50 protein-coding genes (1 of these 50 only partly in view) are annotated in these 55974 nt (G+C 75.8%); 27 read left to right on the top strand and 23 right to left on the bottom strand.

The genetic code is table 11. From position 1 onward, the window contains the following. On the top strand, window positions 1–166 hold the final stretch of the coding sequence (locus ACZ3J7_RS32590) for a glycosyltransferase family 4 protein (RefSeq protein WP_465626999.1). Its footprint begins 1034 nt before the window's first position; 166 of the gene's 1200 nt are visible here — the last part of the coding sequence; the start codon falls outside the window, past its left edge; it ends in the stop codon at window positions 164–166. Between the two features lie 133 nt (window positions 167–299). On the opposite strand, the gene ACZ3J7_RS32585 is transcribed toward ACZ3J7_RS32590, so the two are convergent. The 3 genes from ACZ3J7_RS32585 to ACZ3J7_RS32575 are packed head-to-tail and all read right to left on the bottom strand — an operon-like array spanning window position 300 to window position 3065. Next, window positions 300–1028 (bottom strand): SAM-dependent methyltransferase, encoded by a 729-nt coding sequence (locus ACZ3J7_RS32585; protein ID WP_465626998.1) that lies wholly within the window; start codon window positions 1026–1028, stop codon window positions 300–302. Between the two features lie 29 nt (window positions 1029–1057). Further along, window positions 1058–2263 carry a glycosyltransferase gene (locus ACZ3J7_RS32580; protein ID WP_465627043.1) on the bottom strand — a complete coding sequence of 402 codons (1206 nt, stop codon included), beginning with the start codon at window positions 2261–2263 and terminating at the stop codon, window positions 1058–1060. A gap of 43 nt (window positions 2264–2306) precedes the next feature. Beyond that, complete coding sequence (locus ACZ3J7_RS32575) at window positions 2307–3065, bottom strand: glutamate racemase (RefSeq protein WP_465626997.1); 759 nt, start codon at window positions 3063–3065, stop codon at window positions 2307–2309. Window positions 3066–3225: 160 nt separating this feature from the next. On the opposite strand from ACZ3J7_RS32575, the gene ACZ3J7_RS32570 reads away from it, so the two are divergent. After that, entirely contained in the window at window positions 3226–4449 is a 1224-nt protein-coding gene (locus ACZ3J7_RS32570; protein ID WP_465626996.1) for an MFS transporter, read from the top strand. Window positions 4450–4544: 95 nt separating this feature from the next. On the opposite strand, the gene ACZ3J7_RS32565 is transcribed toward ACZ3J7_RS32570, so the two are convergent. Then, entirely contained in the window at window positions 4545–5576 is a 1032-nt protein-coding gene (locus tag ACZ3J7_RS32565) for a polysaccharide deacetylase family protein (RefSeq protein ID WP_465626995.1), read from the bottom strand. Between the two features lie 334 nt (window positions 5577–5910). Between ACZ3J7_RS32565 and ACZ3J7_RS32560 the strand changes: the two genes are divergently transcribed. The 6 genes from ACZ3J7_RS32560 to ACZ3J7_RS32535 all read left to right on the top strand — a co-directional run bounded on the left by ACZ3J7_RS32560 (window position 5911) and on the right by ACZ3J7_RS32535 (window position 10500). Then, on the top strand, window positions 5911–6171 hold the full coding sequence (locus tag ACZ3J7_RS32560) for a hypothetical protein (RefSeq protein WP_465626994.1): 261 nt from the start codon (window positions 5911–5913) through the stop codon (window positions 6169–6171). Between the two features lie 265 nt (window positions 6172–6436). Then, complete coding sequence (locus ACZ3J7_RS32555) at window positions 6437–7264, top strand: polysaccharide deacetylase family protein (protein WP_465626993.1); 828 nt, start codon at window positions 6437–6439, stop codon at window positions 7262–7264. Then, a complete protein-coding gene (locus ACZ3J7_RS32550) occupies window positions 7257–8444 on the top strand; it encodes a glycosyltransferase (RefSeq protein ID WP_465626992.1) in 1188 nt (395 codons plus the stop codon). The genes ACZ3J7_RS32555 and ACZ3J7_RS32550 overlap by 8 nt, the downstream gene beginning before the upstream one ends. 142 nt (window positions 8445–8586) lie before the next feature. Beyond that, window positions 8587–9252 (top strand): sugar transferase, encoded by a 666-nt coding sequence (locus ACZ3J7_RS32545; protein WP_465626991.1) that lies wholly within the window; start codon window positions 8587–8589, stop codon window positions 9250–9252. Between the two features lie 134 nt (window positions 9253–9386). Continuing rightward, window positions 9387–9986, top strand: coding sequence for a NeuD/PglB/VioB family sugar acetyltransferase (locus ACZ3J7_RS32540; protein ID WP_465626990.1), 600 nt, complete (start codon window positions 9387–9389; stop codon window positions 9984–9986). A 31-nt stretch (window positions 9987–10017) separates the two neighbouring features. Beyond that, complete coding sequence (locus ACZ3J7_RS32535) at window positions 10018–10500, top strand: NUDIX hydrolase (RefSeq protein WP_465626989.1); 483 nt, start codon at window positions 10018–10020, stop codon at window positions 10498–10500. Between the two features lie 73 nt (window positions 10501–10573). Here the strand turns inward: ACZ3J7_RS32535 and ACZ3J7_RS32530 are convergent, their stop codons facing one another. Together ACZ3J7_RS32530 and ACZ3J7_RS32525 are read right to left on the bottom strand one after the other, a co-directional pair. After that, window positions 10574–11503: an NAD-dependent epimerase/dehydratase family protein gene (locus ACZ3J7_RS32530; RefSeq protein WP_465626988.1), complete on the bottom strand. Its 930-nt coding sequence runs from the start codon at window positions 11501–11503 to the stop codon at window positions 10574–10576. Window positions 11504–11719: 216 nt separating this feature from the next. Beyond that, a complete protein-coding gene (locus ACZ3J7_RS32525) occupies window positions 11720–12274 on the bottom strand; it encodes a PTS-dependent dihydroxyacetone kinase phosphotransferase subunit DhaM (protein WP_465626987.1) in 555 nt (184 codons plus the stop codon). A 231-nt stretch (window positions 12275–12505) separates the two neighbouring features. Between ACZ3J7_RS32525 and ACZ3J7_RS32520 the strand changes: the two genes are divergently transcribed. The 4 genes from ACZ3J7_RS32520 (at window position 12506) to ACZ3J7_RS32505 (ending at window position 15273) form a co-directional block, all read left to right on the top strand. Further along, window positions 12506–12763 (top strand): DUF397 domain-containing protein, encoded by a 258-nt coding sequence (locus tag ACZ3J7_RS32520; protein WP_465626986.1) that lies wholly within the window; start codon window positions 12506–12508, stop codon window positions 12761–12763. Between the two features lie 730 nt (window positions 12764–13493). After that, on the top strand, window positions 13494–13982 hold the full coding sequence (locus ACZ3J7_RS32515; protein ID WP_465626985.1) for a hypothetical protein: 489 nt from the start codon (window positions 13494–13496) through the stop codon (window positions 13980–13982). Window positions 13983–13994: 12 nt separating this feature from the next. After that, window positions 13995–14075, top strand: coding sequence for a putative leader peptide (locus ACZ3J7_RS32510; RefSeq protein ID WP_344551819.1), 81 nt, complete (start codon window positions 13995–13997; stop codon window positions 14073–14075). A 55-nt stretch (window positions 14076–14130) separates the two neighbouring features. Then, the gene (locus tag ACZ3J7_RS32505; protein ID WP_465626984.1) at window positions 14131–15273 is read left to right on the top strand and encodes an acyl-CoA dehydrogenase family protein; all 1143 of its coding nucleotides are present in this window, start codon (window positions 14131–14133) and stop codon (window positions 15271–15273) included. A gap of 22 nt (window positions 15274–15295) precedes the next feature. On the opposite strand, the gene ACZ3J7_RS32500 is transcribed toward ACZ3J7_RS32505, so the two are convergent. Beyond that, on the bottom strand, window positions 15296–16456 hold the full coding sequence (locus ACZ3J7_RS32500; RefSeq protein ID WP_465626983.1) for an aminoglycoside phosphotransferase family protein: 1161 nt from the start codon (window positions 16454–16456) through the stop codon (window positions 15296–15298). A gap of 420 nt (window positions 16457–16876) precedes the next feature. Here ACZ3J7_RS32500 and ACZ3J7_RS32495 point away from each other — a divergent pair, with 420 nt between their 5' ends. The 4 genes from ACZ3J7_RS32495 to ACZ3J7_RS32480 all read left to right on the top strand — a co-directional run bounded on the left by ACZ3J7_RS32495 (window position 16877) and on the right by ACZ3J7_RS32480 (window position 22109). Continuing rightward, on the top strand, window positions 16877–18361 hold the full coding sequence (locus ACZ3J7_RS32495; protein ID WP_465626982.1) for a DNA-binding protein NsdB: 1485 nt from the start codon (window positions 16877–16879) through the stop codon (window positions 18359–18361). A 303-nt stretch (window positions 18362–18664) separates the two neighbouring features. Then, window positions 18665–20092 (top strand): HEAT repeat domain-containing protein, encoded by a 1428-nt coding sequence (locus ACZ3J7_RS32490; RefSeq protein ID WP_465626981.1) that lies wholly within the window; start codon window positions 18665–18667, stop codon window positions 20090–20092. Window positions 20093–20807: 715 nt separating this feature from the next. Then, window positions 20808–21569: a DUF1775 domain-containing protein gene (locus ACZ3J7_RS32485; RefSeq protein ID WP_465626980.1), complete on the top strand. Its 762-nt coding sequence runs from the start codon at window positions 20808–20810 to the stop codon at window positions 21567–21569. Between the two features lie 36 nt (window positions 21570–21605). Next, window positions 21606–22109 (top strand): YfbM family protein, encoded by a 504-nt coding sequence (locus ACZ3J7_RS32480; protein ID WP_465626979.1) that lies wholly within the window; start codon window positions 21606–21608, stop codon window positions 22107–22109. 4 nt (window positions 22110–22113) lie between these two features. Here ACZ3J7_RS32480 and ACZ3J7_RS32475 read toward each other — a convergent pair whose 3' ends face one another. After that, on the bottom strand, window positions 22114–23310 hold the full coding sequence (locus tag ACZ3J7_RS32475; protein ID WP_465626978.1) for an MFS transporter: 1197 nt from the start codon (window positions 23308–23310) through the stop codon (window positions 22114–22116). Window positions 23311–23403: 93 nt separating this feature from the next. On the opposite strand from ACZ3J7_RS32475, the gene ACZ3J7_RS32470 reads away from it, so the two are divergent. After that, window positions 23404–24390 (top strand): ArsR/SmtB family transcription factor, encoded by a 987-nt coding sequence (locus ACZ3J7_RS32470; protein WP_465626977.1) that lies wholly within the window; start codon window positions 23404–23406, stop codon window positions 24388–24390. A 34-nt stretch (window positions 24391–24424) separates the two neighbouring features. Here the strand turns inward: ACZ3J7_RS32470 and ACZ3J7_RS32465 are convergent, their stop codons facing one another. The 3 genes from ACZ3J7_RS32465 to ACZ3J7_RS32455 all read right to left on the bottom strand — a co-directional run bounded on the left by ACZ3J7_RS32465 (window position 24425) and on the right by ACZ3J7_RS32455 (window position 26621). Beyond that, window positions 24425–24874 (bottom strand): VOC family protein, encoded by a 450-nt coding sequence (locus tag ACZ3J7_RS32465; RefSeq protein WP_465626976.1) that lies wholly within the window; start codon window positions 24872–24874, stop codon window positions 24425–24427. 133 nt (window positions 24875–25007) lie between these two features. After that, complete coding sequence (locus ACZ3J7_RS32460) at window positions 25008–25850, bottom strand: undecaprenyl-diphosphate phosphatase (RefSeq protein WP_465627042.1); 843 nt, start codon at window positions 25848–25850, stop codon at window positions 25008–25010. 162 nt (window positions 25851–26012) lie between these two features. After that, a complete protein-coding gene (locus ACZ3J7_RS32455) occupies window positions 26013–26621 on the bottom strand; it encodes a GNAT family N-acetyltransferase (protein WP_465626975.1) in 609 nt (202 codons plus the stop codon). Window positions 26622–26762: 141 nt separating this feature from the next. On the opposite strand from ACZ3J7_RS32455, the gene ACZ3J7_RS32450 reads away from it, so the two are divergent. Further along, window positions 26763–27599 carry an EamA family transporter gene (locus ACZ3J7_RS32450; protein WP_465626974.1) on the top strand — a complete coding sequence of 279 codons (837 nt, stop codon included), beginning with the start codon at window positions 26763–26765 and terminating at the stop codon, window positions 27597–27599. Window positions 27600–27619: 20 nt separating this feature from the next. Then, window positions 27620–28372, top strand: coding sequence for a B3/B4 domain-containing protein (locus ACZ3J7_RS32445; RefSeq protein ID WP_465626973.1), 753 nt, complete (start codon window positions 27620–27622; stop codon window positions 28370–28372). 32 nt (window positions 28373–28404) lie between these two features. On the opposite strand, the gene ACZ3J7_RS32440 is transcribed toward ACZ3J7_RS32445, so the two are convergent. Beyond that, a complete protein-coding gene (locus ACZ3J7_RS32440; RefSeq protein WP_465626972.1) occupies window positions 28405–29181 on the bottom strand; it encodes a LamB/YcsF family protein in 777 nt (258 codons plus the stop codon). Between the two features lie 245 nt (window positions 29182–29426). Continuing rightward, complete coding sequence (locus ACZ3J7_RS32435; protein ID WP_465626971.1) at window positions 29427–29888, bottom strand: MarR family winged helix-turn-helix transcriptional regulator; 462 nt, start codon at window positions 29886–29888, stop codon at window positions 29427–29429. 125 nt (window positions 29889–30013) lie between these two features. On the opposite strand from ACZ3J7_RS32435, the gene ACZ3J7_RS32430 reads away from it, so the two are divergent. The 3 genes from ACZ3J7_RS32430 to ACZ3J7_RS32420 all read left to right on the top strand — a co-directional run bounded on the left by ACZ3J7_RS32430 (window position 30014) and on the right by ACZ3J7_RS32420 (window position 33083). Further along, entirely contained in the window at window positions 30014–31471 is a 1458-nt protein-coding gene (locus ACZ3J7_RS32430; protein WP_465626970.1) for an MFS transporter, read from the top strand. A gap of 101 nt (window positions 31472–31572) precedes the next feature. Next, window positions 31573–32637 carry a DUF2804 domain-containing protein gene (locus ACZ3J7_RS32425; protein WP_465626969.1) on the top strand — a complete coding sequence of 355 codons (1065 nt, stop codon included), beginning with the start codon at window positions 31573–31575 and terminating at the stop codon, window positions 32635–32637. After that, on the top strand, window positions 32634–33083 hold the full coding sequence (locus tag ACZ3J7_RS32420; protein ID WP_465626968.1) for a hypothetical protein: 450 nt from the start codon (window positions 32634–32636) through the stop codon (window positions 33081–33083). Before ACZ3J7_RS32425 ends, ACZ3J7_RS32420 begins: the two co-directional genes overlap by 4 nt. 54 nt (window positions 33084–33137) lie before the next feature. Here ACZ3J7_RS32420 and ACZ3J7_RS32415 read toward each other — a convergent pair whose 3' ends face one another. After that, window positions 33138–33737 carry a hypothetical protein gene (locus ACZ3J7_RS32415; protein WP_465626967.1) on the bottom strand — a complete coding sequence of 200 codons (600 nt, stop codon included), beginning with the start codon at window positions 33735–33737 and terminating at the stop codon, window positions 33138–33140. A gap of 154 nt (window positions 33738–33891) precedes the next feature. Between ACZ3J7_RS32415 and ACZ3J7_RS32410 the strand changes: the two genes are divergently transcribed. The 3 genes from ACZ3J7_RS32410 to ACZ3J7_RS32400 all read left to right on the top strand — a co-directional run bounded on the left by ACZ3J7_RS32410 (window position 33892) and on the right by ACZ3J7_RS32400 (window position 41023). Continuing rightward, window positions 33892–35418: a hypothetical protein gene (locus tag ACZ3J7_RS32410; RefSeq protein WP_465626966.1), complete on the top strand. Its 1527-nt coding sequence runs from the start codon at window positions 33892–33894 to the stop codon at window positions 35416–35418. 124 nt (window positions 35419–35542) lie between these two features. Beyond that, entirely contained in the window at window positions 35543–36427 is an 885-nt protein-coding gene (locus ACZ3J7_RS32405; RefSeq protein ID WP_465626965.1) for a hypothetical protein, read from the top strand. Between the two features lie 45 nt (window positions 36428–36472). Then, complete coding sequence (locus tag ACZ3J7_RS32400; protein ID WP_465626964.1) at window positions 36473–41023, top strand: hypothetical protein; 4551 nt, start codon at window positions 36473–36475, stop codon at window positions 41021–41023. 89 nt (window positions 41024–41112) lie between these two features. Here ACZ3J7_RS32400 and ACZ3J7_RS32395 read toward each other — a convergent pair whose 3' ends face one another. The 3 genes from ACZ3J7_RS32395 to ACZ3J7_RS32385 all read right to left on the bottom strand — a co-directional run bounded on the left by ACZ3J7_RS32395 (window position 41113) and on the right by ACZ3J7_RS32385 (window position 46435). Continuing rightward, window positions 41113–43959, bottom strand: coding sequence for an SGNH hydrolase domain-containing protein (locus tag ACZ3J7_RS32395; protein WP_465626963.1), 2847 nt, complete (start codon window positions 43957–43959; stop codon window positions 41113–41115). A gap of 15 nt (window positions 43960–43974) precedes the next feature. After that, window positions 43975–45654 carry a glycosyltransferase family 2 protein gene (locus ACZ3J7_RS32390; RefSeq protein ID WP_465626962.1) on the bottom strand — a complete coding sequence of 560 codons (1680 nt, stop codon included), beginning with the start codon at window positions 45652–45654 and terminating at the stop codon, window positions 43975–43977. A gap of 358 nt (window positions 45655–46012) precedes the next feature. Then, a complete protein-coding gene (locus ACZ3J7_RS32385) occupies window positions 46013–46435 on the bottom strand; it encodes an ArsR/SmtB family transcription factor (protein WP_465626961.1) in 423 nt (140 codons plus the stop codon). 118 nt (window positions 46436–46553) lie between these two features. Here ACZ3J7_RS32385 and ACZ3J7_RS32380 point away from each other — a divergent pair, with 118 nt between their 5' ends. After that, window positions 46554–47648, top strand: coding sequence for an NADH:flavin oxidoreductase/NADH oxidase (locus ACZ3J7_RS32380; RefSeq protein WP_465626960.1), 1095 nt, complete (start codon window positions 46554–46556; stop codon window positions 47646–47648). A 103-nt stretch (window positions 47649–47751) separates the two neighbouring features. Continuing rightward, window positions 47752–48297 carry a helix-turn-helix domain-containing protein gene (locus ACZ3J7_RS32375; RefSeq protein WP_465626959.1) on the top strand — a complete coding sequence of 182 codons (546 nt, stop codon included), beginning with the start codon at window positions 47752–47754 and terminating at the stop codon, window positions 48295–48297. 19 nt (window positions 48298–48316) lie between these two features. On the opposite strand, the gene ACZ3J7_RS32370 is transcribed toward ACZ3J7_RS32375, so the two are convergent. The 6 genes from ACZ3J7_RS32370 to ACZ3J7_RS32345 all read right to left on the bottom strand — a co-directional run bounded on the left by ACZ3J7_RS32370 (window position 48317) and on the right by ACZ3J7_RS32345 (window position 55667). Further along, window positions 48317–49429, bottom strand: a complete 1113-nt coding sequence (locus tag ACZ3J7_RS32370) for a peptidase C39 family protein (protein WP_465626958.1) — start codon at window positions 49427–49429, stop codon at window positions 48317–48319. Window positions 49430–49519: 90 nt separating this feature from the next. Then, window positions 49520–51340, bottom strand: coding sequence for an ABC transporter ATP-binding protein (locus ACZ3J7_RS32365; RefSeq protein ID WP_465626957.1), 1821 nt, complete (start codon window positions 51338–51340; stop codon window positions 49520–49522). Then, the gene (locus ACZ3J7_RS32360; RefSeq protein WP_465626956.1) at window positions 51337–52203 is read right to left on the bottom strand and encodes an ABC transporter permease; all 867 of its coding nucleotides are present in this window, start codon (window positions 52201–52203) and stop codon (window positions 51337–51339) included. The genes ACZ3J7_RS32365 and ACZ3J7_RS32360 overlap by 4 nt, the downstream gene beginning before the upstream one ends. Beyond that, window positions 52200–53207 carry an ABC transporter permease gene (locus ACZ3J7_RS32355; RefSeq protein WP_465626955.1) on the bottom strand — a complete coding sequence of 336 codons (1008 nt, stop codon included), beginning with the start codon at window positions 53205–53207 and terminating at the stop codon, window positions 52200–52202. Before ACZ3J7_RS32355 ends, ACZ3J7_RS32360 begins: the two co-directional genes overlap by 4 nt. A 22-nt stretch (window positions 53208–53229) precedes the next feature. Then, window positions 53230–54882 (bottom strand): ABC transporter substrate-binding protein, encoded by a 1653-nt coding sequence (locus tag ACZ3J7_RS32350; RefSeq protein WP_465626954.1) that lies wholly within the window; start codon window positions 54880–54882, stop codon window positions 53230–53232. A gap of 317 nt (window positions 54883–55199) precedes the next feature. Beyond that, window positions 55200–55667 (bottom strand): PPOX class F420-dependent oxidoreductase, encoded by a 468-nt coding sequence (locus tag ACZ3J7_RS32345; RefSeq protein WP_465626953.1) that lies wholly within the window; start codon window positions 55665–55667, stop codon window positions 55200–55202. Between the last annotated feature and the right edge of the window lie 307 nt (window positions 55668–55974).

The following is a 55974-nucleotide window of genomic DNA, read 5'->3' as shown; positions in this document are numbered from 1 at the left end:
GGTGGTCGGCCGCTTCTCCCTCGACCACGTCTCCACCGCCTTCGAGGAGATCTACCGCGAGCTCCTCCGCCGGCCCCCCGGCCGCACGGCCTGGCTCCGCGACCTCGAACAGATGTCCCGCTACGAGTTCGTCAAGCCCGCGGCCCGCCGCCTGCTCGGCCGCTGAGCCCCCGTCGGCCGTCCGCGCCCGGAGCGAGGGGCGATCGGGCCCCGGACCCGCCGCCGGACGGGTGCCCGTGCTGCTCCACCCCCGGCCGGCCCCCTCCGGACCGGGCGACGGCCCCACCGGTTCGCCGGCGTCAACTCCCCGGCCGCAGAACCAGCGTGACGAATCCGGAGCGGTCGCGGTCCCCGCTCAGCCAGCGTTCGCGGTGGACGTCCGCCGCCCGCAGGGCCTGCTCGCGGTCGGGCCCCGGGGGCCGGTCGAGGGCCCAGTCGGCGAGGGCGCCGGTCCGGGCCCACGCGTAGGCGTCGAGTTCGGCCCGGTCGGAGGTGTGGCCGGCCACCGGCAGCCAGCCGGCCGCCCGGACGGCGGCGACCGTCCCGGCCAGGTCGAGGAGCCCGTCACCGGACGGCCCCGGGGGCCCGCCCTCCCGGTAGGCCGTGCCGAGCAGCACCGCGCCGCCCGGGGCGAGCAGCGGGCCGATCGCGGCGAGGGCCGGACCGGGCCCGCCGAAGGCGTGCGCCGCACCCACGCACAGCACGGCGTCGAAGGGCTCGGACGCGGTGAACTCCCGCACGTCGGCGTGGTGCAGGCCCAGCCGCCGGTCGGCGCCGAGCAGCCGCGCGGCGCGCAGGGCGGTGCGCAGCGCCTCCGGGTCGGTGTCCACGCCGACGCCGCGGAGCGCGGGGTGGGCGGCCAACGCCCGCAGCAGCCAGGGGGCCTCGCCGCAGCCGAGGTCGAGCACCCGGCCGTCCGGGCGGGCCCGCAGCAGGCGGTCGAGCAGGGTGCGGACCGCCTCGTCGGACAGCGGGGCGGCGATCGGGTGCTCGCGGTGCGCGATCCGGGAGATCTCCTGTCGCTCCATCGTCGGATCCTTCCCGCCGCGCCGCCCCGCTACTCGGCGGGCTGTTCGGCCGACCGCTCGGTGCGCCGGGGCCGCGGGTAGGTGCGGCCCTTCCAGGCGGCGCCGCGGCCGCGCCAGTGCTGGACGGCGGAGTCGACCGTCATCAGCAGGTACAGCAGCGCGGTGAACGGCAGCAGCGGCGCGGCCGCGGCGCGCCGGCCGTAGTGGCGGAGCATCGGCACGTACGTCCCGGCCATCACCGCCCACGCGGCCAGGCCCGCCCCGGCGGTCCACCACGAGCCGGTCGCGGCCCCGGCGACCGAGGCCACCGGCGGCACCAGGTAGACCAGCGCCAGGCCCGCCACCGTCCCGACCAGCAGCGGCGGCGAGTACCGGAGCTGGGCGTACGCGCTGCGCGAGACCATCCGCCACAGCGGGCCCAGACCGGGGTAGGGGCGGACGGAGTCGACCCGGTCGGCGAGGCCCAGCCAGGTCCGGCCGCCGGTGCGCTTGACCGCCCGGGCCAGCGACACGTCGTCGATGACGGCGCCGCGGATCGCCGCGACCCCGCCCGCCCGCTCCAGCGCCGAGCGCCGCACCAGCGAACAGCCGCCGGCCGCCGCGGCCGTCCGGGAGCCCGGACGGTTGGCCCGGCGGAACGGGTACAGCTGGGCGAAGAAGTACACGAACGCCGGGACGATCAGCCGCTCCCAGCGGTCGACCACCCGCAGCCGGGCCATCTGCGAGACCAGGTCGAGACCGCCGCCCTCACCCGCCGCGACCAGCGCCCGCAGCGAACCCGGCCGGTGCGCGATGTCGGCGTCCGTCAGCAGCAGCCACTCCCCGTCCCCGGCCTGCCCGACCCCGTGCCGCAGCGCCCACAGCTTGCCCGTCCACCCCTCGGGCAGCGGCGGGGGAGTGGTCACCGTCAGCTCCAGGCCCCCGGTGCGCGCCGCCAGCTCCCGGGCCAGCGCCCCGGTGCCGTCCGTACTGTGGTCGTCCACCAGCACCACCCGGGCCCGCCCCGGGTACTCCTGGGCGAGCACGCTCGGCAGCGAGGACGGCAGCACCTCCGCCTCGTCCCGGGCCGGCACCAGCACCACCACCGCCGGCCACGTCCCGGGCTCCCCGTCCACGGCGGGCAGCCGCTGGTCCGTCCGCCAGAACCCCCCGTGGCCCGACGCCAGCCACACCCACACCGCCAGCGACACCACCGACACCCACCACAGGACCGTCACCCGGGCAGTCTGCCCGATCCGGTCGGGCCCGTCCCCGGGACACGGCGGGCGGGGCGGGGGGTCAGACCCGGGCGGCGGTCAGGAGTCCGCCCTGCGGGTAGGCGAGGGCCTCGGACTGGAGGGCGGAGGGGCGGCCGGAGTGCAGGACGGTCAGGGTGCCGTCGCCGGGCGGGGAGGTCGGGGCGAGGCGGCGGAGGGTCTGGGCGGCGATCGCGTCGGCGGAGCCGTGCAGGCGGACCGGGGCGGGCAGGGCGGCGGCGATCAGGTCGTCGATCAGTTCGTAGTGGGTGCAGCCGAGGACCACGTCGGTGGTGTCGGCGGGGGTGCGGGCGGCGGCGGAGGCGACGGCCGCGGCGATCGCGGCCCGGTCGGCCCGTTCGACGGCCTCGGCCAGGTCGGGGCAGGCCACCTCGTGGACCCGCGCGGCCCCGCCGAACTCCTCGATCAGCCCGCGCTGGTACGCGCTGCCGGTGGTCCGCGCGGTCGCCCAGATCGCCACCACCCCGCCGGCCGAGGCGGCCGGCTTGATCGCGGGGACCGTCCCGATCACCGGCAGTCCGGGCTCGAACTCGGCCCGCAGGTGCGCCAGCGCGTGCACCGAGGCGGTGTTGCACGCGACCACGAGCGCCTCCGGCCGGTGCGCGGCGGCGGCCCGGGCGCACGCCAGCGCGTGCGCGGTGATGTCCTCGGGCGTCCGCGGGCCCCAGGGCATGCCGTCGGGGTCGCAGGAGACGACCAGGTCCGCGTCGGGCCGCAACCGGCGGATCGCGGCGGCGGCGGCGAGCAGTCCGATTCCGGAGTCCACGAGGGCGATCTTCACGAGCACCGACTCTACCCCGGGGGCGGGGGAGCGACGGCCCCGGTGGGGCGGTCGGCCGGGCACCCGGCTTGCGCCGTCCGACTGACGGTATGACCGGTTTGCGGGCGTGTCCCGGGCCCCGACCGGCGGATCGCGGCGCACCCGCTCAGGGTTGGGTCCCATGGGACAGCTGACAGCATCGAACGAGCGGACACCGGCCGACGACCGGGTGTCGGGCACCGCTTACACCAACCTGGTGGTCGCCACCGTCGGCTTCGCGCTGACCTTCTGGGCGTGGAACCTGATCGCCCCGCTCGCGGGCGAGTTCGACAAGACCCTGCACATGTCGTCGTTCGCCCAGTCCTTCCTGGTCGCGGTGCCGGTGATCGTCGGCTCGCTGGGCCGCGTCCCGGTCGGGGCGCTGACCGACCGCTTCGGGGCGCGGCTGATGTTCCCGCTGATGTCGGCGCTGACCATCGTCCCGGTGCTGCTGCTGATCCCGGCCCGCGAGTCGTACGGGGCGCTGCTGGCCGTCGGCTTCTTCCTGGGGCTGGGCGGCACCACCTTCGCGATCGGGGTGCCGCTGGTGAACTCCTGGTTCCCGCCGCGCAAGCGCGGGCTGGGCGTCGGCGTGTTCGGCATGGGCATGGGCGGCGTCGCGCTGTCCGGGTACTTCACGCCGAGGCTGTGGAAGCACGGCCACGACCTGCCGTTCTGGGTGATGGCGATCGCCCTGGCGGTGTACACGGTGGTCTCCTTCCTCCTCCTGCGCGACCGCCCCGACCGGGTGGTTCCGACCGCCTCGCTGGCCTCCCGGCTCGGCACGGCGGGCAGGCTGCGGGTGACGTGGGAGCTGTCCGCGCTGTACGCGATCGGCTTCGGCGGCATCGTCGCGTTCGGCGTGTACCTGCCGACCTACCTGAAGACCTGGTACGAGCTGTCGGCCACCGACGCCGGCACCAAGGCGGCCGGGTTCGCGCTGGTGACGGTCGTCTTCCGGCCCTTCGGCGGCTGGCTGTCGGACCGGGTCCACCCGGCCGTGGTGACCTGCTGGGCGCTGGGGACCACCGCGCTGTTCGCGATCGTCCAGGCCTTCGACCCGGACCTCAGCCCGGTCGGGACCATCGCGTTCCTGGTGATGGCGGCCGGTCTCGGCACCACCAGCGGCTCGGTGTTCGCCCTGGTCGCGCAGGTCACGCCGGTCGCCCAGGTCGGCTCGGTGACCGGCATCGTCGGCGCGATCGGCGGCCTCGGCGGCTTCGTCCCGCCGCTGGTGATGGGGGCGATCTACAGCGCCAAGGGCAGCTACTCGATCGGCTTCATGCTGCTCTCCGACCTGGCCCTGGCCGGCGCGGTCTACGCGATCGGCCGGATGCGCGGCATCCGCCCCAACGTCACCGCCTGAGCCCGCACGCCGAGCGGCCCGCACCCCCGGAGTCGGAGGGGGTGCGGGCCGCTCGGCGCGCGGGCCCGGCCGTCGCCCGGCCGTCGCCCGGTCGGTCAGGCCTGGGCGCCCAGCAGCCGCTGCACCGCCGGCTCCAGGCCGGACAGGATGGTGTCGAAGCGGCGCGTCGAGGTGGTCGAGTCGACCTGCAGGCGACTGATCCGCAGCGGGTGCTCCGGCAGCCGGGGGCCCAGGCGGTGGTCGGAGAGGAAGCCGAGCCGGTAGCCGAGCCGGCGCAGCACCGCGTCCGCCCGCTCGTCGAAGCCGCCGTCCGGGTAGGCGAACGCGGACGGGGCCTCGCCCAGCCAGCGGGTCAGCACCCGGTGCGCGCCGGCGATCTCCGCCTGCACCGTCGCCTCGTCGCAGCGCCGCAGCGAGGGGTGCCCCAGGGTGTGGTTGCCGACCGTGACGTCCGCGTCCCGCAGGGTGCGCAGGTCCTCCGGGCGGAGCTGCTCGCGGGCCGGCGGGCGGCGGTGCGCGGAGACCCGCAGCTCGGCCAGGCTGCGCCGGCGGTCCGGGTCGGGCATCGCCTTGAGCAGCGCCAGCACCCGGTCCGGGTCGGCGCCCCGGGGCAGCAGCCGGGCCCGGCCGCCGTGCTGGGAGAGGAACGCCGCCTCGTGCCACCAGAACGGCTTCTCGGTACCGACCAGCTCGGCGATCACGAACGCGGCCGCCGGGATCCGCCGCGCCACCAGCTCGGGCAGCGCGTGCCGCAGCACGGTGCGGTCCGGGTCGTCGAAGGTCACCAGCACCGAGCGCGGCGGCAGCGGCCGCCCCTCGGCCAGCGAGAGCTCGACGTCCCGCACCGACACCGGGGTGGCCAGCCGCCGCAGCCGGTCCAGCTGCGCGCCGAACGAGCGCGGGTCGGTGACCCCGTGGTAGGCGAGCACGGCGAGGCGCTGCGCCGCCCGGGCCCGGAACAGCGGCTGGGCGGGGCTGAAGCGCAGCCAGCTGCCCCGGTCCCGCCCCCGGCCCTGTCCCCGCTCCCGGAGCGGGCGCGGAGCGGCGGGCGACGGGACGACGGGCTGGGGCGGGGCGCAGACGGCGGCGGCAGTGGTGGCGGTGGCTGTGGCGGTGGCGTACGGCACGGTTCCCCCCTCGGTCGCCGGCAAGCGGCGTGGCGGTACCGTCGGCAGGCGGAGCCCGGCCTCCGACCCCGGGCGCGGCGGCTCCGCACCCGAGTGATCTAGCCCGCGGCGGGCACTCCCAATCCCGCTCGTCGGACGGCTCCTGGATCGCTCAATGTAGTGGAGACCCACGACGTCCCGGGATGGTTGTACGCCGGACGGCGAGATTTCGCGGGCGGTCCGGAACCCGTCCCGAAGCCCCCCGGAAGCCCTTGCGGACGGACCGCCTCCGGGGCGGTGCGCAAGGGTCCGAGGTCGGTGGCCCGCATCCCCGTGCCGGGTTACCGTGGAAGGCATGGCAGACACCCGAAGTGACCGTGCCGTCACCCGCCGTTCCAGCGTGTTCGGCGGCTGCGCGCTGCGCCGGCACCAGCCGCTGCTGGCCCTGCTCGGCCTGGTCTGCGTGGGGATGGGCATCGCCGTCGCGGTGCTCGTCCCGCGGAGCGACGGCCCCGCGTGGGTGATGGCCGTGGCCGGCTGCCTGGCCGCGGGCCTGCTGCTGCTGGCCCGGATCGGCCTCGCCCTGCTCCGCCCCGGCGGCGGCGCGACCCCCTGAGCGGAGCCCCGGACCGGGCCGACCACCATGGCCGGCCCGTGCCGGTCTCGGCGGGTGATCGGCTCGTGACCGGCTCGCGTCCGGGAAACGTCCACCAATGGGACAGGACCGGTCGGACCGCCTGATTTTCGGCCTACCTACGCACTTCTTTCACGTTTCCGGGGCAGCAGCCCCACAGTTCCCCCTACTGTGATGCGCATCGCCCGCGGCAGCCGCGGGCCGGGGAGTCACAGGTTCCGGTGCGGGGGCACCGCGAGGGGGATGCATGGCGAGCACCGCCGCCCAGGCCGGAGGCATCCGGTCGAAGGTCAAGCAGCAGCTGGCCCGCGCGGCCGGCCGGGTGCCCGGCGAAGGCGCCACCGTCCTCATCTACCACCGGGTCGGCGGCGGCACGTCCGACGAGCTCGACCTGGCCACCGCCGACTTCACCGCCCAGGTGGACCTGCTCGCCGAGCTCCCGCCCGGCCGGGTGGTCCCGCTGGACACCGCCGCCGACCGCCTCGACGCCGGCCTGCGCACCCCCAGCACCGTCCTCACCTTCGACGACGGCTTCGCCGACACCTACGAGACGGCCTGGCCGCTGCTCAGGGAGCGCGGCCTGCCGTTCACCGTCTACCTGGCCAGCGGCCTGGTCGGCGGCCCGATGCGCTGGGAGGGCTCCACCGCCAAGGGCGCCCCCGCCACCGGCCTCAGCTGGGAGCAGCTGCGCGAGATGACCGCGTCCGGGCTGTGCACCGTCGCCAACCACACCCGCAGCCACGCCCGCCCCGAACTGCTCACCACCAGCGAGCTCGACGCCTGCGGCGACGACGTCGAGGAGCACCTCGGCACCCGGCCCCGGCACTTCGCCTACACCTGGGGACGCCCCGTCCCGCACATGGACGCCGCGCTGCGGGCCCGCTTCCGCACCTCCGCCACCGGCCAGGTCGGCCGGAACCTGCCCGGCTTCGACCCGGTCCGCTTCCACCGCGTCCCGGTCCGGCGCACCGACCCGATCGACTTCTTCCGGGCCAAGCTGTATGGCCGGCTCGTCCCCGAGCGCGCCTACGCCCGGATCGTCGCCACCGCGAAGGCGGTGGGCGCCGGTGCCTGACCAGCTCCCGCTCCGCCTGCGCGGCGAAGGGGGCCGGCCGCTGCGGGTCGCCCACCTCACCACCGTCGACATGTCGCTGCACCTGCTGCTCGCCACCGAGCTCACCGTCGACGTCGAACACGGCCTGCACACCTACGGCATCAGCGCCCCCGGCCCCTACCTGGAGCGGATCGAGCGGATCGGCGTCCGGCACCGGCCGCTGCCCTCGCTCACCCGGGCCTGGCAGCCGCGCGCCGACCTCGCCGCCGCCCGCGAACTGCTCGCCGTGCTGCGCGAGACCCGCCCCGACGTGCTGCACACCCACAACCCGAAGACCGGCGTGCTGGGACGGGTCCTCGGCCGGCTCGCCCGCGTCCCGGTGGTCGTCAACACCTGCCACGGGCTCTGGGCGCAGGCCCACGACCCGCTCGCCAAGCGGCTCGCCGTGCTCGGCGCCGAGGCGTTCGCGGCCCGCTTCTCGCACGCCGAGCTCTACCAGAACGCCGAGGACCACGCCACGCTCGCCCGTTGGGGCGTCCCGGCGAAACGTTCCCGCGTCGTCGGCAACGGCGTCGACCTCGACCGGTTCCCCGCCCCCGGCCCCGCCCGGGACGCCCTGCGCGCCCGGCTGCGCGGCGAACTCGGCCTCGCCGAGGACGAGCTGCTGGTCGGCGGGGTCGGCCGCCGGGTCGCCGAGAAGGGCATCCGGGAGTACGCCGGGGCCGCCCGCGCGCTGGCCGGCAAGGCCCGCTTCGTCTGGATCGGCCCCGACGACCCCGACAAGCCGGACGCGCTGCGCGCCGCCGAGGCCGGCGTCGAGTTCCTCGGCGCCCGCGACGACATGCCCGCCGTGTACGCCGCCCTCGACGTCTTCGTCCTCCCCTCCTACCGGGAGGGCTTCTCCCGCTCCGGCATGGAGGCCGCCGCCAGCGGCCTGCCCATGCTGCTCAGCGACATCCGCGGCTGCCGCGAGATCGGCACCCACGACCGGCACCTGCTGCTCGCCCCGGCGGGCGACGCCGCCGCCCTGACCACCGCCCTGGACCGGCTCCTCACCGAGCCCGGCCTGCGGGCACGCCTGGGCGCGGCGGCCCGCCGCCGCGCCCTCGACCGGTTCGACCAGCGCGCGGTCGCCCGGGTCTCGTTGGAGACCTACGCCGCCGTCGCCCGCCGCCGCGGGCTGCGCTGGAGCACCGACTGAGCCCCGGCACCACCGCACCACGCACGCACGCACCACGCACCACCAGGCACCGCCCACCGTCCGCACACCACCGCCGTACGCGCGCCGAGCAGCCCGAGGCGCGACCGCAACGACACCACGCACCAACCCAGTTGGGGGAGAAATGAAGCGAGGGGGGGACCTCGCGATCACCATGCTGGCCGGGATCATCGCGCTCCCGCTTGGCCTGCTGATCGCCCTCCTGATCCGTGCCACCATGGGCGGACCGGTGATCTTCCGACAGACCCGCTCCGGCCGGCACGGCCAGGAGTTCCGCATCCTCAAGTTCCGCACCATGCGCGACAAGCGCCACGAGGACGAGCCCGACGCCCCGCGCATCACCCGCCTCGGCGCGCTGCTGCGCAAGACCAGCCTGGACGAGCTCCCGCAGCTGTGGAACGTCGTCCGCGGCGAGATGGGCGTCATCGGCCCCCGCCCCACCCTGCCCGAGCAGGTCGTCCACTACACCGACCGCCAGCGCGGCCGGCTCGCCCTGCGCCCCGGCCTCACCGGCTGGGCCCAGGTCCGCGGCCGCAACTCCATCACCTGGCCCGAGCGCATCGAACTCGACCTCTGGTACATCGAACACCGCAGCCTCGCCCTCGACCTGCGGATCCTCGCCCTCACCGCGAAGACACTGCTGCGCCCCACCGGCATCACCGCCGCCGGCGGCGTCAACCCAGGCTTCCCGGTCCCGGCCCCCGCCGAGGCCCCCGCGTCGCGGATCGTCCTGCCCCGGCAGGCCACCGCGACCGCACCCCGGCTGGCCCGGGAGGAACTGCGCGGCTGAGTCGCCGGGCGCGACGGTCCGGCCGGGCGGCAGCGGGCGACCGCGGCCGCCCGGCCGGTACGTTGACGGGGCACCACGAGGACAGGCACGGCACAGGCACGACAGGCCCGGCGGGCACGGACGGAGAACGGCGCATGGTGTGGATCGCGGGCGCGGGCGGGGTCGGCCGGGAGGCGCTGGACGTGGCGCTCGCCGCGGGCGTCGAGGTCGACGGGTTCCTGGACGACCGGCTGGCCGGCGGCGAGGTGCGCGGGCTGCCCGTCCGCAAGCCGTCCGAACTGCCCGCCGGCGCGCCCTACCTGGTCGGCATCGCGGACCCGGCGGTGCGGGCCCGGCTGGCCGCGCTGCTGGACGCGGCCGGCGGGCACCCGGTCACCCTGGTGCACCCCCGGGCGATCGTCGCCCCCGCGACCGAACTGGCCGCCGGCTGCCTGGTGATGGGCGGTGCGCACGTCTCCAGCAGCGTCCGGTTCGGCCCGCACAGCCAGGTCCACTACAACGCGACGGTCGGGCACGACACCGTGCTCGGCACCCGCGTCACCGTCTACCCGGGCGCCAACGTCTCCGGTGCCGTCCGGCTGGAGGACGACAGCACGGTCGGCTCCGGCGCGGTCGTCCTGCAGGGGCGCACCGTCGGCCGGGCCGCGTTCGTCGGCGCCGCCGCCACCGTCACCCGCGACGTCCCCGCCGCCACCACCGTCGTCGGCACCCCGGCCCGCCCGATGCCGCGCTGAGCCGCCCCGCCCGCTCGCATAGGCTGCCCGCATGGGAATTCCTGCGTTTCTGGCGGAACTGCGCGAGGTGGTCGGACACCGGCCGCTGTGGCTGTCCGGGGTGTCGGCGGTGGTGGTGGACGAGGCCGGGCGGGTGCTGCTCGGCAAGCGGGTGGACAACGGGCGGTGGGCGCTGATCGGCGGCATCATCGACCCGGGCGAGCAGCCCGCGGACACCGTGGTGCGCGAGTGCCGCGAGGAGACCGGGGTGACGGTGCTGCCCGAGCGGCTGGTCTCGGTGGCCGTCTCGCCGATGATCCACTACCCGAACGGCGACCGCACCCAGTACCTCGACCTGGTCTTCCGCTGCCGCCCGCTGTCCGGCGAGGCCCGGGTGAACGACGACGAGTCGACGGAGGTCGGCTGGTTCCACCCGGACGAGCTGCCCGAGTTGGAGCCCCGCGCGCTGGACCACATCGCCCGCGCGCTGGCGAACAAGAGCGAGACGCACTTCGAGCTGACGGAGCGCCAGTAGCGCGGCGGCGCGCGAGGGGGGCGCGGCGGCGGAAGGGGCGCGTGCCCGGCGCGCGCCCCCGGCGACCGGCGGGTCAGAGCGTGCGGAACCAGTCCGCGGTGCGCCGCAGGCCCTCCGTCAGCGGGACGGGCGCGACGTCCGGGAACAGCTCGCGCAGCCGGGAGTTGTCGGCCTGCGAGTCCCGCACGTCCCCCGGCCGCGGCTCGACGTGCTCGGCCGTCACCGGACCGCCCAGCACCCCGCCCAGCAGGTCGATCAGCTCCAGCAGCGAGGTGCGCGTCCCGAAGGCCAGGTTCACCGGGTCCGCGCAGACCACCCGCCGCAGCACCGCCTCGGCCAGCACCTGGGTGACCGTGCCGACGTAGGTGAAGTCCCGGCTCTGCCCGCCGTCCCCGTGCACCGTCACCGGCCGCCCGGCCAGCGCCGCGTCCAGGAACGCGGGCACCACGGCCGCGTACGCGTGCCCGGCCGGCTGCAGCGGGCCGAAGACGTTGAAGAAGCGCAGTGGCAGCACGCCCAGGCCGTAGCAGTGGTGGTACGCGCCGAGGTAGGACTCGGCGGCGAGCTTGGAGACCGCGTACGGGCTCATCGGCACCGTGCGCATCGACTCCCGCTTGGGCAGCTCCCGGTTGGCGCCGTACACCGAGGACGAGGACGCCGCCACGACGTACAGGCCGCCGGCCCGGCGGGCCGCCTCCAGCACCTCCAGGGTGCCGGTGGCGTTCGCCCGGTGGGTGGCCAGCGGGGCGGCGATCGACCTCGGCACGGACGGCAGGGCCGCCAGGTGCACCACCGCGTCGGCGCCGGTGAACGCCACGTCCAGCAGCGCCGGGTCGAGGATGCTGCCCTCGAAGAAGGCGACGTCCACCCCGGTCAGATTGGCCTTGCTGCCGGTGGACAGGTCGTCCACCACGCGGACCTCCGTCACCTCCTGACGGGACGTCAACTCCCTGGCCAGATTGGCCCCGATGAACCCTGCTCCGCCGGTGATCACCACACGCATGGACGCGTACCACCCCTCGGTCGGGCCCGGGGACTCCCCCCGCCGGGCCGATGGGCCGACTCTAGCGGCGGACCCGTGCCCGGCGTACACGAAACCAGCACAGTCGCTGCCAAACCGACCCATCGGACACATCTCGTCCGACCGGCGGGAGCCGGAGGAACGGGAGCCGGAGGAACGGGAGGCGCAGGACGGGCCGGGGCCGGGGGAGCGGGGCCGTCAGCGCTTGGGGAGGCGGGCGGTCTCCTCCGCCGCGTCCAGCACCGCCGCCAGGTCGCCGCCGGCCGTCGCGGTCGCCACCGCCGCCACCGCGCCCTCCACGAACGGGGCGTCGGCGAACCGGGTCGGGAACGGCAGGCCGTGCTCGTCGGCCGCCGCCAGTACGGCCAGCACCGTGCGGACCGGGCCGTCCAGGTCGCACAGCACCGCGACGCCGTGGCCCTGGTCGACCCGGCGGGCCGCCGAGGCCACCAGCACCGCGCTCACGCCCGGGCCGCCCGCCGGGCCGTCCGCCGGATCGCCGCCGGTCGCCGCGACCGGCGCCGGGTCGTCGGTCTCCACCACCGCCAGGGCCAGCGCCCGCACCGCCTCGGCGAGTTCCCGGCTGTGCGACACCAGCACCAGCCCCACCCGCCCGAGCCCGGCCGGCCGGGCCGGCCGCGGCACCGACGGCGCCGGCGCGGTCACCGTGCCGGTGGCCGCCCCCACCGGCGGGGCCGACGGCGCGGTGGTGATCGGGATGACGTCGGCGCGGCTGCCGTCCCGCTGGTCCATCGGCTGCTCCCGGGTGCGTCGCTGACTGGCTCCTGCCCACCCATCCTCACCCCGACCCCGCCCCGACCCCGTCCTTTAGCACAGGTGTCGGCCCTGGACGGCCGGATCGGCCCATCTCCACCACCCGCCGGGCCCGCCGGAACGGAACCGCCGGACCGGGCGGCCCGGAGTGACTAGGGTGGTCGCCCAGGACGACGGCCGGAAGCGGCCGACAGGCGGGAGGACGCGCGAATGGCGATGACGCCGGCAGAGGCGGCACGGGCGGCGGACGAGCGGCGCAAGATCGAGCTCGACCTCGGCGGCGCCGAGTGGCAGAACGCGGCCGACGACGAGCGGGGCGTCCAGATCGCCTTCGTCGACGGCTACATCGCGATGCGCAACGGCGCGGAACCGGACGGCCCCGCCCTGGTCTTCACCCCCGCCGAGTGGCGGGCCTTCGTGCTCGGCGCCCGGGACGGCGAGTTCGACCCGCGCAACCAGGGCCACTAGCTCGACCGGGGCCACTGGCTCGACCGGGGCCGCCAGGCGGGGCGCAGGTGACGACTGGGCATACGCCGAGGTTACGAAAGAGTTCTGATGGACCGAATCTTGTTGACTGTTCGACAAGGCTGCCAGCACAGTAAGAGCAGGCAGACGCCGTGCCTACCGCCCCCACGCGGTATAGGCACGGCGCCCGCTTGTGCTGCCCGTCAACGGCGCCGATGACGGGCTCTCCCAACCCCACTGCCGCACAGGGGTGCGGCCGCCGTCGCAACGGGAGTGACCCGACCGGGAAGAGCTACTCCCCGGCTGGGCCGAAGCCCGGATTCCGCACGCCCCCACGCGGCGGTGATCCGGGCAAGGTCCGCGAGTGCGACGGCGAAGGGCCCCGCGAACCTGGCTCATGGTGTTATGTGGCTGTAGACGCACCGATCCTGATGGCGCGTCGACCACCCGGAGCCGCCGGCAATCACCCGCAGGCTCCAGGAACAGTCTAAGAACCATTGAATCAGCAAATGGTGCTCGGAGTTCACACGACCGCGTGCGCAGTGAGGGAATGCGCGCAAGGCACGCTGCGACAGACCGCTCCCTGTGGATATCGCCCCGGAGCGGCCGTCGTGCTGAACCGAACGTAGCCCGGACGGTTGCTCAGAGTCAACATTGGTCCCTGAGCGTAGATCCGGGCCTGATCGCGGACCCGCGCAGCGGCCCCCGCCCACCGGACACGTACGATGGGCCCATGTCATTTCTCCGCCGTCGCTCCGGACAGCCCGCGGGCCCGGACTTCGACGTACTGGCCATGGATCCGGGCGACTGGCCCGGCGACTACCAGGCCATGATCCTGGCCGGTCAGGACGGGTCCTGCCAAGGCGTTTTCCTGCAGTACGACCTGCTCGGCGGCCGCGGCCCGGCCATGCTGATCGGCAACGTCCCGCAGGAGTCGCCCGCCCGCGAGAGCGAGGACGGCGTGCCCCTGGAGGCCCGCCAGCTGCTCGCCTCGCTGGAGAACGAGGAGCCGGTCGACTTCGTCTCCGCCGAGGACTTCCCCGTCATGCTCGGCGACGACCTGCTGATCGTCCGCAAGGTCAAGGTCACCGAGGAGCGCCTCTACTGCTCCCAGTTCGGCCGCAGCGACGGCGTGCAGGTCACCATCGCCTCCTGGGACCGACCGATTTCGGACGACCTCTACCAGCTCCTCAAGCCGCTCCCGGCCGAGATGTTCCAGTAGGCCCGGCCCGAGATGCCCCGGCCGCTGCTGCTGACCCGACGCCTGCACGTGGACCTCCGGCGCACCGCCGGCGCGGTCTGTCCGGCTTCCTGACCCCTCACGTCACGGACGCCCGACAACCCCCCGCCGCCCGCCCGGAGGCCCCGCCATGACCCGCACCGCCGCGCAGCCGACCGTTCCCACCCCCACCCCCGCCGCCGCGGAGGCGGCCGACGGCGCCGTCGACCGCGCCCTCGCCCGGCTGCCCCGGGTCGTCGACCTGCTGGCCGCCCGCGCCGCCGAGCACGACCGCGACGGCACCTTCCCCTACCAGGGCATCGAGACCGTCCACGAGGCCGGACTGCTCACCCTCACCGTCGGCCGCCGCCACAACGGCCCCGGCGCCGGCCTCGCCGACACCGTCCGGGTGCTGGCCAGACTCGGCCGGGGCGACGCCTCCGTCGCGCTGCTCACCGCCAACACCCTGCTGCACCACGCCGAACAGAGCCGCACCGCCCCCTGGCCCGCCGCGCTCTACCGGCGGCTGCTCACCGAGTCCCGGCGCGGCCCCGCCCTGGTCGGCACGCTGCGCGCCCCGGCCGGCCGACCGCCCGCCGTCACCGCGCACTGGCAGGGCGGCTCCTGGCTGCTCGGCGGCCGCGCCCCGCACTGCCCCGGCGCCGAGGCGCTCGCCTGGCTGGTCGTCGAGGCCCGCACCACCGAGGCCCAGCCCCGCACCGGCCTGTTCCTGGTCCGCGCCGACAGCCCCGGCCTGGAGATCGACCCCGCCGCCGACCAGCTCGGCCTGCGCGCCGCGGCCGGCCACGACGTCCTGCTGGAGGACACCCGGATCGGCACCGACGCCGCGCTGCTCTCCAAGGGGCCGGCCTTCCCCGCCGACCCGGTCGCCGCCGCCTGGCGGCAACTCGCCCTCACCGCCGTCCTGCTGGGCACCGCCCGGGCCGCCCTCGACTGGGCCGCCGGACGGCTCCGCGGCACCGCCGACACCCACCGCCGTCCGCTCGGCGAACTCGACGCGGCGCTCACCGGCGCCGAGGAACTCGTGCACGCCCTCGCCGCCCGCACCGACGCCGACCCGGCCGCCGCGACCCGCGCCCCCGCCGTCCAACTGCTCGCCGCCCGCACCGCCACCGACACCGTGCAGCGGGCCCTCGCCCTCACCGGCAGCGCCGGTCTCGACCGGCGCCACCCGCTGGAGCGTCACCTGCGCGACACCCTCAGCCTGCGCACCCGGCTCCCCGCCGAGGACGCCGTGCTGGACGCCCTCGGCGAAGCCCTGCTGGCGGGCTGACCCCGCCGCCGGGTGCCGACCGCTACCGGGTGCCGACCGCCGCGCGGACCGCGCGGCGGGCCAGCGCCGCGTCGTCGTACAGCCGGCGGATCATGATCCGCTGCTCCTCGCCCGCGCCCGGGACGTCGTGCAGCCGCAGCTCCCGCATCAGCACCAGCACCAGGTTCACCAGGAACGCGTCCCGGGCCAGCGTGCCGCCGGACTGGGCGAGCTGGCTGATCTGGCGGCGGGCCGCGGTGTCGCCGGACAGCACGCTCCACAGCACCGCCAGGTCGTAGCCCGGCAGGTACCAGCCGGCCTGCTCCCAGTCCAGCAGGACCGGGCCGGACGGGGCCAGCAGGACGTTCCCGAGCAGCGCGTCGCCGTGGTTCAGCTGCCACGGCACCGAGGCCAGGCCGTGCAGCAGCCCGCGCAGGTCGCCCGCGTCGCGGTCGGTCAGCAGGCCCAGCGAGTGGAACCGGGCGATCTCGGTCTGGTAGTCCAGCGGCTTGCCGAACACGTCCGTCGGCGGGCGCCACAGGTTCAGCGTGCGCACCGAGCCGAGCACCGCGCGCACCTCGCCCGGGGTCGGCGCGTTCACCGGGTGCCGCTCGCGGGCCGCCGGACGCCCCGGCACCCGCTCCAGCACCAGCACGCAGCGGTCGTGGTCGGCCGCCACCAGCCGCGGCAGCCGCACCGGCGGACGGTGCCGGACGAACGCCCGGTACACCGCCACCTCGTGGTGGAAGCGCTCGATCAGCTGCTCCGCCCGCTCCCCGCGCAGCGCCGCCGGCGCCAGGCACTTCGCCACCACCGGGGCCCGGCCGATGGTGCCCGCGATCAGGATGTGCCGGCTGCCCTCGCGCAGCACCTGGCGCGGCAGGAACGCCGGACATATCCGCGCGACGTTGGCGAGCACCGCCCGCACCGCCGGGGTCTGCAGCGCCGCCGGGTCCACCCGGTCCACGAACGCCTCCGGGGCACGGCCCGCGGCGGGACGGCCCAGCCGCCCGGCCTGGTCGGTCAGCGGGCGGGTCACCAGGGTGGTGCGCCCGCGCGGGTCGCGCAGCTCGACGGCGCGCGGCGCGGGACGGCCCGCACCGGCGGTCGGGGGGCGCAGGGCGGGGCGCGACGGGCGCGCGGTCGTGCCGTCCACCCCGGTCGGGGCGGAGGCGCGGGTACCGGTGCTGGCTGTCGAGTACATGGGCTGGTGAGGGTCCTTCCTTGACCGGCGGCAAAGCTGTGAGGGGCCCCGCTGCTGGGCTCGGGGCCGGCCGGGTGGGGCGCGGGCGCCGGGCACGGCCGGCGGCCGCCCGGAACCGTCCGCACCCTGGGGAAGTGCGTCCGTCCCGACCTGCCGCGCCCTGCCCGGCGCCCCCGCGCCACCCGGTGCGCCACCCCCCGGTCCGCGACTCCCGGAAGGCCGCCTGACGCACCGTCGGATCGGGGTCCGGGCCGGTCGGGGGCCGTTCCGGCACGGGGCCGGGGTGGCGCATACCTACCTGACACCCGAACGGCACTGGCACACCACGTAGCGCACCCTGGCGAACCCTGGCGAATGGTCGCTTGGCATGTGACAGAGCCACTAGGGTCGAGAACCAGCCGAGGATCCTGGGGGCTTCAGTTGAGCAAGGGGCCGAACACCAGACTGGCCGACCACTTCGCCCTGACCGGATGGTCCAAGGGCGAGCTGGCCCGGCTGGTCAACCGGCGGGGTGCCGCGTTGGGCGAGCAGCAGCTGTCCACCGACACCTCCCGGGTCCGGCGCTGGATCGAGCAGGGGGAGATCCCGCGCGACCCGGTGCCGAGGGTGCTGGCCGCCGTGTTCACGGAGCGGCTCGGCCGTGTCGTCACCACCGAGGACCTTGGTCTCGAACGACACCGGCCCACCAGGTCCGGCAGCAGCGCAGCACCGCCGAAGGAGCCCTGGGCACCGGATCGGACGGCCGCGGTCCTCACCGAGTTCACGGGAATGGACCTCATGCTGAACAGACGCGGACTGGTCGGCGCCTCCGCCGCCCTCGCGGCGGGCGCGGTCATCGCCGACAACCTGCACGACTGGCTCACCGGCGGCCCCGTCGCCGCGGCCGCCGCCCGCCCCGGCCCCCGCCACGTCCTCACCCAGGGCGGACCCCGCCCCGTCCTGGACGTCTATGAACCCGGACCGGTCGGCAACGAGGAGGTCGCCGCCCTCGAACGCGCGGTCGAGGTGTTCCGGGCCTGGGACGCCTCGCGCGGCGGCGGACTCCAGCGCAAGGCCGTGGTCGGCCAGCTCAACGAGGTCGGCGGCCTGCTCACCCACGGCCACCCGCCCGCGCTGGAGCGCCGGCTCTGGACGGTCGCCGCCAACCTCGCCGTGCTGGCCGGCTGGATGTCCCACGACGTCGGCCTCGAACCCACCGCCCAGCGCTACTTCGTGATCGCCGCGCAGGCCGCCCGGGAGGCCGACGACCGCCCCCGGGCCGGCGAGGCGATCTCCCGCGCCGCCCGCCAGATGCTCCACCTCGGCCGGGCCGACGACGCCCTCGAACTGATGCGCCTCGCCAACGCCAGCGCCGGCCCCGCCGACGGCACCCAGCCGCGCACCCGGGCCATGCTGCACACCGTCGAGGCCTGGGCGCAGGCCTCGCTCGGCCGGTCCGAGGCCACCCGCCGCACCCTCGGCGAGGCCGAGGAGCTGTTCGTCCAGGACGGCCCCGAACCGCCGCCCAGCTGGATGCAGCTGTTCAACGAGGCCGAACTGCACGGCATGCAGGCCCTGGTCTACCGCACCCTGGCCGAGCACGACCCCGGCGCCGCCCCGCTCGCCGTCCGGCACGCCAGGGCCGCCATCGCGCTGCGCCAGGAGACCGGCCGGGAGCGCTCCGCGCTGCTCGACCGGATCACCCTCGCCTCCATCCACTGGCTCTCCGGCGAACCCGACGAGGCCCAGGTGCAGGCCAAGCTCGCCCTCGCCTCGATCAACGACACCTCCTCCAAGCGCACCTGGGACCGGCTGCGCGAGATGTACCGGCTCTCCACCCGCTACCAGGGGCTGCCCGAGGTCGCCGAGCTCCGGGACCGGATCCACGCCGTCCTGCCCGCGCCCCGCCACCCCCGGCCGATCTGACCGGCCCGACCGGCCCGACCGGCCCGACCGATCTGACGGGATGTCGGGCCGGCGGCCTTTCCGAGCTGCGCCCCGAGCCGATTCGTGTCCGAACGCACGGTGCAATAGCGAAGGGGTGGATCCGGTACGGACGGACCCGGTTTGTTGCGGTAGTGCTGCGGATATCGGTTGCCCTGTGTGCGGACGGGCCACCCAGGCGGTAACCTTCGGTGATTCCGGCGCCCGGGCGCCTGAGCTGTGCCAACCGACCCCGGCGACGGAAATCCCGTTGCCACGACGACCGCCGCAACGGATGCTGACCTCATGTTCGAGCCAGTGATAGCGCCCAGCGCCAGCCTCCTCGGCCTCCTCCAGAGAGGCCGCGGAGACGGGCAGCTGCATGCGTTGGCCGCAGACCGCGACGAGGCGATCGCCGCCGTCGAGACCTGCGTCACCAACGACCCCCGCGCCGACTGGCAGGTCGAGAACCGCTCCTTGTACTACGCACGCCTCTACATGGAACTCGAAGCCCCCCTCACCGGCCTCGAACTCCACCTGCACGCGCCGGAGGACCGCACCGACACCGACGAGGCCCGCACCGGCCTCGCCCTCTCCGTACTGGGACACCTCGCCGGCTACGGCCGCCGCGACGCCCTCGACCTGCTGCGCGCCTACACCACCACCGGAACCAACTGGGCCTGGGCCCTCGACGAACTCGCCCTGCGCGACACCGACGAGGCCCTGCTCGCCCTCGCCCCCGCCGTCCTCGACCGCTTCCCGGCCGACCCGGAGGGCGACGCCGACCTGCGCGAGACCATCCGCGCCGCCTACGAGCCGCGGGTCTGGCGCCTGTGGGCCCCGCACCACCCCAGGGTGGCCGCCGCCACCGAGCAGTCGCCGTTCGACCTCTGGCAACGGCAGCTGAACCGCCCCGGCGTCACCCCCGGCTGGTCCACCGCCGACGTGCTCGCCTGGGCCGACCAGGGCGACAGCGCCGCCCCCGACGCCCTCGCCCGCCGCGCCGCCGCGGCCGCCCGCTGCCTCACCGCCGTCGTCCGCCCCGAGGACGCGCCGCTGCTGCACGACGCCGCCGCGCACGGCCCGGCCGGCGCCCGCTGCGCCGCGCTGCGCCACCTCGTCGAACAGCGCGACCCGGCCGCCGCCGGACTCATCGAGACCGCCGCCGCCGACCTGGACCACCGGGTCGTCCGCGCCGCACTGGAACTGCTCGGCCGGATGCGAGGTCCCGAGGCGCTCGCGCACGCCCGCCGCTGGGCCGACCCGGCGACCGGCGGCGCGGACAGCGCCCTCGCCCAGGCCGCCGTCCGGCTGCTCGCCGACGCCGGCGAACCCTGCGACGCCCCGCTGGTGGTCGCCGCCCTGCACCAGTGGATCTCACTCAACGGCGTCACCGGCGCCGCCCTCGGCAGCCTGGTCGACGGCGTCGGCCGACTGCACGCCGCCGCCGCCGTCCCCGCCCTGCGGCACGTCTACGGCGAAGCCGCCTCCTCCGAGCTGCGCGGCCGGGCCGCCCAGGCGCTCGCCGTCACCGACCCGAACTTCGGGGCCGGCCCGGCCGTCGAGTGCCTGTGGGACTGCGAGGAGACCACCCGCGAACTCGCCGCCACCCACGTCACCACCACCGGCGACGTCCGCGTCCTGGAACGGCTGCGCCGCCTGGCGGCCGACCCGGCCGAGGAGGCCGAGGTGCACGCCGCCGTCCGGGGCCGACTGACCGCCCGCGACCGCTAGGACCGCGCGGGCGCGGGGGCTCGGCGGCAGTCGAGCAGCGCGTTGCCGCCCGGGGCCGCTTCGGCCGTCAGGGCGCAGGCCGCTGGGCGGGCTCGTCGGGGCCTGGTCGGGGGGGGTGTGCCCGTGGGGTTCGCCGCCACCGTGTTGGCGTCTGGGTTCTGGGACGGCTGCGCGGCCTGGTGGCCGACCCGGCCGGGGAGGCCGAGGTGCACGCCGCGGTCCGGGGCCGACTGACTGCCCGCGACCGCTAGGACCGCGCGGGCGCGCGGGCTCGGCGGCAGTCGAGCAGCGCGTTGCCGCCCGGGGCCGCTTCGGCCGTCAGGGCGCAGGCCGCTGGGCGGGCTCGTCGGGGCCTGGTCGGGGGGGGGTGTGCCCGTGGGGTTCGCCGCCACCGTGTTGGCGTCTGGGTTCTGGGACGGCTGCGCGGCCTGGTGGCCGACCCGGCCGGGGAGGCCGAGGTGCACGCCGCGGTCCGGGGCCGACTGACTGCCCGCGACCGCTAGGACCGCGCGCGGGCTCGTTGGGGCCTGGTCGGGGGGGTGTGCCCGTGGGGTTCGCTGCCACCGTGTTGGCGTCCGGGTTCTGGGACGGCTGCGCCGTCCGGGGCCGACTGACCGCCCGCGACCGTTAGGACCGCGCGTGGGCTCGTCGTCGGCTGAAGTGCGTCCTGTCGTCCGGGGTCGGTCGGGCGCTCGTGGCCGGTAGGGTCGGCGGCATGCAGCCACCCACACGCCGCTACGGCCGGTTCGTCGTTCCCGTCCTCGCGCTGGGCCTGGTGGTCGGCGCGGCCGGCACCGCGGCGGCGCACGTCGAGGTCGACTCGTCGACCGCGCAGGCGCTCGCCGTCGACGCCGAGGTCGCCTTCTCCGCCGAGGGCGAGTCCTCGACGGCGGGCATCGTGGACGTCAAGGTCGTCCTGCCCGCCGGGATCGCCCCCGCCGACGTCACCCTGGTCAAGTCCCCGAGCGGCTGGGCCCTCACCCCCACCGCCGACGGCTACGCGGTCGCCGGACCGGCGCTCGCCCCCGGCGCGGCCGCCGAGTACACGGTCAAGGTCCGGCAGTTGCCGAACGCCGACTCGGTGGTGTTCAAGACCCTGGTCGACTACTCCGACGGCCACACCGACCGCTGGATCGAGCTCCCGCAGGGCGGCAGCAAGCCGCAGCACCCCGCGCCGGTGCTCGCGCTGCGCCCGGCCGCGCCCGGTGCGACGCCGCTGGCGGCGGCCGGCCCGTCGGCGAGTGCGTCGGCGAGCGCGAGCGTGAGCCCGAGTGCGAGCCCGAGCCCGAGCGCGTCGGTCTCGGCGTCCGCTCCGGTGGCGGCCGTGCCGAGCCCGACCGCCGTCACGAAGAACGACGCGGACGACGACGGCGGCGGCAACACCGCCGCCGTGGTGCTCGGCGGCATCGCCGCCGTCGCCGTGCTGGCCACGCTGGTCGTGCTGGTGCTGCGGCGCCGGAAGTCGCCGCCCGCGTAAGGCGGTTGTCGGCGGGGGCTGCCAGGATCACGACCCATGAGCGTCGTCGGCAGTTACCTGCGGCTGGCCCCCGCCGAGATCGTCCGCGCCCGCACCGAGCCCGGCTGGGCCGCCGGGTTCAAGGCCGAGCAGGCCGCGCTGGAGCACCGGCGCGGCCCGTCCGAGCGGCGGTTCCACGACACCGAGAAGGCGTGGGCGGGGCTGGCGTACCTGTGCGCGCGGCGCGGGCTGCCGGTGGAGGTGGTCGAGGGCGGCGAGCAGCTGCCCGGCGCGGACGAGGAGGACTGGGGCTACGGGCCGCCCCACCTGCTGACGCCCGCGCAGGTGGCGGACGCCGCCCGGCGGTGGGCCGAGGTGCCGTTCGCGGCGCTGGTCGACGGTCTCGCCCCGGCCGAGCTGGCCGCCGCCGAGGTCTACCCCGTCCGGCTGTGGGACGACCCGTTCGGCTTCGAGTACCTGGCCGCGCACCACGCGGACCTGCTGGGCTACCTGGCCCGGGCGGCGCGGTACCGGCACGGCCTGCTGCGCTGGTACTCCTGAGGGCTCAGCCGGCCCCGGCGGGGTGCGGGAGGCGGCGGACGGCGGGGGAGAGCAGCGGGAGCAGGGCGAGCGCGCCCTGGGCGAGGGCGGCGGCGGTGGCCAGGGCGGGGGCGCCGAGCCGGGCGGTGAGCGGGCCGCAGGCGAGCTGGCCGAGCGGGATGGCCAGGTAGGAGAGCACGTCGGCGTGGGCCGAGACCCGGGACAGCACCTCGTTCGGCACGTGCTCCTGGAGCGAGGTGTCCCAGGCGGTGGCCGACAGCGCCAGGCCCAGGCCGGAGGCGGCCGCGGCGGCGCACAGCAGCGGGGCGGGGGCGTGTCGGCCGAGGGCGAGCAGCGGCAGCGGGAGCAGCAGTCCGGCGAACTGGCCGGTGGCGAGCAGGCGGCGGGGCGCCAGCCGGTACGCGGCGGCGTCCGCGAGCAGCAGCCCGGCGCCGCGGGCGGCGAGCAGGACGCCCCACAGCGCGGGGCCGGCCAGTGCCGGGCCGAGGATCTGCCAGGGGCCGACCAGCAGCAGGTTGGTGGCGCAGCAGGACCAGGTGGTCCACCAGAGCCAGCGGGTGCGCCGGAACACCGTCCAGCCCGCGCGCAGCTCCCGCACCAGGCCGGTGGACCGGCGGCGCTCCCGGCCGGCCGGCAGCCGGGCCAGCAGGTACGCGGCGGGCAGGTAGCTCGCCGCGTCCAGGGCCACCGCCCAGCCGGGTCCGGCCCCGGTGACCAGCAGGCCGGCCAGCGCCGGGCCGAGCACCTTGCTGCCGTCGGCGGCCAGGCCGAGCAGGGCGTTCGCGGGCCGCAGCCGGTCGGCGGGGACGAGTTCGGGCAGCACTCCGCGCAGCGCGGGCGCGGTGAACGCGGTGAGCGCGCCGTTGGCGAACTCCAGGGCGGCGAACGGGCCGAGCGCGTAGTGGCCGGTGAGCAGCAGCGCGGCGGCCGCGCCCTGGCTGAGTCCCGCGCCGAGGTGGGTGACCAGCAGGACGGTGCGCCGGGGCAGCCGGTCGGCGACCGCGCCGCCGAGCAGCATCAGGCCGAGCAGCGGCACCGTCCGGACGGCCAGCACGGCGCCCAGGTCGGCGGCCCGCCCGTGGGCGGCGTCGAGGACGGCGAAGGCCAGTGCGACCGGTGCCATCGCGCTGCCCAGCAGGGAGGCCGCCCGGCCCAGGAAGAAGCGGCGGAAGCCGGAGTCGTGAAGGAGTGGTGGAAGCACCCGCGGAGTGTGGGGGGGCCGCGCGCGGCCGCCTCTATCGTTTCGGGTTCCACCGAAAGGTCGCCGAGGATCGTCGTGCGGAGGGGGTGCCGGGTGGTCGTGCTGCGGTTGGACTCGTTGGCGCTGGCGCGCTCCCGGTTCGCGCTGTCGCCGTTCGCCGAGACGCTGGCGGCAGTTGTCCAGCTGGCCCGCCCGTACACCGAGCCGTGGGCCGCGCCCTGGCGGGAGCGGCACCGTCCGGCGTTCCTGGCCCGGCTGGCGGGGGACGGGTACGCGCGCGGGCTGGTCGAGCTGATCGCGGCCACCAAGTATCTGCCGGACCACCTGACGCTGCCGCCCGGCGGCGGGATGGAGACCACGCTGGAGTCCGAGCTCGCCGAGGTGGCGCGGGTGCCGGACGGGGCGGCGGTCGCCGGGCTGCGGACCGCGCAGCGGCACGCCTGGGCGGGGCAGCGGCTGGACTGGCTGACCGGTGAGGGGCACGGCGCCCGGGCGGCCGCGCTGTTCCGGGAGGTCTGGGACGCGCACCTGGCCGCCGACTGGCCGGCCCGGCGGGCGGCCCTGCAGCGGGACGTCACGCACCGGGCCGGGCTGCTGGCCGCGCACGGCTGGCCGCGGGCGCTGCGGCGGATGAACCGGACCAGCGGGTGGGTCGGGGCGGACGCGATCCGGTTCAGCGACCGGCCGGGCCCGGACCGGGTGGTCGGGCCGGACGGGATGCTGTTCGTCCCGGTCACCGCGCAGCGCAGCTCCTGGCTGTGCGAGGCCCCCGGCCGCCCGTACGCGATGGTGTACGCGGCGCGCGGGACGGGCGAGGAGCCGGAGGGCGCCCCGGCCGGGGACGGCGGGGCGCTGGCCCGGCTGCTCGGCGGCGGGCGGGCGCGGATCCTGCGCGAGCTCGCCACGCCCGCCACCACCAGTGAACTCGCCCTGCTGCTGGCCCAGTCGGTGGGCACGGTCGGCGGCCACCTGGCGGTCCTGCGCGACACCGGCCTGGTCGGTCGGACCCGGGTGGGCCGCCGGGTGCTCTACCACCGCACCGGGCTGGGCGACCGGCTGGTGGCGGGCCACCGGGGCTGAGCCGCTGCCGGGCCGGGTCGCGCCCGGGCCGGGGTCAGGCCACGCAGAACTCGTTGCCCTCGGGGTCGCGCATCACCCACCAGTGGCCGACCGGGCCCTGGTCCTGCTCCTCGACCCGGGTGGCGCCGAGCTTCTCCAGGCGGGCGACCACGGCCTCGAGTGCGCCGCCGGAGTGGACGTCGATGTGCAGCCGGTTCTTGCCCTGCTTCGGCTCCGGGACGTCCTGGAACAGGATCCGGCGGCCCTGGCCGACGCCGCTCGCCGGGTCGTACGGGTCCTCGGGGTGGCGGACGGCCGAGTAGCCGCGGAACAGCTTGCGGCCGTCGCGTTCGAGCACCGCGGCGGCGGGGAGGTGGCCGGCCGCGAGCAGTCCGTCGATCAGCCGGGTCGGGTCCTCGACCTCGTACTCGAGGGCGGCGGCCCAGAACTCGGCGAGGGCGGCGGCGTCCCGGCTGTCCACGACCAGTTTCCAAGTGAGCGTCATGGCACCGGATTTAATCGCACATCAGATCGAGCGGCAATGATCGACGGTGGCGTGTCGGCGGGCTCCGGAACGGCGGCGGGGACGGGCCGCCGGGGTTCCGGCGACCCGTCCCCGGGGGACGGCGGGAGCCGCGTCAGTGCACGGCGCCCGCGTCCGGGGCCAGCACGCCCGCGCCGACCAGGGCGATGATGGTGATCCCGAGCAGGATCCGGTAGACCACGAACGGCGTGAAGCTGTTGTGCGAGATGTACTTCAGGAACCAGGCGATCGCCGCGTAGCCCACCGCGAAGGCGATCAGGGTGGCCAGGACCGTCGGGCCCCAGTCGGGCGCCGGGCCCTCGCCGATCTTGAGCAGCTCCAGGCCGCCGGAGGCCAGCACGGCCGGGATGGCGAGCAGGAAGGAGTAGCGGGCGGCCGCCTCCCGGCTGTAGCCGAGGAACAGGCCGGCGCTGATCGTGCCGCCCGAGCGCGAGACGCCCGGGATCAGCGCCAGCGACTGCGCGCCGCCGTAGATCAGCGCGTGCTTGAAGTTCAGCGAGCTGATCGGGCGGGCGTTGCGGACCGCCCGGGAGCGGTCGGCGATCGCCAGGACCACGCCGAAGACGATCAGCGTGGTGCCGATCAGCCGCAGGTCGCGCAGGGTGGTCTCGATGGTGTCCTGGAACAGTTTGCCGAGGACGCCGATCGGCAGCGTGCCGATGATCACGTACCAGCCGAGCTTCGCGTTCTGGTCGCGCCGCCACTCGGCGCGGAACAGCGAGAGCGTCCACGCCTTGATGATCGCGCCGATGTCCCGGCGGAAGTAGATCAGCACCGCGGACTCGGTGCCCAGCTGGGTCACCGCCGTGAACGCCGCGCCCGGGTCGTCCCAGCCCGCCAGGGCCGAGAACACCCGCAGGTGGGCGCTGGAGGAGACCGGCAGGAACTCGGTCAGGCCCTGCACCAGGCCGAGCACGGCGGCGTGGAACCACTGGATCACCGGACACCCGCCGCGGGTATCTCTCGCAGGTTGGCCATGGCGGTTTCCTGTTCGTTCGTGGGGCGGTCCGGCGGCGCGGGGTGCTGTCCGGAGAGCCCAGATGATAGGGGGTCCGGATGACCCGAAGATCGCAAAGGGGCACCGGGTGACAAGCCGGACCTATCGGACCTGTCCCGGGCTCCGGGCCGTCCACTCGGCCCGGGTCAGCGCGTGGACCACGTCGCCGTGCTCGCTGCCCGGCAGCGGGTCCGGCCAGTCGGCGAAGAAGGTCCGGACGTGGCGCAGGCCGACCCGCTCCAGCACCCGGCGGGAGGCCGCGTTCACCGCCATCGTGGTGGCCACCACCCGTCCGGCCGCCAGCTCCTCGAACGCGGCCCGGACCAGCGCGGCCGCCGCCTCGGTGGCGTACCCCCGGCCCCGGGCGGCGGGCAGCAGGCGGTAGCCCAGCTCCAGCGCCCCCGCCTCCGCCTCCGCTTCGAGTCCGACCGAGGACGGCGGGCGCAGCGCCGCCCAGCCCAGGAAGCGCCCGTCCGCCTCCAGCGCCCAGCGGCCCAGCCCGTCCGGCAGCTCGGCGTACTCGCGCAGCAGGCCCGGCAGCAGCTCGTCCGCGACCCGGTCGGGCGGGACGGGGCGGCCGTCGTCGAGGTACCGCATCACCTCCGGGTCGCCGCACAGCGCGGTGACGGCGGGCAGGTCGGCGGGGGAGAAGCGGCGCAGGACGAGGCGCGCGGTGCGCAGGCGGGGCGGGTGCGGGCGGGGCGGGTGCATGCGGCGAGCAGAGCACCGGGGGCGGGGCGGGGGCAAGCGGTTTCGGGCGGGCGGAATGCGCGCGAAGGTCAGTGTGTTGGCCTGGATCGTGCAATGCGTTGTACCGTTCGGTTCGTCCCGTCCAACCTTGGGGGAAGAGTCATGATCGCCCTGCTGCTCGCTCTCGGCAGCTCGCTCGCCTACGGCTGCGCCGACTTCCTCGGCGGCCTCGGCGCCCGCCGCGCGCACGTGCTGCGCACCGTGCTGGTCGCCGCGCCCGCCAGCCTGGCCGTCGAACTGCTGCTCTGGCCGCTGCTCGGCGCCCGCTTCGAGGCCGGGGCGGTCGGCTGGGGCGCCGCCTCCGGGGCGGCCTCGGCGGCGGCGTTCGCGCTGCTGTACCGGACGCTGGCGATCGGACCGATGAACGTGCTGTCGCCCGTGACGGCGCTGGTCTCGGCGATGCTGCCGGTCACCGTCGGCCTGCTGCAGGGCGAACGGCTGGGCACCGCCGGGCTGGTGGGCCTGCCGCTGGCGCTGGCCGCGGTGGTGCTGGTGAGCGCCGGGACGGTCGACGGGCGGGCCCGGGTCACCCGGCGGGCCCTGCTGCTCGCGCTCGGCGCGGGCGCCGCGATCGCCGTCCAGCTGGTCTGCCTGCACCAGGCCCCGGTCGACAGCGGCGTCGCCCCGCTGATCGTCGGCCGCGCGGTCACCTCCCTGCTCACCCTGACCGCCGCCGTGCTGTGGCGCCGCCGGCTCGGCCCCGAGCGCCCCGCGTACGGCCTGGCGGCCGCGGCCGGCGGGCTCGACTCGACGGCCGGGGTGCTGTTCCTGCTGGCCGCCCGCAGCGGCGACCTGGCCGTGGTCGCCGTGATCACCGCCCTCTACCCCGCCGGCACCGTGCTGCTGGCCCGCGCCGTCCTCGCCGAACGCGTCCACCGGGGCCAACTGGCCGGCCTCGGCGCGGCCGCCGTCGCGGTCGGGCTGCTGGCGCTGGCCTGACCCTCCCGAAAGGACCCCCCATGCCCGACCTGCCCGACCTGCCCGACCTGATCGACCCGACCAAGCCGACCGAGCCGGCCGACCCCGCCGACCTGCCCGACCCGCAGCTGCGCCTGCACCCCGCCGTGGCCGAGGCCTTCCCCGCCGCCCGGATCGCCGCCCTCACCGTCCGCGGCCTCCGCGCCACCGGCGGGCCCTGGCCCGCCACCGCCGCCGCGCTCGCCCGGCTGGAGGCCGAGACCGCCGGGGGCGGCTGGTGCCCCGCCGACGAGCACGACCCGCGGATCGCCGCCTGGCACGCCGCGTACCGGGCCTTCGGCACCAACCCGCGCCGGATCCGCCCCAGCGTGGACGCGCTCGGCCGCCGCCTCGCCAAGCAGGGCGCGCTGCCCCGGATCAACCCGGCCGTCGACAGCTACAACGCGGTCTCCGTCCGGCACGCCCTCCCCGCCGGCGCGTTCGACCTGGCGGCCGTCGACGGCCCGATCGAGGTCCGGTTCGCCGACGGCACCGAGCACTTCACCCCGCTCGGCGAGCCCGACACCGTCGAACACCCCCGGCCCGGCGAGGTCGTCTACGCGGACGCGGCGGGCGTGCTGACCCGCCACTGGAACCACCGCGACGCCCACCGCACCCGCGTCACCGCCGGCGCGACGGACGTGCTGTTCGTCCTGGAGACCATGGGCGGGGCCGAACTCACCCCTGCGGTGGAGGAGTTGACCGGGCTGCTGGCGCCGTACGCCGAGAGCGTCGAGGTGCGCCGGCTGGGCTGAACGGCCGGGTCCGCCGCCCGGCGGGCGGAAGGTCAGCTGAAGGCCTCGACGCGGACGCCCGCGGAGGCGAGCGCGCCCCGGACCCGCCAGGCGAGTTGGGCGGCGCCGGGGGTGTCGCCGTGGACGCAGAGCGAGCGGGCCTGGACGGTGACGGGCTCGCCGCCGACGGCGGTGAGGGTGGCGTCGCGGGCGATGCCGACGGCGCGGGCGATCACCTTCTCGGGGTCGTGCACGACGGCCTCCGGGTCGCGGCGCGGGACGAGGGTGCCCGCCCAGGTGTAGGCGCGGTCGGCGAACGCCTCGGTGACCACCGGCAGTCCGACGCCCTCGGCCACCGCCAGCAGCCGGGAGCCGGGCAGGCCGAGCAGCGGCAGCGGCCCGTCGCAGACCGCGCCGGCCCGCAGCACGCCCGAGACCACCGCCTCGGCCTGCTCGTTGTCGTGCACCACCCGGTTGTAGAGGGCGCCGTGCGGCTTGACGTAGGAGACCCGGGAGCCGGCCGCCCGGGCGAACACCTGGAGCGCGCCGATCTGGTAGGCGATCTCGTCGGCCAGCTCGTCCGGCGGGACGTCCATGGCGCGGCGGCCGAAGCCGGCGAGGTCGCGGTAGGAGACCTGGGCGCCGATCCGCACCCCGCGCTCGGCGGCCAGCGAGCAGACCCGGCGCATCGTGGACGGGTCGCCCGCGTGGAAGCCGCAGGCGACGTTGGCGCTGGTGACCACGGAGAGCAGGGCCTCGTCGTCGGTCAGGCTCCAGCGTCCGAAGCCCTCGCCCAGGTCCGCATTGAGGTCGATCACCGTGTCGGCCACTGTTCTCCTCGTCCGCCCTTCCGCGCGCGGGCCGATCCGGCCCGGGGGTCCGCTCCTGGGGGTGATCGTAGGGCCTGGCCGTTTCGGTGGGGGCGGTGGTCGCCGTCCGGGTGCCAGGTTTTACCCGGGGGGTCGCGGGCGGGCGGTGCGACGGCCACCCGCTCGGCGCAACGCCCGCCGGGGGAGCGGCGGGCGCGGGGGGTTGACGGCCGGTCGGGGGGTGCGGCGGAGGGGCGGCGGAGGGTTCAGGCGCGCGGCCAGGGGCGGCCCTGGATCCGTTCGATGTCGCGGTTGAAGCGCTCCAGCACCTCGGCGAACCCGGCCAGGTCGGCGGCCGACCAGTCGTCGACGACCCTGGCCAGGCCGCGGATCGACCAGTCGCGGTCCTGGTGCAGGCGGCGCAGGCCCTCCTCGGTGATCCGCAGCTTGCGGGCCACCCCGCCGTCCGGGTCCGGGATGCGGTCGACCAGGCCGGCCCGGAGCATCGCGGCGGTCTGCCGGTTGACGGTGGAGGTGTCCAGGCCGAAGGCCTCGGCGAGCTGGCCGATGGTCAGCGGGCCCTCGGTCTCGATCCGGCTCAGCAGGGTGTAGGCGCTGCGCTCCAGGGCGTCGGGGCCGCCGTTGGTGCGGGCGGTGGCGAGCACCTGGTGCCGGGCGAGCAGCATCATTTCCCGCTCGATCAGAGCGAGTTCCTCGTCGCGCCGCATGCTCGTCCGGCTCCTCCGTCCCATGTGTCACTTTTCGGCAGCATAACCCGCGAGGATGCCATATGTATGGTACACATTGTGTGCATCATGCATATGTAGTCAGAGCGAAGAGATGGAAGTACCCCATGAGTCAGGCACGCACCGGCCCCGTCGTCGGAGTGCTCGCCGGCGCGGGCATCGTGGTCTCGCTGATGCAGACCCTGGTCGTCCCGCTGATCCCCGAACTGCCGACCCTGCTGCACACCTCGGCCGCCAACGCGTCCTGGGCGATCACCGCCACCCTGCTGGCCGGTGCCGTGGCCACCCCGGTGCTCGGCCGGCTCGGCGACATGTACGGCAAGCGCCGGATCCTGCTCGCCAGCCTCACCGTGCTCGTCATCGGCTCGCTGATCTGCGGCTTCAGCAGCTCGCTCGCCCCGATGGTGGTCGGCCGCGCCCTGCAGGGCGTCGGCGCCGGCGTCATCCCGCTCGGCATCAGCATCATGCGCGACGAGCTGCCGCCGCAGAAGCTCGGCTCCTCGATGGCGCTGATGAGCTCCTCGCTCGGCATCGGCGGCGCGTTCGGCCTGCCGCTGTCCGCCGTCATCGCCGAACGGGCCAGCTGGCACGCGCTGTTCTGGATCTCCGCCGCGCTCGGCGCGGTGATCGCGGTCGCCGTCCTCCTCCTCGTCCCCGAGTCCCCGGTCCGCTCCGGCGGCCGCTTCGACCTGGTCGGCGCGGGCGGGCTCACCGTCGGCCTGGTCGCCCTGCTGCTCGCCATCTCCAAGGGCGGCGACTGGGGCTGGGGCTCCGGCGGCACCCTGGGCATGCTCGCCGTCGCCGCCGTGGTCCTCCCGGTCTGGGGCTGGTGGGAGCTGCGCACCGAGCAGCCGCTGGTCGACCTGCGCACCAGCGCCCGCCGCCAGGTGCTGATGACCAACCTGGCCTCCGTGGTGATCGGCTTCGCGATGTACGCGATGAGCCTGGTCGCCCCCCAGCTGCTCCAGCTGCCCACCGGGACCGGCTACGGCCTCGGCCAGTCGATGGTCGCCGCCGGCCTCTGGATGGCCCCCGCCGGCCTGGTCATGATGCTGCTCTCGCCGGTCTCCGCCAAGCTCTCCAAGGCCAAGGGCCCCAAGGTCTCGCTGCTGGTCGGCGCCGTCGTCATCACCGCCGGCTACCTCGCCGCGCTCGGCCTGATGGGCCACGCCTGGGGTGTGCTGGTCTTCTCCTGCCTGATCAGCGGCGGCATCGCGTTCGCCTACGCGGCCATGCCCGCGCTGATCATGGGCGCCGTCCCGGTCTCCGAGACCGCCGCCGCCAACGGCCTCAACACCCTGATGCGCTCGATCGGCACCTCCAGCTCCTCCGCCGTCATCGGCGTGGTGCTGGCCCACATGACCACCGACTTCGGTGGCCACCCGCTGCCCTCGGAGAGCGGCTTCCGCACCGCCTTCCTGATCGGCGCGGGCGCGGCCGTCGCCGCCGCGCTGGTCACCCTGGCCATCCCCGGCGTCCGCCGCGCGGCGGCCGGCGGCGGCCGGGCGGACTCGAAGGACGCGGCCCCGCGGGGCGCCGTCACCGAGGGCGCGGTCGCGAAGTAGCCGCCACCGGGGGCGCGGACGGCTGCGCCGCGACCGCGCCCCCGGAACGGCCCGGCACCGGGCCGTGGCTTCCGCGCAGGTCACGGCAGTAGGGTGCGCGGATGGCGACCCATGAGCGAGAGATCACCGACCCGGTCGAGCTGTGCCGCCCCGACGGGCGGCTGAACCCCGACGCCGTCGGCTGGTCGCGCACCCCGCTGCACCGGGGGAACCTGCGCGGCTGGGGGCGCACCAAGCGCTGGGAGTACTGGTGCGTGACCACGCCCACCCACCTGCTCGCGCTCACCGTCAGCGACCTGGACTTCCTCACCCTCGACACCGCGTACTTCCTCTCCTGGGACGAGTACGGCGTCCTGGAGGACCACGAGCGCAGCGCGCTCGCCCCCGGCCTGCCGGGCCGCCGCACCGCCCTCCCCGAGGGGATCGCCGGCTCCGGCGGCCCGCACGGCGCGGACCTCACCGTCGGCCCCGAGCGGCCCGGCCGCCGGAAGGTCCGGATCTCGATCACCCACGAACCCGGCGGCACCCGGCTGCGCGCCCGCGCCCTCACCGCCGACCTGCGCCCGCTGGAGGCGGACCTGCTGGTCGCGCTGCCGGACGGCCACGAGACCCTGTCGGTGGTCGTCCCGTGGGACGCCGAGCGCTTCCAGTACACCTCCAAGCACACCGCCCGCCCCGCCACCGGCACCGTCCGGCTCGGCGACCGCCGGTACGACTTCGGGGACGACTCCTGGGGCGTGCTCGACCACGGCCGGGGCCGCTGGCCGCGCTCGCTCGGCTGGAACTGGGGCGCCGCCTCCGGCCGCACCGACGGGCACACCGTCGGCCTCCAGTTCGGCGGGCAGTGGACGGTCGGCACCGGCAGCACCGAGAACGCGCTGTGCGTGGACGGCCGGCTCACCAAGATCGGCACCGAGCTCGACTGGCACTACGACCCCGCCACCCCGCTCGCCCCCTGGCGGATCACCACCCCCGGCAGCGACCGGGTCGACCTCGCCTTCGTCCCCTTCCACGACCGCCGCACCCGCACCGGGGCGGGCCCGGTCGCCAACCGGACCGACCAGTGCTTCGGCCGCTACCGCGGCACGATCCGCACCGACGACGGCCTGCGCGTCGCGGTGGACGGGCTGCTGGGCTGGGCCGAGGACGTCCGGGTGCGCTGGTGACGGCCCCGGCCGCCCGGGCCGCCTGCCCCCTGCACGGCCCCGGCCCCGACCTCGGCGCGCTGGTCGGCCGCCGGCTGACCGGCGTGGTCGCCTCCTGGTACTCCTACGAGGGCGAGCGCGCCGCCGACCCCGTGGTGGTCTGGCTCCGCGACGACCTCGGCGGCTGCACCTTCGTCGCCACCGGCAGCGACTGGTGCCTGATCGTCGCCGACGACCACCCGCACGCCGACGTCGACCTCGGCGAGTGGGGCCGCCTCGACGTCCGCGACGCCCCGACCGGCACCCCCTTCACCCCGCACCTCGGCCACCCCGTCCTGGCCGTCCGCGAGGAGCACGACCCGCGCACCGGCCGCACCGCCCTCGAACTCGACTTCCCCACCGGCACCGTCCGCTGCGCCTCCTGGGGCGGCGACCTGCGGCTGACCGCGTCCGGCGACCCCCGCTGACCGGACCCCCGGCCGTCGGCCCGGCCGGGGGTCCGCTCCGGGGCATCCGGGGCATCAGGGGCAGGGGACGACGCGGGCGAAGTCGTGGTGGGTGGTGACGGCCTGCTGCCACTCCAGGGTGCGGATCAGGCGGTGGACGATCAGCAGCGGGACGACGCCGACGACGCCGAACGACATGTCGACGAATTGCCAGAACACCGGTATGTCGCGCAGCGGGCCGCAGACCAGGGCGAGCGGGATGACGCCGCCGCAGGCCAGCACGGCCCAGCGGATCACCCAGACGTTGCGGACCGGATCGCGCAGCGGGCCCCAGAAGGCGGCGGCGATCACCAGGTGCGCGAAGGCCAGCCAGTCGGTGCCGTAGGCGAGGAAGGGGTAGTCGCCGTAGCCGGTGGCGACGCCCTCGCGGACGTGGTGCACCCACGCGTCGAGGGCGGGGAGGGCGCCGCCCAGGCCGGTGCTGTCGACCAGCGAGGCCAGCAGCGAGGTCTCGGTCCGCAGCGGGAAGGCGGTCAGGCCGCTGAGGACCAGGCAGGTGATGAAGAGCCAGAGCCAGCGCCGGACGCGGCGGCGGATCCGAGCGGTGTCGGTGGCGGGTCGGGAATCCGGTCCGGCCGTGGTGGAACCGGCGGGGACGGTGGCGGTGTCGGACATGGGGAGCCCCCCTCAGGGCGCGGGTGCCGGAGACGGCACGCGGTGTCGCAACGAGGACTCTAGACCTGAATTTGAACGTGTTCAACATGCCGGGACAGGCCTCCTGAAAGGGACTTTTCGGACCTGTCAGGGGAAAGCCCTAATCTTGTCCCCCGTGACCGCCATCGCAGACCAGCCCACCCGGCCCGCCCCCGGCCCGGCCGCCGACGAGGGACTCGCCCGCCGGCTCAAGGCGCTGGCCTGCACGGCCCCGCTGCACGACCTGGACAGCCGCAAGGTCAACCTGGCCGGCGAGTACGCCTCGTACACCATGGCCGAGGTCGGCCTCGCCGCGATCGACCTGGTCACGCTCAACATGGACTTCGACACCGGCGCCGACCGGGACATAGTGCTGAGCCGCCTGCTGCCCCGGATCGCCGCGCAGAACCCCGGCCGGGCCGTCGCCGAGCACGAGCGGGTCGCCCGCTGGGTGCTGGAGTCGCTGATCAACGTCGGCAGCGTCGACCGCGGCTTCCGCGCCGCCTACGGCACCTTCGGCCCCGACGGCGAGTACACCCGGCGCGACTACGACTTCAAGCTGATCGAGGAGGTCCCCGGCCAGGACGGCGGGGTCTACCTGCGGACCACCGACGAGGCCGTCAACGTGCTGGTCGGCGCCCTCGACACCGACGTCACCAGCGCCCAGATCGCCGCCGAGGTCAAACTGGAGGTGCTGATCCGGCGCGGCCGCCTCGCCGACGCCCAGCTCGCCGCCGAACAGGCCCGCTACCGCACCGTCCAGTACGCCGAGACGCTGCGCCGCGCCCTGGAGGCCACTCGGCGCAACGTCCGCGCGGTCGACTGGATCGAGGCCGTCCCCGACCTGATCGACGAGGCGCTCGACCACATCGCCGACCGCTACCGGCACGAGAACGCGATCCTCACCAACATCCGCAAGGCCCGCGACGAGAGCCTCGACGGCGAGCACAAGCGCCGCGCCGCCGAACTCGTCGACATCGTCAAGGACTGCATCCGCCGCCACACCCAGCTGCAGACCCGCCTGCTGGAGGCCGGCCCGCTGTTCCGCGCCGAACAGGACCGGCAGGCCTTCGCCGCGCCCACCGCGCGCAGCGGCATCGACCTGTACGGCCAGCTGCTCGCCCCCGTGCTCACCCTCCCGCTCGGCGACGCCACCCGGCCCACCGACGCGTTCTTCGCCCGCGCCGCCGGCCTGCGCACGCCGGTCTCGGTCCGGGTCACCGACCTGGTCGACCTGCTGCTCACCCCGCCCGTCGAACGCGAGCACCTCGGCGCCGAACTCCCCGAACCCGACCTGGTCGCCACCCCCGACGACAGCCGCTTCTCCGAAGCCCAGCTGGAAGCCGCCCTCGACCTGCTCGACCTGCCCGCCGACGCCCCCCGCCGGCTCTCCGGCCTGCTCGCCGACGCCCGCGCCCGCGGCACCGACCTGGGCGCGGACGGCGGCGGCGAGGAACTCGCCTACCTGGTCGCCCTGCTGGCCGTGCACGCCGCCAGCCCGCCGGTCGGCACCGCGTACCGGCAGGGCGAGGAGCGGCTGCTGTTCGCCGTCGACGACGGCACCCGGCTGGACGACCCCGGCTTCGGCGGCGCCGACCTGATCGTCGGCAGCGCGCTGCTGGACGCCGCGGGCATGGCCGCCGACCGCAAGGACGCCGTGTGACCCCGCGCCGCACCCGCGCCGCAAGCACCGCCGGCCGCACCCGCGCCGCAAGCACCGCCGGCCGCACCCGCGCCGCAAGCACCGCCCGCACCGCCCGCACCGACCGGACCCAAGGAGCCCCCGGATGACCACCACCAGCGAGGCGTGGACACCGCCCGAGGGCGAACCGGCCGCCTCCGCCGCACCCGCGCCGATCAGCCCGGCGGACGTCGCCGAGGCCGCCCGGCTGGTCTCCTTCGGCCTCCAGGCCAAGCTGCTGCCCGCCCGCGACGCCGAGTACGCCGAGCTGGTCCGCCGCTACCGCGACGACCCGCCGTTCGGCCGGCTCGCCGACGCCGTCGCCACCGGCATGGGCCTGGTCGTGCTGGAGGTCTCCGCCCGGGCCGGGATGGCCGTCGCCGCCGCCGAGGACTCGCTGTTCGCCGTCCGGATGGGCGACTACTCGCGGCGCGCCGCCTCCGAGTCCACCGACCGCTTCCTGCACGGCCTCGCCCACCTCGCGGTCGCCGCGCTCGCCTTCCCCCGCCCCGAGGACCTCGCCGACGACGGCTACCTCGGCCGGGTCACCGTCAACGGCGTGGACGCCTTCGTCCGGCAGGCCTGCCGCCGCCTGGAGGAGCGCGCCGAGGCCGAGGGCACCAACACCGACCCGGCCAGCGACGCCCCCGGCCTGGAGGCCGCCTGGCGGGTCTGGGCCCGCCGCTCCGCCACCGGCGCCACCAAGGACGCCCGCCGCCTGGCCGGCTCCACCACCGGCATCGTCTCCAAGGCGGTCTCCTTCCTGGTCGACTCCGGCTTCCTGCAGAAGACCTCCGACGACTCCGGCGGCACCTACCGCACCACCGCCCGCTACCAGCTCCAGGTCCGCGACCTGGCCGGCAGCGCCGCGATGGCCGAACTCCTCGACCTGGGCGTCGTCCCGGTCGGCGACGGCACCCCCACCCTGGCCCCGCCCGACGAGGGCGACGAGCTGGTGGCCGACGCCGGCCTGCCCTTCCACGCCCTCTGATCCACCCCCGGCACCGCCGAAACCGCTCCAGGAGAACCACCGCACATGTACGAGCTGAACCGGGTCCGCCTGTACTCCATCGGACCGGCCGGCGCCCGCTACGCCGACACGGTGCTCGACCTGCGCGGAGTCGGCGAACCGGTGCCCGAGCCGCAGCCGCGGCAGATCGGCCTGTTCGGCGAGGAGCCCGAGGGCCCGCAGCGCCGCCCGGCGCCCGCCGGCGTGCTGTTCCTGGAGAACGGCGGCGGCAAGTCCGTCCTGCTGAAGCTGATCTTCTCGGTGATGCTGCCCGGCCACCGCAACACCCTGGGCGGCGCCTCCTCCGGCGTGCTGCGCAAGTTCCTGCTCGCCGACGACTGCGGCCACGTCGCCCTGGAGTGGCAGCACACCGTCACCGGCGAACTCATCGTGGTCGGCAAGGTCAGCGAGTGGCGCGGCCGCCAGGTCTCCTCCGACCCGCGGAAGTTCGCCGAACTCTGGTACTCCTTCCGCCCCGGCCCCGGCCTCACCCTGGACGGCCTGCCGGTCGCCGAACGCCCCGCCCTCACCGGCGACCAGCAGGCCCGCGGCCGCCGCCGCACCATGAAGGGCTTCCGCGACGCCCTCACCGAGGCCGCCAAGGCCCAACCCCACCTCGACGTCACCTTCGAGGAGATCCACGACCGCTGGATCGAACACCTCGGCGCCCTCGGCCTCGACCCCGAACTCTTCCGCTACCAGCGCGAGATGAACGCCGACGAGGGCGAGGCGGCCGGCCTGTTCGCGGTCCGCGACGACGCCGACTTCACCGACCTGCTGCTGCGCGCCGTCACCGACACCCGGGACACCGACGGCCTCGCCGACCTCGTCCACGGCTTCGCCGCCAAACTCGGCCGCCGCGCCGAACTCGCCGCCGAACGCGACTTCACCGCCGGCTCGGTCGACCTGCTGCAGCGCATCGTCGACGCCACCGCGGCCCGCGAGACCGTCCGCGAGGGCCACCGCGCCGCCGACCGCCGCACCCGCAGGCTCGCACTGGCGCTCACCGCCCGCTCCGGCGTCGAACGCGACCGCGCCCACGACCTCGCCGTCGAGGTCGCCGCCGCCGCGAGCGCCGTCACCGCCGCCGAGACCGACCGCACCCGGCACTCCCTGATCGTCTCCGAACTCACCTACCGGCACGCCACCCTCGGCCTGGAAGCCGCCACCGCCGAAGCCGCCCGGCTGCGCCGCGAACTCACCGACGCCCGCGCCCAGTCCGCCGCCTGGCAGGCCGCCGAGGCCGTCCTGCGGCACCGCACCGCCGCCGACCGGGCCGCCCGGGTCGCCGCCGCCATCCGCGAGGCCGAACTCGACGCCGCCCCCGCCCTCGCCGCCCGCGACCGCGCCGCCGGCGCCCTCGCCCGCGCCCTGGAGACCGCCGCCGCGAGCGCCGAGACCCGCGCCGACCAGGAGGAACTGCGGGCCGACGAACTCCAGCAGGACGGCACCACCGCCCAGGCCGAGGCCACCGCCGCCGCCACCGCCGCGCAGAAGGCCCGCTCCGAGGCCGAACACCTCCGCCAGCGCCTCGCCGAGGTCGAACAGGAGACCGCCGCCGCCGTCGAGGCCGGCTGGATCGACGACTCCGGCGCCGAACCCGACCCGGCCCGCGCCGCCCTGCACGCCGCCGACGCCGAGAAGGCCGCCACCCAAGCCCTCGACCAGGCCCGCGCCGCCGCCGAGCAGAGCGCCGTCCGGGCCCGCGAGACCGCCGCCGCCGAAGCCCGCGCCGAACTCGCCACCGCCCGCGCCGCCGACGCCCGCACCGCCGCCGCCCGCGCGCTCGCCGCCGAACAGCGCACCGCCGAACAGCTCGCCGCCGAACCCCGGCTCGCCGAACTGCTCGCCCTGACGCCCTACCAGGACGGCGCCGACGAGTCCGAGGGCTTCCTCACCCCGCGCGTCCTCGACGCCTCCGCCGAGGACCTGCGCGAACTGCTCGACCAGGCCGTCGCCACCGCCGAACGCACCCTGTTCGACCTGCGCACCGCCGCCGCCGACGACTCCCGGATCCTCGCCGCCCTCGGCGACGGCGGCCTGCTGCCGCCCGGCCCCGACGTCCTCGCCACCGTCGAGCACCTCGGCGAACAGGGCATCCCCGCCCTGCCCGGCTGGCGCTACCTCGCCCAGTCCGTCGACCCCGCCGACCACGACGCGATCCTCGCCGCCCGCCCCGAGCTCGTCGACGGCGTCGTCGTCACCGACCCCGCCTCGCTCGACCGGGCCCGCGCCGCGCTCGCCGCCGCCGCCCTGCTGCCGCGCTCCACCGTCGCCGTCGGCACCGCCGCCGCGCTGATCGCCCCGATCGAGGGCGAGCCCGCGTTCTTCCTGGTGCCGCCCAACCCGGCCATGCACAACGAGACCGCCGCCGACGACGAACGCCGCGAACTGCGCACCCGCGCCACCGCCCGCGAGGAGCACATCCGCGAACTCGCCGCCCGCCTCGGCGGCGACCGCGCCCTCGCCGCCCGGCTCGCCTCCTGGCACGCCAGCTGCCCGCCCGGCACCCTCGCCGAACTCGCCGAAGCCGCCGCCCGGGCCGCCGCGCACGCCGAGACCACCGCCGCCGAACTCGCCACCCTGCGCGCCGACCACGCCGAGGCCGACGCCGAACAGCAGGCCGCCGCCGCCCGCCACGAGGAGTGCCGGGAAGCCGCCCAGCGCACCCGCCGCCGCGCCGACGCCCTGGCCGGCCTCGCCTTCCGGCTCCGCGAACGCGCCACCTGGACCCGCCGCCAGCGCGAACTCGCCGACGACGCCGCCGAGTGCGAACGCCGCCAGGCCCAGTGCGCCGAACGCGCCCGCACCTGCGACGAGGACCGCCGCGCCGCCCAGCGCGCCGCCGACGACGCCCGCCGCACCGCCCGCACCCTGCGCGGCGAACGCGCCGAGATCGCCGCCGTCGACACCAGCGCCGAACCCGCGGGCGGCACCGCGCCCGCCTCGCTGCCCGCCCTCCGCGAGGCCTACCGGGCGGCCGCCCAGCTCTACGAGAAGGTCGGCGTCGGCGCCGACCTGCGCGCCGAACAGGCCCGCGCCGAGAGCGACGAGACCGCCGCCGCCGCCGAACTCGACCGGCTCAGCAACAAGGTCAAGGCCCGCGCCGAGGAACTCCTCGCCAGCCCCGACGGCGCCGACGGCCCCGCCCGGCAGGCCGCCGCCGCCCGCGCCGAGGAACTCGTCGCCCTCATCGAGGCCCGCTCCGGCGCCGCCTCCGAGGAGGTCGGCCGCCTGCGCGGCGACGCCGAACGCTCCGCCCCGGCGGACGGCGAGGCGCACACCGAACTCCCCGCCGACCTGCTCCCCGCCGACCCCGAACACGCCCAGGCCCTGCTGCGCACCGCCACCGCGCTGCTCGCCGAACGCCGCGAACGCGTCGAGGCCGCCCGCACCGAACACGGCGACCTCCAGCGGACGCTGGACCAGGCGCAGGCCGCCGCCGCCGACTTCGAGGAACTCGCCGGACAGCTCCGCGACGCGCTGCGCGACAACGGCGAGGAGACCGACACCGAAACCGACGCCTACCTCGGCTCGCTCGCCACCGCCCGCTCCGCCGTCACCGACACCCGGCGCGCCATGCGGGCCGCCGCCACCGAACTCACCGGCGCCGAACTCGCCGTCCGCGACGCCGCCGACGCCCTCGTCCGGCACGCCAACGCCGCCCGCTACGAAGCCGTCCGCACCCCCGCCCGCCAGCAGATCCGCGAGCTGCCCGCCGTCGCCCTGCCCGACCACGCCGCCGCCTGGGCCGCCGCCTTCGCACCCCGGCTGCGCGTCCTCACCGACGAACTCGCCCAGCTGGAGCGCAACCGCTCCTCCATCGTCGACCGCCTGCGCGGCCTGGTCGAGACCTCGCTCGGCACCCTGCGCGCCGCCCAGCGCCTCTCCCGCCTCCCCGAGGGCCTCGGCGAGTGGTCGGGCCAGGAGTTCCTCCGGATCCGCTTCGACGACCCCGACCACGCCGTCCTGGTCGAACGCCTCGGCGAGGTCATCGACGAGGCCACCCGCGCCGCCGTCAGGAAGAACTCCGACCTGCGCCGCGACGGCATGTCCCTGCTGCTGCGCGGCGTCGCCGCCGCGATCGGCCCCAGGGGCGTCTCGGTCGAGATCCTCAAGCCGGACGCCGTGCTGCGCGCCGAACGCGTCTCGGTCGGCCAGATGTCGGACGTCTTCTCCGGCGGCCAGCTGCTCACCGCCGCGATCGCGCTCTACTGCACGATGGCCGCGCTGCGCGCCAACGACCGGGGCCAGTCCCGACTGCGGCACGCCGGAACGCTGTTCCTCGACAACCCGATCGGCCGTGCCAACGCGACCTACCTGCTGGAGCTGCAGCGCGCCGTCGCCGACGCGCTCGGCGTCCAACTCATCTACACCACCGGCCTGTTCGACACCACCGCGCTCGCCGAGTTCCCGCTCGTCATCCGGCTGCGCAACGACGCCGACCTGCGGGCCGGCCTGAAGTACATCTCGGTCGAGGAGCACCTGCGCCCCGGCCTGCCCGCCCCGCAGGACCCGGACGGCCCGGCCGTTCACGGCGAGATCACCGCGACGCGGATGTTCCGCAAGCCGGAGTAGGAACGCGGCAGGGCCGCGGCACCGTCCGGTGCCGCGGCCCTGCCGTTCCCGTTCCCGCCGGCCGGTTCCGCCACCGCCGGCGGGTACCGCTACCGCCGGGCGGAGACGGTGACCGAGGAGACCCGCATCGGGTGGCCCGGCTCGGTCGCCGGGGTGGGCGGACTGCCGAACGCCTCCGGCAGGTTGCCGCCGATCGCGACGTTCAGGATCAGGAAGATCCCGTGGTGGACGGCCTGGTCCCAGGCGGCCGGGTCGACCCGGTCGGCGGTGACCTCGAAGTACTGCCGGCCGTCCCGCAGCCAGCGCACCCGCTCGGGGCTGGTGGAGCGGTCGATCTCCACGGTGTAGGTGTGGAAGGTGCCCCAGCAGTCCGGGCAGGACCGCTCGCCGGAACCCAGGCCGGTCGGCTCCTCGCACGGGCCCCCGGGGGTGGTCCCGCAGTGCAGGGTGCCGAACACGCCGCGCCCGCCGATGGATTCGACCACGTCGAGCTCGCCCACCCCGGGCCAGCCGGTGTACCCGTCGCGAAGCTTGCCGCCGAGCGCCCAGAACGCGGGCCAGTACCCGGCCGCGGCCCGGCCGTCGACGGCGGGCAGCGCCAACTCGGCCTCCACCCGCAGGACCCCGCCGGCCGGGGCGGCCAGGTCGGCCCGCCGGGACTCGATCCGGCCGGAGGACCAGCGGCCCGCCGCGTCCCGGGTCGGCGTGATCTCCAGCGAACCCCGGCCGTCCAGGCGGACGTTGGCGGTCGAGTCGGTCATCGTCTCGACCTCGCCGGTGCCCCACTGGGCGGCCGGGCAGCCGGGGTAGCAGGTGCCCAGGTCGTACTGCCAGGTGGCGGCGTCCGGCCGGCTCCCGGCCGGGCCGTCGAACTCGTCCCGCAGCAGGGTCGTCCAGCCGCTGCCGAACACGCCCTGGTCGGTGAGGAGCTTGTCCAGGCGCGGGGTGAGCACCACGGCGGCGGCGTTGGTCAGGTGCGAGTCGTCGCGGTACAGCAGCACGTGCTCCAGGACGGCCGGGCAGCTGCGCCCACTGGCCGGGCAGAGCACCGAGTTGACCTCGACGACCCGGACGCCGGGGAACCTCCCGGCGGCGACCTCCTCGGCCAGCGGGTCGGCGTACAGGCCCTCGGCGCGCGGGAAGTCGCAGGCGGAGGTGGTGTCCGGGTGGCCGGAGACGCAGGCCGGGACGTCCCGGCCGGGGACCGGGGTGTCCTGCAGGTAGACGATCGGGACGCCCAGCTCCCGCAGCGGCGTGAGGGTCCGCTCCCAGCCGCGCAGCAGCGCGGCCCGGTCGGCGGTGTAGCGGTTCAGGGTGGAGACGACGATCAGCTTCGGCTTCGGGCCGTCCTTGAGCCGGGCCAGCGCGTTCGCCCGCCAGGTGTCGCACTCGTGGTAGGTGCGGCCCAACTGCGGGTTGACCACCGGGATCTCCGGCAGCGGGCAGCCCTGCTTGACCAACTCCTCGACGGACAGCCGGTGCTGGGCGGCGATGCCGAGCAGCGCGGAGAACCACTGGCCGGCGTGCGAGTCGCCGAGCAGCACGATCCGCTCGTCGCCGGCGCCGAAGCGGCACGGCGGGCTGGTGGTTCCGGCCGGGTCCACCTCGCAGGCGCCGTCCGGCGGGAAGTCCTGCCGGGCCTGGACGGGGTTGGGCACGGTCGGCGCGTGCGGCGGCGGCGCGGCGGCCAGCAGGCTGCTGCCCTCGCGGGCGCCCGGCGGCAGGCCGGACGGGTCCGGCGGAGTGGCCGGGCCCAGGTTGCGGATGGTGCCGGAGCCGACCACCAGCGCCAGCAGCACCGGGAAGACCACCGCGGTCAGGCCCAGCGACAGCCCGCGGCGCGGGATTTCGCCGAGCACCCGGCTGCGCCGCAGCGGCTGCTCCAGCCAGTGCAGCGCGGCGTACGCGGGCAGCGCGGCGGCGGCGGTGAGGGCGACCTTGACGCCCCAGTGCAGGGTGCCCCAGTGGGCCTCGGCGAGGACCAGCACCGGCCAGTGCCACAGGTACAGGTTGTAGGAGAGCCGGCCGATCGCGCGCGGCGCGCCGAGCGACAGCGCCCGGCCGACCAGGTGGGTGCCGCCCGAGCCGGCCAGGATGATCGCGGCGGTGGCGGCGGTGGGCAGCAGCGCGGCGTAGCCCGGGTAGGGGGTGCCGGCGTCGAACAGCAGCACCGAGGCGAGCACCGCGGCCAGGCCGCCGAGGCCGAGCAACTCCCGTACGGTCTTCGGTAGCTGACGGACCGGCAGCAGTGCGATGACGGCGCCGGCGGCGAACTGCCAGGCCCGGGTCGGGGTGGAGAGGTAGGCGCCCGCGCTCCAGTGCAGCGAGAGCCAGAAGGAGCCGGCGCCGAGCAGCACGGTCAGGCCGAGCAGGGCGCGGCGGCGCCAGGCCCAGCGGGCGGCGAGGGCCAGCAGCGGGGCCCAGAGCAGGTAGAACTGCTCCTCGACGGCGAGCGACCAGAAGTGCAGCAGGGCGCTCGGGTCGCGGCCGGCCGCCAGGTAGTCGGTCTGCTCGGCGATGAAGCGCCAGTTGGCGACGGACAGCGCGGAGGCGAGGACGTCGCGCTCCAGGTCGGCGCGGCGCAGCGGTGCGGTGAGCAGGGCGCCGAACACGGCGGTGACGGCCAGGACGACGGCGGCCGAGGGCAGCAGTCGGCGGGCCCGGCGGGAGTAGAACTCGGCCAGCCGGACGCGTCCGCCGTTCGCGGTCTCGGTGCGCAGCAGGCCGGTGATCAGGTAGCCGGAGACGACGAAGAAGACGTCGACGCCGACGAAGCCGCCGGCCAGGCCGGGAACGGCGGCGTGGAAGGCGAGCACGGCGAGGACGGCGACGGCCCGCAGGCCCTCGATGTCGGGTCGGAACTTCGGCCGCTCGACCGGTGCTCGGCTCAGCACGACGGTGAGCGGGGCGGTACTCGGGGCGGTACTGGTGGACACGGGAACGTGGACCTTTCAGCCCAGCCAGGGCAGCATCGGGGCCGCCCAGCCGGAGGCGAGCAGGGCGATCAGGGCGAGCGTGCTCGTGACGGCGAGGGCCTCGGGCCAGCGCCGGGGGCGCATCGCCGGGCGGGCTCCGGATTCGGTGGACCCGGTGGCGCCGGACTCGTCCGCGCCGGGCCGGAGTTCGGCGTACAGGTCGCGGATCAGCGGCACGCCGAGGTGCAGCTGCACGGCCAGGTACAGGGCCAGGCCCCAGGTGGTGCTCCAGCCGTGCAGCCAGGTCGCGACGGCCACGCCGAGGCCGGTGGCGGCCAGCGTGCCGGCCGTCCACACCAGGGAGACCAGCAGCACCTTGCGGGCCATGCCGCCGGAGCGGCCGGGCTTGGCGACACCGGTGGGCACCCAGGCGGCGCTGCGGCCGCGGAGGGTGTGCCAGTAGGCGGTGGCGGCGGCGAAGCTCATCAGCACGTTGGCGCGCAGCACTTCGGAGCGCCAGCGGGTGCGGCTGACCCGGGGCAGCAGCACGTGCCACAGCCAGAGCAGCGAGAGCATCGGCAGCACGTACCAGGCGCGGACCTCGCCGGGGAAGGCGAACAGCATGACCAGCGGCGGCAGCGGGGCGGTGAGCACGTTCACGGCGGCGGCCAGGTAGCCGATGATGCCCTCGTCGAAGCAGCGGCGCATCCGCCAGGTCATCGCCTTGCGGGCGGCCCGGTCGCCGATCAGGTGCAGGTTGCCCATCGTCCAGCGGTACTGCTGGTTGACGAAGCTGGTGGTGGAGTCCGGCGAGGTGCCCTTGGCGACCAGCACCGGCACGTAGCGGGTGGTGTAGCCCCGCTGGTGCAGGGCGAGGCCGGTGTACATGTCCTCGCTGTGGTCGAGCCGGGCGAAGCCGCCCGCGGCGTCGATCGCGGCGCGCCGGTACACGGCGTTGGAGCCGCAGCAGATGGCGGCGTCGGAGGCGTCCCGGCTGGGCTGCACCCAGCGGAAGAACCACTCCTGGGCGGAGCCGGCGGCGCGCTGCACCCAGCCCATCGAGGCGTCGGTGTCGAAGCACTGCGGGCTCTGCACGATGCCGACCGCCGGGTCGCCGAAGTACGGCAGCAGGTGCCGCAGCATGTCGGGGCGCGGTGCGAAGTCGGCGTCCAGGATGGCGATGAACTCGCCGGTGCCCAGGGACAGCGCGTGGTTGAGGTTGCCGGCCTTCTTGAACTCGCCGCGGTTCGGGCGGACCACGTAGTGGTAGCCGAACTCCTGTGCCAGCTCGGCCACTTCGGGCCGGTCGGCGTCGTCGAGCACCCAGACGTCCAGCTGTCCGGCGTACTCGCTGCGGGACACCGCGCGGTAGGCGTTGGCCAGGATGTCGAGCGGTTCGCCGCAGGTCGGCAGGTACAGGTCGACGGACGGCGGCTCGGCCGGCTGCCAGGCGGCGACCAGCAGTTCGTGGCCGGCCCGGGTGAAGCGGCGGCGGCGCAGCCCGTTCAGGCAGGTCAGGGCGAGTGCGACGGCGTTGACGCCGAGGACGGCGAGGAACGGCCACAGGGCCGGGGTGCGCAGCGAGAAGCTGAGCATCGTGCCCGCGCTGAGCGTGAAGGCGAGCGCGGAGAGCAGCGGGACCCAGCGACGCTGAGGCCCGAAGTACCAATACAGCTCCTGATCGGATGGTGGTGACGGAAGGTGATTGACAGTCATTGGGCCCCCCACGGCCAGACATTGACACCTGTCGCGGAGCAGATTACCTGATTGGTATAGACCAAATGACCACGGACGATGAACACCGGGGCAACTCGGGTGAAGGGCGTGTGACCAGGCATGACCCCGTCAGGCAAGATCGACGCCATGGTGCCCGGGTGACCTCCGGGGCGGGTGACGTGCAGAGTGGCGCGGTGGTTCCGGGGTGCGGGTGGCGGGCGCTCGCCGAGCGGGGTGGCGGCTTCCCGCCGTGGGCTGACGGGTCGTCAGGTGGCGCTCGGTGACCGCCGGGGCACCCGGCAACGGCCCTTCGGGGCAGCGGGCGACGGCCCTTTCGGGCGGCCGGCCCCGGGGCGGGTCAGCGCGCGGCGTCTTCCGCGGCGACGGCGACGGCGGCGGCAGTGGGGGTGGCCGTGGCGGCGGCGGCCTTCGGGCAGGGCGGGGCGGCGGCCAGCACCGCCTCCAGCAGGCCCGGGAAGCGGGCGGTCAGGTCCTCCGCGCGCAGGGTGTTCATCTTCGAGGTGCCGCGCCGGTGCTGGCGGATCAGCCCGGCCTCGCGCAGCACCCGGAAGTGGTGGGTCATCGTCGACTTGGTGACCGGCAGCTCGAACGCCAGGCAGTTCAGCTCGTCGCCGCCCGCCCCCGCCAGCTCGGAGACGATCCGCAGCCGCATCGGGTCCGCGAGCGCGTGCAGCACGCACGCCAACTCCAGCTCCGCCGCAGGGGGTTCGGGGAGCAGTCCGGGGCAGCTCGGGTCGTGGTCGAGGGTCACGGGGTCCATGGTACGACATCCCTCGTAGTTTGACAGTCCTCGTAGTACGGTGTGTATCGTACGAAGCGCGGCGAGGCCGCACGACGCAGAGAAGCCGAGTCCGGAACCCCAGGAAGGACGGGCAGCAGTGAGCGCCCTCTTCGAGCCCATCACCCTCCGTTCGCTGACCATCCCCAACCGGATCTGGCTCAGCCCGATGTGCATGTACTCGGCCGCCTCCGAAGGTCCCGACACCGGCGCCGCCACCGACTTCCACCTCGCCCACCTCGGCTCCCGGGCCGCCGGCGGCGCCGGACTGGTGATGGTCGAGGCCACCGGCGTCCGCCCCGACGGCCGGATCTCCCCGTGGGACCTCGGCCTGTGGAACGACCGCCAGCAGGAGCGGCTGGCCCGGGTCGCCGCGCTGATCGCCCAGCACGGCGCGGTGCCCGCGATCCAGCTGGCCCACGCCGGCCGGAAGGCCTCGACCGACAAGCCCGGCGAGGGCGGCGGCCCGCTCCCGGTCGAGCGGGGCGGCTGGCCGGTCGTCGGCCCGTCCCCGCTGGCCTTCAACGAGGGCTACCCCGTCCCCGCCGAACTGACCGAGGACCAGATCGCCGAACTGGTCGAGGACTTCGCCGCCGCCGCCCGCCGCGCCCTGGCCGCCGGGTTCGAGGTGGTCGAGGTGCACGGCGCGCACGGCTACCTGGTGCACCAGTTCCTGTCGCCGATCTCCAACCACCGCACCGACGGCTACGGCGGCGACTTCGCCGGCCGCAGCCGCCTCGCCCGCGAGGTCGCGGCCGCGGTGCGGGCCGTCTGGCCGGCCGAGCTCCCGGTGTTCTTCCGGGTGTCCGCCACCGACTGGCGCCCCGAGGAGCCCAGCTGGACGGTCGAGGAGTCCGTCCTGCTGGCCAAGGAGCTCCAGGCGATCGGCGTCGACCTGGTCGACGTCTCCACCGGCGGCAACGTCCCGCACGCCGAGATCACCGTCGAGCCCGGCTACCAGGTGCCGTTCGCGGAGACCATCCGCCGCGAGTCCGGCCTCCCGGTCAACGCGGTCGGCCTGATCACCGACGCCGACCAGGCCGAGCGGATCGTCGCCGACGGCCGCGCCGACGCCGTCATGCTCGGCCGCGAACTGCTGCGCGACCCGTACTGGCCGCTGCACGCCGCCCGCGAGCTGGACGTGCCGCGCAACTGGCCCGCCCAGTACGGCTTCGCGGTCGGCCCGCGCGGCTGACCGGCGGCCCACCACCGGACGGCCCCGACCGGCCCCCGACCCGGACGCGGGTCGGGGGCCGGTCCGTGCGGGCTCCCCGCCGCGGCTTGCTAGGGTGCCTGCGATGAGTGAAGCGACGGAGCGGCTGCGAGCGGCGATCGCGGGGAACCTGAAGCACGCCCGGCTGGTCCGCGGCCTGAGCCTGCGGGACCTGGCGGAGCGGGCGGGCGTGAGCAAGGGCCTCCTGTCGCAGCTGGAGCACGGCGCGGCTAATCCGACGATCGAGGCGCTCGGCGCCGTCGCGGCGGCCCTGGGCCTGGAGGTCGCGGACCTCATCCGCACCCCGCTGTTCGAGCCGCAGGTGCTGTCCGCGCGCTCGCTGGAGGAGGCGTCGAGGACGCTGTTCGCCAGCTCCGAGGCCCGCCGGGTCGGCCTCTACGAGACCGCGCTGCCCCCCGGCGGCTCGCACGACAGCGCCCCGCACGGGCGCGGCTCGGAGGAGTTCGCCTACGTGCTGTCCGGCGCGGTGGTGCTGACGCTGGAACAGCGCTCGGTGTCGCTGCGGGCGGGCGAGGCGGTGCGCTTCTCCGGGGAGGGCGAGCACAGCTACCAGGCGGCGGAGGACGGCCCGGTCGAGCTGATCACGCTGCTCTCGATGCCGTCCGACTGACCGTCGGTGGCACTGACGGTCAGCCCTCCAGCAGGACGAGGCCGCGGTAGCTCGGCGTCCCGTACCAGGCGAGGCGGTCCAGGGTGGCGGCGGGCAGCGGCAGGTCGACGCCGTCGAGCCAGCTCTCGCCGAAGCCGGCGTCGGTCCACGGGTCGTGGGCCAGGAACACGTCGGGCCCGGCCGTGCCGTGCACGGTGATCCAGTGCGGGCAGCTCTCGTCGTGCATGCCCAGCTGTTCGATCAGCACCAGGGCGACCGCGCCGCCGGCCAGCGCGGCCCGCAGGGTGTCCGGTGAGAAGGCCTCGGTGCGGACCTCCAGGCCGCGTTCGGCGGCCTCGCGGCGGAACCCGTCCTGCAGGAAGGCCCGCAGGTCGCGCTCCTCGTCGTTGACGCACAGCTCCAGCAGCACCGGCTCCTCGGTGGAGAGCAGCACCCGGGCCCGGGCGCCCTCGTCCGCGGCGGCCAGGGCCAGGCCCACCGGTTCGCAGCCGCCGACCGTGGTGGCCCGCCGCCACAGCCGCAGCTCGGCCTCCCGGGTCGGCCGCCCGCGTACGCCCAGCGCCGCCAGGCCCATCTGGAGGGCGGCCGGACCGCAGGTGAAGTCGGTGGTCTGGCGCATGTACGGGACCGCACCGGGCGCCGTCGGGGACGGCTCGCGGAGCAGCACCTGGCCGCGTACCGGCGCCTCGTGGAACGGTCCCGCCACCGGCCCCGACCAGCGCGGCGCCGCCGGCAGCGCCTGCCAGCCGGCCGCGAGCGAGTACTCCCAGGCGGCGTCGTAGCCGTCACCGTCCGGGGCGAACTCGCGCTTGACCGAGACGGCGCCCTCGGCCCAGGCCCGCTCCACCACGGCGTCCACCAGCTCCGCCGTCAGGGCGGCCCGCTCGGCGGGCTCCGCCGAGGCCGTCCAGACGTCCGCGATCTTGCGGTAGGCGGTCAGTGGGCGGTGCACCTCGAAGGCGGCGCCGACCAGTTCACCGTTCCGCCGGGCCGTGTACAGGGTCGCCACCTGCACCCCGCCGTGCCGGTTCCACCGCTGCAGCAGGGCCGGGGGCAGGGCGTCGAGTCCGGCGGCGACCGAGGTCACGTCGGCGGGGACGGGCAGCGCGTCGATCAGCAGGGCGGCGGACACGGTCAACAGGCTCCGTAGCTGGGTGGGTCGAGGGGAGTTCGAGGGAGTTCGAGGGAGGCGATGGAAGGGGAACCGGGGGAGTCGGGGAGGTCAGCGGCCGGTGAGCAGCTTCCGGGTGTACGGGTGGGTGGGCGTGTCCAGCACCGTGTCGGCCGGGCCGTGCTCGACCACCCGGCCCCGGTGCATGACGTAGACGCGGTCCGCGACCTGGCGGGCGATGCCCAGGTCGTGGGTGATGAACAGGACGCCGAGGTCCAGTTCGCGGCGGAGCCGGGCGAGCAGGTTCAGCACTCCGGCCTGTACCGACACGTCCAGCGCGGACACCGCCTCGTCGCAGACCAGCACCCGCGGGCGCGGGGCCAGCGCCCGGGCGATCGCGACGCGCTGCCGCTCGCCGCCGGAGAGCCGGCGCGGTCGGCGGGACAGGTGGTCGCGCGGCAGGCCGACGAGTTCCAGCAGGTCGGCGGGGTCCTCGTCGGGGCGGCCGGCGGCGCGCAGCGCCTCGCGCAGGGCGGTGCCGATGCTGTGCCCGGGGTTCAGCGCCGAGTACGGGTCCTGGAAGACGATCTGCACCCGTCCGGGGTCCGTGGTCGGCCGCCGGGCGCCGGGGGACGGCTCGGAGAGCGGGAACGCCACCGTCCCGGCGCTCGGCCGTTCCAGGCCGACCACGCAGCGGGCCAGTGTGGTCTTGCCGGAGCCGGACTGGCCCAGCACAACTACCGCCTCGCCCCGGTCCAGCCGCAGGTCCACGCCGTCCACGGCGGGCCGGTCCGTCCGGGCGAACCGCTTGACCAGCCCGGAGACCAGCAGCGCGGGCTCCGGGTCGGCCGCCGCCCGCGCCCCGACCGCCTGGGCGGCCGGCTTCGTCGCAGGGGTCGGGGCCGGGGCCGCCGCCGGGAGTCGGCCGATCCGCAGGCAGGCGGCCAGGTGGCCGGTGGCCGTGTCGGCGGCCGGGGCCAGCACGGGGGCGTACCGGTCACGGCAGTCGGGGAGGGCCAGCTCGCAGCGGTCCGCGAACGCGCAGCCCGCGCCGACCGCGTGGGCGGCGGGCACCCGGCCGGGGATGGTCGGCAGCAGCGGCAGGCGCCGGTCCAGCGGCGGTTCGCAGGCGGCGAGCCGGGCGGTGTACGGGTGGGCGGGGGTGTCCAGCACCTGCGCGCCGGTGCCGGTCTCGACCAGTCGGCCCGCGTACAGCACGCCGATCCGGTCGGCCCGGCTGCGGGCCAGGCCGAGGTCGTGGGTGATCAGGACGACGGCCATCCGCCGGTCCCGCTGGAGGCGGGCGATCAGTTCCAGCACCTCGTGCTGGGTGGTGGCGTCCAGCGCGGTGGTGGGTTCGTCGGCGATCAGCAGTTCGGGGTCGGCGGCCAGCGCGGCGGCGATCGCGACCCGCTGGCGCATGCCGCCGGACAGCTGGTGCGGGTACCGTCCGGCGGTGTCGCCGGGCAGGCCGACCTCGGCCAGCAGCGCGGCCACCCGGGCCGCCCGGTCGGCCCGGGCGGGCTTGCCGGGCAGGGCCCAGCCGATCTGCGCCCCGCAGGTGTGGACCGGGGAGAGCGAGGTGAACGGGTCCTGGAGCAGCAGCGCGACCCGGCTGCCCCGGACGGTCCGCCACTGCCGGGCGTCCGGGTCCAGCGGGACGGGTTCGCCCGCCAGCTCCAGCGTGCCGGTGGCCCGCACCCCGGCGGGCAGCAGGCCGCTGAGGGCCTTGACGGTCATCGACTTGCCCGAGCCGGACTCGCCGACCAGGGCGAGCGTCTCGCCGCGCTCGACCCGCAGGTCCAGGCCCGCGACGATGACGCCGGCCGGTCCCGTCACCCGCAGGTCGCGCACCGCCAGCAGCGGGGCGGCGGCCGCGGTGGCCGTCCCGGCCGCGGTTGCGGTGGCGGCGTCCCGTTCGGCTCGGCTCATCGGGTGGCCACCTTCCGGTCCAGGCGCTCGGCGAGCCAGTCGCCGAGCAGGTTGACGCTGGTCGCGGCCAGGATGACCAGCACGCCGGGCAGCACCGGGGCGAGCGGGTTGTCGACCATGATCCGCTGGCCGTCGGCCAGTTGGCGCCCCCAGTCGGCGGCGCCGGGCGCGACGCCCAGGCCCAGGTAGGAGAGCGAGGAGAGCGCGACCATCGCGAACGCGGTGTTCAGCAGCGCGTTGGCGACCGCGACCGGCGCGGTGTTCGGCAGCACGTGCCGGAGCATGATCCGGCCGGGCCGGATCCCCAGCACCCGGGCCGACTCGATGTACGGGCGGCCGGCCTGCTCCATGACCGCGGCCCGCACCAGCCGGACGTCCGTGGGCGAGAACAGGACGATCAGCACCAGCACCGTCACCCAGTAGCCGCCGCCGAGCATCCCGACCACCACCATCGCCAGCAGCACGGCGGGTAGCGCGAGCAGCAGGTCCGCGTAGCGGCCCACCGCGGTGTCCAGCCAGCCGCCGCGGAACCCGGCCAGGGTGCCGAGCAGCAGGCCGACCAGCATCGAGCCGCAGGCCACCACGACCGGCCCGAACAGCGCCGACCGGGCGCCCAGGACGGCGAGCGAGAGGACGTCGCGGCCGAGCGCGTCGGTGCCGGACAGGTGGCCCTCGACGCCGGCGCCGACCGTGCCCAGGTAGAGGTCCTGGTCGAGGGCGTGCGGGGCGAGCAGCGGGCCGGCCAGCGCGCAGAGCACCGCCGCGCCGAGGAACACCGCGCTCAGCAGCACGGTCAGCGGCGCGCGGCGCAGCGGGGCGGGGCGCAGCGGGGTGCGGCGCGGAGGGGCGGGACGGGAGGTCATCGGGCGCCCACCGCCCGGGCGCGCATCCGGGGGTCGATCGCCAGGTAGGCGAGGTCCACCGCCAGCGTGACCAGCGAGACCGTCAGGGCGGTCACCAGCGTCAGCGCCTGCACCACCGCGAAGTCCTTGAACAGCACCGAGGACTCCAGCAGCGAGCCGAGCCCGGGCAGCGCGAAGGTGGTCTCCACCAGTACGGTGCCGCCGAGCAGGTAGGCGACCAGCAGGCCCAGGCTGGTGACGATCGGCACGGCGGCGTTGCGCAGCACGACGCCGAGCACCCGTCGGCCGCCGAGGCCGCGGCTGCGGGCGAAGACCACGTAGTCCTCCTCCAGTTCGCGGACGACGGCGGTCCGGGTCAGCTTGACCACGAACGCGCCCAGGCCCAGCGCGAGCGCGACCGACGGCAGCGCGAGGTGCCACAGAACGTCCAGGAACCCGGTCCCGGTGCCGTACACCGGGAACCACTCCAGGCCGACGCCGAACGCGTACAGCAGCAGCAGGCCGACCGCGAAGCCCGGCGCGCTCACGCCGACCACCGAGCCGCCGACCAGCAGGCGGTCCAGCAGCCGGCCGCGCCGCAGCGCGGCGGCCACCCCCGCCGGGACGCCGAGCAGTACGGACAGGCCGAAGGCCAGCCCGCACAGCGCGGCGGTCAGCCCGAGGCGCTCGCCGAGTACGGCCGAGACCGGTTCGCCGGTCCGCACCGAGCTGCCGAGGTCGCCGCCGAGCAGGCCGGACAGCCAGCGCCCGTACTGCTGCAGAAACGGTTCGTCCAGGTGGTACTGGGCCCGGACCTGGGCCAGCGCCTCCGGGGTGGCGTTCCTGGTGCCCAGCAGGTTGCGGGCGATGTCCCCCGGAGCGAGGAACATCAGGCCGTAGACCAGCAGCGACAGCAGGAACAGCAGCAGCAGGGCGGTGCCGAGCCGCCGCGCCACGAAACCCGCCAGCGGGCGCCCGCCGCCCGCGGCGGCCTTCGGCGGCAGGGGCGCGGGCGCTCCGGTCACGGGGGCCCCGGGCACGGCGGGGTCAGACGGCCGCATGGATCCGGGTGGGCCACTGCGACACCATCGTGTAGGAGGTGTAGCCGGTGATGCCGACGGTGTCGCGCAGGGCCAGCGCCGACTGCCCCCACCAGAGCGGCGCGTAGGCGGCGTCGGCGGCCTGCGCCTGCTGGGCCTGGAGCAGCAGCTCCGCCCGCGCGGCCGGGTCGCCGGTCGTCGCGGCCCGCCCGACCAGCTCGGCGACCTGCGGGGCGGCGTACTTGGCCGGGTTGTCGGGGCCGAGCAGCCAGGAGACGATCTCGCCCGGGTCGCCGGTGGTGTTGAAGTACCAGAAGAAGGTCAACCCGGGGAAGGAGTTGATCTCGGCGATCCACTGCTCCAGCGGCAGTTCCCTGACGTTCAGCGTGACGCCGATCTTCTTCAGCTCGGCGGCGAACGCGAGCGCGGCGGTGCCCAGGTGCGGGCCGCTGCTCGGGTAGGACAGGTCGGCGGTGAAGCCGCCCGGCACCTTGGACCGGGCGAGCTCGGCCTTCGCCTTCTCCAGCGAGTACTCGTACTGCGGGACGGTCGCCAGCTTGGCGGCGGCCTGCTCCGGCGTCCACAGCCCGCCGAACTGCTCGGGGGTGGAGAGCGCGGTGGCGACCTGGCCGTGGCCGTGCAGCACCTCCTTGACGATCGCGGCGCGGTCGACCGCGTGCGCGACCGCCTTGCGCACGTGCGGGTCGTCGAAGGGCGCGACGGTGGTGTTGAAGGTCAGGCCCGCGTACGAGCGGTCGGGGGTGTAGACGATCCGGGTGCCGTGGATCGCCTCCCACTGCCGGGCGGCGGCCAGCGGCACGTTCAGCGAGGCGTGCGTCTCGCCGGACTGCCAGGCCAGGCGCCGGGTGTTGTCGTCCGGGATGAAGTCGATCCGGAGCTTGGCGACCTTCGGGGCGGTGCCCCACCAGTGCGGGTTGCGGGTGAGTTCGAGGTGCGAGTCCGGCTTGAACTCGGTGACCCGGTACGGGCCGGAGCCGGTGAGCAGCGACGCGGCGGTGCCGATCTTGCCGCCGGTGCTCTCCCAGTACGCCTTGGGGGCGATCCACAGCGCCTGGGCCGAGGTCGCCAGCCACTCGAAGGCCACGGCGCCGCTCTTGCTGACCAGGGTGACCTCGTTCGGCCCGGTCTGCTTCGCGGACTCCAGGTCGGCCCAGTAGCTCGCGGTGCCGGGGGAGACCGTGCTGTCCGCCGCCATCGTGACGGAGTGCAGCACGTCCTCGACGGTGACCGGGCTGCCGTCGTGGAAGCGGGCGCCCTCGCGCAGCGTGTAGACGTGCGTCCGGTCGTCGGTCCTGGTCACGGCGGAGGCCAGCGCCGGGACGAGCCGGCCGTCGCCGTCCACGCCGACCAGGCCCTCCATCGCGACGGCGGCCGCGTAGTAGTTGAGGATCCCGGACTCCTGCCCGGGGTACAGGTTGGAGAGCGAACCAGGCAGCGAGACCCGCAGCAGCGGGATCTCCTTCCCGGTGTCCCGGCCCGCCGCGGCCTGCCCGCCGCCGTCCGCCGCGCGGTCGCCCCGGGAGGGCTGCGCCCCGCACGCCTCCAGCAGCGCACCCGCGGACAACACGGCGGCGCCGGTGAGGGCGCCCTTGAGGATGCTGCGCCGCCGGAGTGCGGGCGGCGGGGAGACCTGGGACATCGTGTTGCCACCTGTGCGCGTGGTGCCGAGGCTCGCGTCCATTGAGACGGGCCATTTGGATTGAATTAGTAAACACCTGGTGCCGGTGGATGGCTACGGAGCAAGCTGTGACCTCTCTCGCACCGGCCGAAAACGTCCGCATCGTGAGACGCTGCAATCCATTCGGACCGCCTGAGGCCGGGCTCCGACGGGGTGCCGCACGAGGGTGGCGGGAGTCCGAATCGCGGACGGTCACGTTCCGGATGGTGGCGGAGACGCCACCGGCCCGGACACACCGGGTGTCCGGGCCGGTCACGGCTCCCGAGGGCGCGGTGCGGCTACTCCGCGGCCAGCCGGGCCGGGAAGCCGCCGGTCGCGATCGGGCCCCAGCGGCGCGGGGTGATCCGGATCAGCGACTTGCCCTGCCGCCGCATCGCCTCGCGGTACTCGTCCCAGTCCGGGTGCTCGCCCGCGATGTTCCGGTAGTACTCGACCAGCGGCTCCAACGCCTCCGGCAGGTCCAGCACCTCGGCCTCGCCGTCCACCTGCACCCAGGGCCCGTTCCACTCGTCCGAGAGCACCACCACGCTCACCGCCGCGTCCCGCTTGGCGTTGCGGGTCTTCGCCCGCTCCGGGTAGGTGGAGACGACGATCCGGTTGGAGTCGTCCACCCCGCAGGTCAGCGGGGACGCCTGCGGGCTCCCGTCGGCCCGGCGGGTCAGCAGCAGGGCCCGGTGGCGCGGACGCACGAACTCCAGCAGCTCGTCCAGTCCGACCCGGGTGGTGGTGGCGATCGAAGGGCTCATGCCGCCCAGCCTAGGGCCCGTCCTCGAACCCCCGCCTGCCCCGCGACGCCTGGCACGCCCTCTCGCCGCACCGGGCGAAAAGCCGAGTACGTCCCGTACGAGGCCTTCCGCCCGGCGCACCGAGAGCACGCACCAGCCGCCGCAGGGCTGCGACGGGGGTTCGAAGACGAGCCCTAGTAGTGCTTTGTTAGGTCGGGGCTGGGGTTGGTGTGGCGGCGGGGCGGTGGCATGTCGGGCATGGTCCGTTCCAGGTGGCCAGGAGCTGTTGGAGTGCTCTGACGGCCTGGTAGAGGGTCATGCCCGAGCA

It is taken from the genome of Kitasatospora sp. NPDC015121 (assembly GCF_055562955.1).
Note: the sequence above shows the minus strand (reverse complement) of the source record. Positions and strands in the feature narration are given on the sequence as shown.

Bases quoted from the DNA above. Each gene is read 5' to 3' on its own strand.
- ACZ3J7_RS32485 (WP_465626980.1), top strand. From the start codon at position 20,808: ATGCAGCCACCCACACGCCGCTACGGCCGGTTCGTCGTTCCCGTCCTC.
- ACZ3J7_RS32490 (WP_465626981.1), top strand. From the start codon at position 18,665: ATGTTCGAGCCAGTGATAGCGCCCAGCGCCAGCCTCCTCGGCCTCCTC.
- ACZ3J7_RS32515 (WP_465626985.1), top strand. From the start codon at position 13,494: ATGTCATTTCTCCGCCGTCGCTCCGGACAGCCCGCGGGCCCGGACTTC.
- ACZ3J7_RS32450 (WP_465626974.1), top strand. From the start codon at position 26,763: ATGATCGCCCTGCTGCTCGCTCTCGGCAGCTCGCTCGCCTACGGCTGC.
- ACZ3J7_RS32535 (WP_465626989.1), top strand. From the start codon at position 10,018: ATGGGAATTCCTGCGTTTCTGGCGGAACTGCGCGAGGTGGTCGGACAC.
- ACZ3J7_RS32480 (WP_465626979.1), top strand. From the start codon at position 21,606: ATGAGCGTCGTCGGCAGTTACCTGCGGCTGGCCCCCGCCGAGATCGTC.
- ACZ3J7_RS32345 (WP_465626953.1), bottom strand. From the start codon at position 55,667: ATGAGCCCTTCGATCGCCACCACCACCCGGGTCGGACTGGACGAGCTG.
- ACZ3J7_RS32400 (WP_465626964.1), top strand. From the start codon at position 36,473: ATGTACGAGCTGAACCGGGTCCGCCTGTACTCCATCGGACCGGCCGGC.
- ACZ3J7_RS32500 (WP_465626983.1), bottom strand. From the start codon at position 16,456: ATGTACTCGACAGCCAGCACCGGTACCCGCGCCTCCGCCCCGACCGGG.
- ACZ3J7_RS32560 (WP_465626994.1), top strand. From the start codon at position 5,911: ATGGCAGACACCCGAAGTGACCGTGCCGTCACCCGCCGTTCCAGCGTG.
- ACZ3J7_RS32555 (WP_465626993.1), top strand. From the start codon at position 6,437: ATGGCGAGCACCGCCGCCCAGGCCGGAGGCATCCGGTCGAAGGTCAAG.
- ACZ3J7_RS32520 (WP_465626986.1), top strand. From the start codon at position 12,506: ATGGCGATGACGCCGGCAGAGGCGGCACGGGCGGCGGACGAGCGGCGC.
- ACZ3J7_RS32545 (WP_465626991.1), top strand. From the start codon at position 8,587: ATGAAGCGAGGGGGGGACCTCGCGATCACCATGCTGGCCGGGATCATC.
- ACZ3J7_RS32375 (WP_465626959.1), top strand. From the start codon at position 47,752: ATGAGTGAAGCGACGGAGCGGCTGCGAGCGGCGATCGCGGGGAACCTG.
- ACZ3J7_RS32415 (WP_465626967.1), bottom strand. From the start codon at position 33,737: ATGTCCGACACCGCCACCGTCCCCGCCGGTTCCACCACGGCCGGACCG.
- ACZ3J7_RS32465 (WP_465626976.1), bottom strand. From the start codon at position 24,874: ATGACGCTCACTTGGAAACTGGTCGTGGACAGCCGGGACGCCGCCGCC.
- ACZ3J7_RS32365 (WP_465626957.1), bottom strand. From the start codon at position 51,340: ATGAGCCGAGCCGAACGGGACGCCGCCACCGCAACCGCGGCCGGGACG.
- ACZ3J7_RS32505 (WP_465626984.1), top strand. From the start codon at position 14,131: ATGACCCGCACCGCCGCGCAGCCGACCGTTCCCACCCCCACCCCCGCC.
- ACZ3J7_RS32510 (WP_344551819.1), top strand. From the start codon at position 13,995: ATGCCCCGGCCGCTGCTGCTGACCCGACGCCTGCACGTGGACCTCCGG.
- ACZ3J7_RS32390 (WP_465626962.1), bottom strand. From the start codon at position 45,654: ATGACTGTCAATCACCTTCCGTCACCACCATCCGATCAGGAGCTGTAT.
- ACZ3J7_RS32430 (WP_465626970.1), top strand. From the start codon at position 30,014: ATGAGTCAGGCACGCACCGGCCCCGTCGTCGGAGTGCTCGCCGGCGCG.
- ACZ3J7_RS32405 (WP_465626965.1), top strand. From the start codon at position 35,543: ATGACCACCACCAGCGAGGCGTGGACACCGCCCGAGGGCGAACCGGCC.
- ACZ3J7_RS32530 (WP_465626988.1), bottom strand. From the start codon at position 11,503: ATGCGTGTGGTGATCACCGGCGGAGCAGGGTTCATCGGGGCCAATCTG.
- ACZ3J7_RS32570 (WP_465626996.1), top strand. From the start codon at position 3,226: ATGGGACAGCTGACAGCATCGAACGAGCGGACACCGGCCGACGACCGG.
- ACZ3J7_RS32385 (WP_465626961.1), bottom strand. From the start codon at position 46,435: ATGGACCCCGTGACCCTCGACCACGACCCGAGCTGCCCCGGACTGCTC.
- ACZ3J7_RS32585 (WP_465626998.1), bottom strand. From the start codon at position 1,028: ATGGAGCGACAGGAGATCTCCCGGATCGCGCACCGCGAGCACCCGATC.
- ACZ3J7_RS32525 (WP_465626987.1), bottom strand. From the start codon at position 12,274: ATGGACCAGCGGGACGGCAGCCGCGCCGACGTCATCCCGATCACCACC.
- ACZ3J7_RS32445 (WP_465626973.1), top strand. From the start codon at position 27,620: ATGCCCGACCTGCCCGACCTGCCCGACCTGATCGACCCGACCAAGCCG.
- ACZ3J7_RS32425 (WP_465626969.1), top strand. From the start codon at position 31,573: ATGGCGACCCATGAGCGAGAGATCACCGACCCGGTCGAGCTGTGCCGC.
- ACZ3J7_RS32455 (WP_465626975.1), bottom strand. From the start codon at position 26,621: ATGCACCCGCCCCGCCCGCACCCGCCCCGCCTGCGCACCGCGCGCCTC.
- ACZ3J7_RS32435 (WP_465626971.1), bottom strand. From the start codon at position 29,888: ATGCGGCGCGACGAGGAACTCGCTCTGATCGAGCGGGAAATGATGCTG.
- ACZ3J7_RS32540 (WP_465626990.1), top strand. From the start codon at position 9,387: ATGGTGTGGATCGCGGGCGCGGGCGGGGTCGGCCGGGAGGCGCTGGAC.
- ACZ3J7_RS32360 (WP_465626956.1), bottom strand. From the start codon at position 52,203: ATGACCTCCCGTCCCGCCCCTCCGCGCCGCACCCCGCTGCGCCCCGCC.
- ACZ3J7_RS32350 (WP_465626954.1), bottom strand. From the start codon at position 54,882: ATGTCCCAGGTCTCCCCGCCGCCCGCACTCCGGCGGCGCAGCATCCTC.